55 protein-coding genes and 1 pseudogene (1 of these 56 cut by a window edge) are annotated in these 57,671 nt (G+C 38.3%); 35 read left to right on the top strand and 21 right to left on the bottom strand.

The window, feature by feature from the left end; genetic code table 11:
* On the top strand, positions 1–40 hold the end of the coding sequence (locus JIV24_RS03045) for a DUF2461 domain-containing protein (RefSeq protein WP_200463529.1). The gene continues 641 nt to the left of window position 1, outside the view; 40 of the gene's 681 nt are visible here — the last part of the coding sequence; its start codon lies beyond the left edge, outside the window; it ends in the stop codon at positions 38–40.
* 76 nt (positions 41–116) lie between these two features.
* Positions 117–905: a nickel insertion protein gene (larC, locus tag JIV24_RS03040; protein ID WP_200463528.1), complete on the top strand. Its 789-nt coding sequence runs from the start codon at positions 117–119 to the stop codon at positions 903–905.
* Positions 906–995: 90 nt separating this feature from the next.
* Here larC and JIV24_RS03035 read toward each other — a convergent pair whose 3' ends face one another.
* The gene (locus JIV24_RS03035; RefSeq protein WP_200463527.1) at positions 996–1,703 is read right to left on the bottom strand and encodes a Crp/Fnr family transcriptional regulator; all 708 of its coding nucleotides are present in this window, start codon (positions 1,701–1,703) and stop codon (positions 996–998) included.
* Between the two features lie 112 nt (positions 1,704–1,815).
* Here JIV24_RS03035 and JIV24_RS03030 point away from each other — a divergent pair, with 112 nt between their 5' ends.
* The gene (locus tag JIV24_RS03030) at positions 1,816–2,232 is read left to right on the top strand and encodes an OsmC family protein (protein WP_200463526.1); all 417 of its coding nucleotides are present in this window, start codon (positions 1,816–1,818) and stop codon (positions 2,230–2,232) included.
* Between the two features lie 109 nt (positions 2,233–2,341).
* Here JIV24_RS03030 and pheS read toward each other — a convergent pair whose 3' ends face one another.
* The 5 genes from pheS to JIV24_RS03005 all read right to left on the bottom strand — a co-directional run bounded on the left by pheS (position 2,342) and on the right by JIV24_RS03005 (position 6,912).
* A complete protein-coding gene (gene pheS / locus JIV24_RS03025) occupies positions 2,342–3,364 on the bottom strand; it encodes a phenylalanine--tRNA ligase subunit alpha (RefSeq protein WP_200463525.1) in 1,023 nt (340 codons plus the stop codon).
* 110 nt (positions 3,365–3,474) lie between these two features.
* Positions 3,475–4,752, bottom strand: a complete 1,278-nt coding sequence (locus JIV24_RS03020; protein ID WP_200463524.1) for a peptidylprolyl isomerase — start codon at positions 4,750–4,752, stop codon at positions 3,475–3,477.
* A 33-nt stretch (positions 4,753–4,785) separates the two neighbouring features.
* The gene (locus JIV24_RS03015; RefSeq protein WP_200463523.1) at positions 4,786–5,589 is read right to left on the bottom strand and encodes a peptidylprolyl isomerase; all 804 of its coding nucleotides are present in this window, start codon (positions 5,587–5,589) and stop codon (positions 4,786–4,788) included.
* Positions 5,590–5,717: 128 nt separating this feature from the next.
* Positions 5,718–6,533, bottom strand: coding sequence for a peptidylprolyl isomerase (locus tag JIV24_RS03010; protein ID WP_200463522.1), 816 nt, complete (start codon positions 6,531–6,533; stop codon positions 5,718–5,720).
* A 25-nt stretch (positions 6,534–6,558) separates the two neighbouring features.
* Positions 6,559–6,912, bottom strand: coding sequence for a hypothetical protein (locus JIV24_RS03005; protein WP_234445682.1), 354 nt, complete (start codon positions 6,910–6,912; stop codon positions 6,559–6,561).
* A 184-nt stretch (positions 6,913–7,096) separates the two neighbouring features.
* Between JIV24_RS03005 and JIV24_RS03000 the strand changes: the two genes are divergently transcribed.
* Positions 7,097–8,116 (top strand): DUF4097 family beta strand repeat-containing protein, encoded by a 1,020-nt coding sequence (locus JIV24_RS03000; protein ID WP_200463521.1) that lies wholly within the window; start codon positions 7,097–7,099, stop codon positions 8,114–8,116.
* Positions 8,117–8,236: 120 nt separating this feature from the next.
* Here JIV24_RS03000 and arsC read toward each other — a convergent pair whose 3' ends face one another.
* The 3 genes from arsC to JIV24_RS02985 form a co-directional block, all read right to left on the bottom strand.
* The gene (gene arsC, locus JIV24_RS02995; RefSeq protein WP_200463520.1) at positions 8,237–8,578 is read right to left on the bottom strand and encodes an arsenate reductase (glutaredoxin); all 342 of its coding nucleotides are present in this window, start codon (positions 8,576–8,578) and stop codon (positions 8,237–8,239) included.
* A 48-nt stretch (positions 8,579–8,626) separates the two neighbouring features.
* Positions 8,627–9,725 (bottom strand): peptide chain release factor 2 gene (prfB, locus tag JIV24_RS02990; RefSeq protein WP_200463519.1). Its coding sequence is split into 2 segments (ribosomal slippage): positions 8,627–9,661 and positions 9,663–9,725, totalling 1,098 coding nucleotides; the frame shifts between segments, so codons are not numbered across the junction.
* Between the two features lie 40 nt (positions 9,726–9,765).
* Positions 9,766–11,223: a S1 family peptidase gene (locus tag JIV24_RS02985; protein WP_200463518.1), complete on the bottom strand. Its 1,458-nt coding sequence runs from the start codon at positions 11,221–11,223 to the stop codon at positions 9,766–9,768.
* A gap of 192 nt (positions 11,224–11,415) precedes the next feature.
* Between JIV24_RS02985 and JIV24_RS02980 the strand changes: the two genes are divergently transcribed.
* The 3 genes from JIV24_RS02980 to metF all read left to right on the top strand — a co-directional run bounded on the left by JIV24_RS02980 (position 11,416) and on the right by metF (position 17,343).
* Positions 11,416–12,228: a hypothetical protein gene (locus tag JIV24_RS02980; RefSeq protein WP_200463517.1), complete on the top strand. Its 813-nt coding sequence runs from the start codon at positions 11,416–11,418 to the stop codon at positions 12,226–12,228.
* 374 nt (positions 12,229–12,602) lie between these two features.
* Positions 12,603–16,340: a methionine synthase gene (gene metH, locus JIV24_RS02975; RefSeq protein WP_200463516.1), complete on the top strand. Its 3,738-nt coding sequence runs from the start codon at positions 12,603–12,605 to the stop codon at positions 16,338–16,340.
* A 49-nt stretch (positions 16,341–16,389) separates the two neighbouring features.
* Complete coding sequence (gene metF, locus JIV24_RS02970) at positions 16,390–17,343, top strand: methylenetetrahydrofolate reductase [NAD(P)H] (protein WP_234445681.1); 954 nt, start codon at positions 16,390–16,392, stop codon at positions 17,341–17,343.
* 319 nt (positions 17,344–17,662) lie between these two features.
* On the opposite strand, the gene JIV24_RS02965 is transcribed toward metF, so the two are convergent.
* Positions 17,663–19,105, bottom strand: coding sequence for a carbohydrate porin (locus tag JIV24_RS02965; protein ID WP_200463515.1), 1,443 nt, complete (start codon positions 19,103–19,105; stop codon positions 17,663–17,665).
* Between the two features lie 138 nt (positions 19,106–19,243).
* On the opposite strand from JIV24_RS02965, the gene JIV24_RS02960 reads away from it, so the two are divergent.
* Both JIV24_RS02960 and JIV24_RS02955 read left to right on the top strand, forming a co-directional pair.
* The gene (locus tag JIV24_RS02960; protein WP_200463514.1) at positions 19,244–20,422 is read left to right on the top strand and encodes a T9SS type A sorting domain-containing protein; all 1,179 of its coding nucleotides are present in this window, start codon (positions 19,244–19,246) and stop codon (positions 20,420–20,422) included.
* Positions 20,423–20,661: 239 nt separating this feature from the next.
* The gene (locus tag JIV24_RS02955) at positions 20,662–21,282 is read left to right on the top strand and encodes an ankyrin repeat domain-containing protein (protein ID WP_200463513.1); all 621 of its coding nucleotides are present in this window, start codon (positions 20,662–20,664) and stop codon (positions 21,280–21,282) included.
* Between the two features lies 1 nt (position 21,283).
* Here the strand turns inward: JIV24_RS02955 and JIV24_RS02950 are convergent, their stop codons facing one another.
* The 6 genes from JIV24_RS02950 to JIV24_RS02925 form a co-directional block, all read right to left on the bottom strand.
* Entirely contained in the window at positions 21,284–22,300 is a 1,017-nt protein-coding gene (locus tag JIV24_RS02950) for a glycosyltransferase family 9 protein (protein WP_200463512.1), read from the bottom strand.
* Between the two features lie 87 nt (positions 22,301–22,387).
* Entirely contained in the window at positions 22,388–22,642 is a 255-nt protein-coding gene (atpC, locus tag JIV24_RS02945) for an ATP synthase F1 subunit epsilon (RefSeq protein ID WP_200463511.1), read from the bottom strand.
* Positions 22,642–24,156, bottom strand: a complete 1,515-nt coding sequence (gene atpD / locus JIV24_RS02940) for a F0F1 ATP synthase subunit beta (protein WP_200463510.1) — start codon at positions 24,154–24,156, stop codon at positions 22,642–22,644. The genes atpC and atpD overlap by 1 nt, the downstream gene beginning before the upstream one ends.
* A gap of 34 nt (positions 24,157–24,190) precedes the next feature.
* A complete protein-coding gene (locus JIV24_RS02935) occupies positions 24,191–25,165 on the bottom strand; it encodes a polyprenyl synthetase family protein (protein WP_200463509.1) in 975 nt (324 codons plus the stop codon).
* 10 nt (positions 25,166–25,175) lie between these two features.
* Positions 25,176–27,578, bottom strand: a complete 2,403-nt coding sequence (locus JIV24_RS02930; protein ID WP_200463508.1) for an efflux RND transporter permease subunit — start codon at positions 27,576–27,578, stop codon at positions 25,176–25,178.
* 70 nt (positions 27,579–27,648) lie between these two features.
* Positions 27,649–28,698: a RidA family protein gene (locus JIV24_RS02925; protein ID WP_200463507.1), complete on the bottom strand. Its 1,050-nt coding sequence runs from the start codon at positions 28,696–28,698 to the stop codon at positions 27,649–27,651.
* Positions 28,699–28,916: 218 nt separating this feature from the next.
* On the opposite strand from JIV24_RS02925, the gene JIV24_RS02920 reads away from it, so the two are divergent.
* The 18 genes from JIV24_RS02920 (at position 28,917) to JIV24_RS02835 (ending at position 46,326) form a co-directional block, all read left to right on the top strand.
* A complete protein-coding gene (locus tag JIV24_RS02920; RefSeq protein WP_200463506.1) occupies positions 28,917–29,429 on the top strand; it encodes a YfiR family protein in 513 nt (170 codons plus the stop codon).
* Positions 29,430–29,437: 8 nt separating this feature from the next.
* On the top strand, positions 29,438–31,171 hold the full coding sequence (locus tag JIV24_RS02915; protein WP_200463505.1) for a methyl-accepting chemotaxis protein: 1,734 nt from the start codon (positions 29,438–29,440) through the stop codon (positions 31,169–31,171).
* Positions 31,172–31,181: 10 nt separating this feature from the next.
* A complete protein-coding gene (locus JIV24_RS02910; RefSeq protein ID WP_200463504.1) occupies positions 31,182–31,493 on the top strand; it encodes an STAS domain-containing protein in 312 nt (103 codons plus the stop codon).
* A gap of 28 nt (positions 31,494–31,521) precedes the next feature.
* The gene (locus JIV24_RS02905; protein ID WP_200463503.1) at positions 31,522–31,887 is read left to right on the top strand and encodes a response regulator; all 366 of its coding nucleotides are present in this window, start codon (positions 31,522–31,524) and stop codon (positions 31,885–31,887) included.
* Position 31,888: 1 nt separating this feature from the next.
* A complete protein-coding gene (locus JIV24_RS02900) occupies positions 31,889–32,254 on the top strand; it encodes an Hpt domain-containing protein (RefSeq protein WP_200463502.1) in 366 nt (121 codons plus the stop codon).
* Positions 32,255–32,265: 11 nt separating this feature from the next.
* Positions 32,266–34,305, top strand: a complete 2,040-nt coding sequence (locus tag JIV24_RS02895; RefSeq protein ID WP_200463501.1) for a chemotaxis protein CheA — start codon at positions 32,266–32,268, stop codon at positions 34,303–34,305.
* 2 nt (positions 34,306–34,307) lie between these two features.
* Entirely contained in the window at positions 34,308–34,757 is a 450-nt protein-coding gene (locus JIV24_RS02890; protein WP_200463500.1) for a chemotaxis protein CheW, read from the top strand.
* Positions 34,758–34,764: 7 nt separating this feature from the next.
* Entirely contained in the window at positions 34,765–35,247 is a 483-nt protein-coding gene (locus tag JIV24_RS02885) for a chemotaxis protein CheW (RefSeq protein ID WP_200463499.1), read from the top strand.
* Positions 35,248–35,252: 5 nt separating this feature from the next.
* Positions 35,253–36,116, top strand: a complete 864-nt coding sequence (locus tag JIV24_RS02880) for a CheR family methyltransferase (protein WP_200463498.1) — start codon at positions 35,253–35,255, stop codon at positions 36,114–36,116.
* Positions 36,117–36,142: 26 nt separating this feature from the next.
* Entirely contained in the window at positions 36,143–37,042 is a 900-nt protein-coding gene (locus JIV24_RS02875) for a sensor histidine kinase (protein WP_200463497.1), read from the top strand.
* An 11-nt stretch (positions 37,043–37,053) separates the two neighbouring features.
* Positions 37,054–37,530, top strand: a complete 477-nt coding sequence (locus JIV24_RS02870; RefSeq protein WP_200463496.1) for a chemotaxis protein CheD — start codon at positions 37,054–37,056, stop codon at positions 37,528–37,530.
* 137 nt (positions 37,531–37,667) lie between these two features.
* Positions 37,668–38,747, top strand: coding sequence for a protein-glutamate methylesterase/protein-glutamine glutaminase (locus JIV24_RS02865; RefSeq protein ID WP_200463495.1), 1,080 nt, complete (start codon positions 37,668–37,670; stop codon positions 38,745–38,747).
* Between the two features lie 47 nt (positions 38,748–38,794).
* Entirely contained in the window at positions 38,795–40,672 is a 1,878-nt protein-coding gene (locus tag JIV24_RS02860; protein ID WP_200463494.1) for a PAS domain-containing protein, read from the top strand.
* 19 nt (positions 40,673–40,691) lie between these two features.
* Positions 40,692–41,534: a CheR family methyltransferase gene (locus tag JIV24_RS02855; RefSeq protein WP_200463493.1), complete on the top strand. Its 843-nt coding sequence runs from the start codon at positions 40,692–40,694 to the stop codon at positions 41,532–41,534.
* A 1-nt stretch (position 41,535) separates the two neighbouring features.
* Positions 41,536–42,360 (top strand): CheR family methyltransferase, encoded by an 825-nt coding sequence (locus tag JIV24_RS02850; protein ID WP_200463492.1) that lies wholly within the window; start codon positions 41,536–41,538, stop codon positions 42,358–42,360.
* Positions 42,357–42,929 (top strand): chemotaxis protein CheB, encoded by a 573-nt coding sequence (locus JIV24_RS02845; RefSeq protein WP_200463491.1) that lies wholly within the window; start codon positions 42,357–42,359, stop codon positions 42,927–42,929. Before JIV24_RS02850 ends, JIV24_RS02845 begins: the two co-directional genes overlap by 4 nt.
* 43 nt (positions 42,930–42,972) lie before the next feature.
* A complete protein-coding gene (locus tag JIV24_RS02840) occupies positions 42,973–43,704 on the top strand; it encodes a GAF domain-containing protein (protein WP_200463490.1) in 732 nt (243 codons plus the stop codon).
* Positions 43,705–43,722: 18 nt separating this feature from the next.
* The gene (locus JIV24_RS02835) at positions 43,723–46,326 is read left to right on the top strand and encodes a PAS domain S-box protein (protein ID WP_200463489.1); all 2,604 of its coding nucleotides are present in this window, start codon (positions 43,723–43,725) and stop codon (positions 46,324–46,326) included.
* Positions 46,327–46,354: 28 nt separating this feature from the next.
* Here the strand turns inward: JIV24_RS02835 and JIV24_RS02830 are convergent, their stop codons facing one another.
* Positions 46,355–47,707 (bottom strand): UDP-N-acetylmuramate--L-alanine ligase, encoded by a 1,353-nt coding sequence (locus JIV24_RS02830; RefSeq protein WP_200463488.1) that lies wholly within the window; start codon positions 47,705–47,707, stop codon positions 46,355–46,357.
* A 156-nt stretch (positions 47,708–47,863) separates the two neighbouring features.
* Between JIV24_RS02830 and JIV24_RS02825 the strand changes: the two genes are divergently transcribed.
* Positions 47,864–48,715 (top strand): MBL fold metallo-hydrolase, encoded by an 852-nt coding sequence (locus tag JIV24_RS02825; RefSeq protein WP_200463487.1) that lies wholly within the window; start codon positions 47,864–47,866, stop codon positions 48,713–48,715.
* A gap of 200 nt (positions 48,716–48,915) precedes the next feature.
* Positions 48,916–49,371 (top strand): toxin-antitoxin system YwqK family antitoxin, encoded by a 456-nt coding sequence (locus JIV24_RS02820; RefSeq protein WP_234445680.1) that lies wholly within the window; start codon positions 48,916–48,918, stop codon positions 49,369–49,371.
* A gap of 77 nt (positions 49,372–49,448) precedes the next feature.
* Here the strand turns inward: JIV24_RS02820 and JIV24_RS22835 are convergent.
* Both JIV24_RS22835 and JIV24_RS02815 read right to left on the bottom strand, forming a co-directional pair.
* Positions 49,449–49,589 (bottom strand): annotated as a pseudogene (locus JIV24_RS22835) (hypothetical protein); the annotation flags it as partial.
* Between the two features lie 12 nt (positions 49,590–49,601).
* The gene (locus tag JIV24_RS02815) at positions 49,602–49,799 is read right to left on the bottom strand and encodes a hypothetical protein (RefSeq protein WP_200463486.1); all 198 of its coding nucleotides are present in this window, start codon (positions 49,797–49,799) and stop codon (positions 49,602–49,604) included.
* Between the two features lie 149 nt (positions 49,800–49,948).
* On the opposite strand from JIV24_RS02815, the gene JIV24_RS02810 reads away from it, so the two are divergent.
* The gene (locus JIV24_RS02810; protein WP_200463485.1) at positions 49,949–50,659 is read left to right on the top strand and encodes a ComF family protein; all 711 of its coding nucleotides are present in this window, start codon (positions 49,949–49,951) and stop codon (positions 50,657–50,659) included.
* On the opposite strand, the gene JIV24_RS02805 is transcribed toward JIV24_RS02810, so the two are convergent.
* Both JIV24_RS02805 and JIV24_RS02800 read right to left on the bottom strand, forming a co-directional pair.
* Complete coding sequence (locus tag JIV24_RS02805; protein WP_200463484.1) at positions 50,654–51,304, bottom strand: porin family protein; 651 nt, start codon at positions 51,302–51,304, stop codon at positions 50,654–50,656. The genes JIV24_RS02810 and JIV24_RS02805 overlap by 6 nt on opposite strands.
* A gap of 4 nt (positions 51,305–51,308) precedes the next feature.
* Positions 51,309–51,998 carry an SIR2 family NAD-dependent protein deacylase gene (locus JIV24_RS02800; protein WP_200463483.1) on the bottom strand — a complete coding sequence of 230 codons (690 nt, stop codon included), beginning with the start codon at positions 51,996–51,998 and terminating at the stop codon, positions 51,309–51,311.
* A 152-nt stretch (positions 51,999–52,150) separates the two neighbouring features.
* On the opposite strand from JIV24_RS02800, the gene dnaG reads away from it, so the two are divergent.
* From dnaG to JIV24_RS02775, 5 genes are all read left to right on the top strand, one after another.
* Complete coding sequence (dnaG, locus tag JIV24_RS02795) at positions 52,151–54,112, top strand: DNA primase (RefSeq protein ID WP_200463482.1); 1,962 nt, start codon at positions 52,151–52,153, stop codon at positions 54,110–54,112.
* A 17-nt stretch (positions 54,113–54,129) separates the two neighbouring features.
* A complete protein-coding gene (locus tag JIV24_RS02790; RefSeq protein ID WP_200463481.1) occupies positions 54,130–54,651 on the top strand; it encodes a pyridoxamine 5'-phosphate oxidase family protein in 522 nt (173 codons plus the stop codon).
* A 48-nt stretch (positions 54,652–54,699) separates the two neighbouring features.
* Positions 54,700–55,395 carry a family 16 glycoside hydrolase gene (locus tag JIV24_RS02785; protein WP_200463480.1) on the top strand — a complete coding sequence of 232 codons (696 nt, stop codon included), beginning with the start codon at positions 54,700–54,702 and terminating at the stop codon, positions 55,393–55,395.
* A gap of 30 nt (positions 55,396–55,425) precedes the next feature.
* Positions 55,426–56,658, top strand: a complete 1,233-nt coding sequence (locus JIV24_RS02780) for a nucleoside recognition domain-containing protein (protein ID WP_200463479.1) — start codon at positions 55,426–55,428, stop codon at positions 56,656–56,658.
* 77 nt (positions 56,659–56,735) lie between these two features.
* Positions 56,736–57,659 carry an outer membrane beta-barrel protein gene (locus JIV24_RS02775; protein WP_200463478.1) on the top strand — a complete coding sequence of 308 codons (924 nt, stop codon included), beginning with the start codon at positions 56,736–56,738 and terminating at the stop codon, positions 57,657–57,659.
* Positions 57,660–57,671 lie beyond the last annotated feature (12 nt).

The following is a 57,671-nucleotide window of genomic DNA, read 5'->3' as shown; positions in this document are numbered from 1 at the left end:
TCGGGGCATTACTGCCGAAGAAGATGAGATAGTTTTATAAGTCAATAGCTCCTTAATTCAATAGCTGATTTTATCAGTCAGAAACACATCTGGTAGCTAGTCTCTAAAAAAAGAATATGCAGTTATACATTGACGCAACTGGTGGCATTGCAGGCGATATGTTTGCCGCTGCCCTGATTTCGGCTGGTGCCGACGAAAAACAAATGATACAAGCCATGAAACTGGCTGCTGAGAAGATCGGAACTTCATCTATCAGCACATCGCTGACCGATGATAAGGCACATCGTTTACATATCGAAATAACTCACAACGATGGTCATTTATCAGGCCATAAAGCCTATCATCTACTGGAAGATATTTTCGAGGAGCTTAAAATTGAAGAAAAGTATCAGCAATTTGGTTTTAAAGCACTGGCAGTATTGGTTGAGGCTGAAATACAAGCCCACAAAGAAAATACCTTTTTAACGGATCATATTCATGCCCATCACCACCATCATCATGATGATACCGATCATCATCACGAACACAAGGAAGATGCCTACTTGCATGAAGCACAAGATATATTGATTGATATAACTGGTGCTGTTATGGGTTTGCAACTGCTGAGTGCACCAACTACAGCCACACTATTAGCACCTGTAAGTTTTGGAGGTGGTCATATAACTTTCTCTCACGGTCATTTGCCGGTGCCTGCTCCGGCAACTAAAATCATCTTTGAAAAGCACCATCTGCCTGGTGAAATGGGACCTATTGATAAGGAACTATGCACCCCAACGGGTTCTGCTCTTTTGGCAGCATTAAATGCCAAAATTGGTGAAGCAAATGGTGAAAGTTTTCAAGCTGAAGGTAGCTCAAGAGGCGGAAAAGATTTACCCATTCCGCCACTGAAAATTCAATTGATATAAAAATAATGCCTGAGCTCCATAAGAACTCAGGCATTTATTTTTTTAGGCAATCTGTAACACAGCTATTGCCTTATAACTTTTGACTTCTGTCTAAATATACACATTACCAATCTTAATTAGTTTTGGTATGTTTATCAGCTTAATCTTACGACCGTTAAGCTCAATTAGCTTATCCATTTTAAACTCCGATAATAATCGAATAACTGATTCGGTAGCTGTACCAACCATGTTTGCTAGCTCTTCACGAGTAAGAGAAATCTGAAGTGTACTATCTTCATCTAAATCAAAGGTATCCATTAACAACAGCAGAACCTCTGCCAGACGCTCACGAACTGTTTTTTGAGCAATATCTGTTAAGAATTTGTTTGATTCCCCTAATTCTCGACATGTCAGTTTCATTAATGACATGGCAAATTCAGGATTTACCTTAATCAAACTGGTTAATACTTCAGAGGGTAAGTAACAAAGTACAGCATCGTTAACTACTTTTGATGTGGTACAAGCTAACTCATCACTTACAACGGATCTAAAACCAATTAAATCACCATCTTTAGCAAATCGAATAATTTGCTCCTTCCCGTCAAAGCCAGTCTTATAAATTTTCAATATACCCTTAATAACAATATAGGCGCCATTAATGCGGCTACCTTCGTGGTACAATATGTTTCCACGCTTGTGCAGGGTGCAACTCATCGATTGAGTTAAAGAGTCTAATTCCTCTTCAGTTAATCCATTGAAAATTTCATACGACAGCAAATCTACATCATCGCTGAAAGGGACACTTTGAATATTTTTCATAACTTGACTAACAACTGAATGAATAAAAAAGTGATAAATGTCATAATTTGAGGGCAAAGATATAAAAAGGCCAGATATTTACATTACAGCAAATATTTAAATATGTCAATATATGAAAACATCAACAAAAATTCAATGGACAGGTAACATGTCATGGGAGACCGAATTATTTGGTCACAAACTTACTTTAGATGCCGGTAAAGAAAATGGTGGCGACGATAAAGGACCTCGTCCGAAAATACTTATGTTAACGGCATTAGCCGGTTGTACTGGTATGGATGTGGTATCTATTTTGAAAAAGATGCGTGTGGAAGTGGAAGATATTCAGATAATTGTGGAGGGTGATTTGACTGAAGAACATCCAAAGTATTACGACAAGATGCATGTCATTTATGAGTTCAAAGGCAAAGATTTGCCCATGGATAAATTGGAGAAAGCTGTGAGTTTATCGGAGGAAAAATACTGTGGTGTTTCGGCGCTTTATAAAAAAGTAATTCCAGTTACCACAGAAATTCGTGTGGTTGAGTAGGTCAAAAAATGTTGTTAAACATCAATTAATGCGGTATTAAAATAGCTTTAAACAAGAAACCCTGTTCATGACGAACAGGGTTTTATTATATATGCTGTTTAGTTTGGGACTATTTACCTGCCGACTTAAACTGGTCGAGGAAGCGCTTATCGTTTTCAAAGAACAAACGAATATCTTTAATCTGATATTTTAACATAGTGATACGCTCAATACCCATACCAAATGCGAAACCAGTGTACTCATTACTGTCGATATTACTTGCTTCCAGTACGGCCGGATCGACCATACCACAACCTAAAATTTCAACCCATCCGGTATACTTACATACATTACATCCTTTGCCGCCACATAGTGTACAAGAGATGTCCATTTCGGCCGAAGGTTCAGTAAATGGGAAGTACGATGGACGAAGACGAATTTTAGTGTCGGCTCCGAATAATTCCTTTGAGAAATATAACAAGGTCTGCTTTAAATCAGCAAACGATACATTCTTGTCAATGTATAATCCTTCAACCTGGTGGAAGATACAATGTGCACGAGCAGAAATAGCTTCGTTACGGAACACACGACCCGGGAATATAGCACGAATAGGAGGCGCTTGTTTCTCCATCACACGTACCTGTACCGATGAGGTGTGGGTGCGTAATAATACGTCCGGATTAGTGGCAATAAAGAACGTATCCTGCATATCGCGAGCAGGGTGTTCTGGTGGAAAGTTCAAGGCTTCAAATACGTGATGATCATCTTCAATCTCTGGTCCATCAGCCACATTAAAACCAAGTCGCGAGAAAATTTCAACGATTTCATTCTTCACAATGGATAGCGGATGACGACTTCCTAATTCAAAAGAAGTTCCTGGTAAACTTAAATCTGCACCAACTTCACCTTGTCCGTTTGAAGCAAAACCTTCTTTAATCTCATTGATTTTATCAAGCGCCTGTGTTTTTAACACGTTCAACACTTTACCAACTTCACGTTTTTGTTCGTTAGGTATCGTTTTAAACTCATCAAATAGTTGAGAAACTAAACCCTTCTTACTTAAATACTTAATTCGCAAATTTTCAGCCTCTTCAGCCGATGAAGCTGCCAGGCTTTTTATCTCTTCAACTAGTTGATTGATTCTATCTAACATGATTCTTTAATTACTTTAAAATAGCGACTTGCAAAATTAATAAAACGATTGGATGTAAGATGATTATTCAGATTCTTTTTTGAAGGGCGAATGGATATCACGTTTTATGGCTACTTTTTTAATATCTCAATTGTATTAATTCGGATATCATTTACCGGGCGGTCAACAGCATAGGTTTTTACCGATGCTATTTTATCGACTACATCCATTCCTTTAGTAACCCATCCGAATACGGTGTAGTCACCATCCAGGTAAGGAGCGCCCCCAAGAGTTGTGTATGCTTGTCGTTGTGCTGCCGTGTACTTGATGCCCTTCTCTTGCTCCAAATCATCTAACTCGGTATGGCTAAAATGGCGTCCTGCTACAATGTAAAACTGAGAGCCATCGCTGCGATTGTGTTTATTTCGGTCTTCAGGTAGTTTAGAGGCAGCAATCATGCCCCGCTTATGAAACAAATCAGCTTGAATATTCATTTTAAGGGTGTAACCCGGCCCCTGCCAACCTACCACATCGTCTTTTTTAGCATACTTGGTATCGGCCGCTCCTGTTTGAATCAGGAAATCATTGATGACACGATGAACAAGCAGGCTATCGTAAAAATTATCGCTGACCAGTTTAATAAAATTGTTGCGGTATATGGGCGTTTTATCCGATAGGGCTATTTCAATATTACCCATGTTGGTGCGAATGCGAAAACCTTTTACCTTTTTGTGAGAGATATAAACTTTGTTGCTTTTATTTCGAAGGTCGTAAATGGACTGGGGACTTCTCTTCTGATTGTTGATGAGTTGTGTTATCCACTTCGATTCAAGAATTCGCTTTTTGCCATTTACCTGCTGCACGATACCTGCCAGGCGATGGCTGTTGGCGAAGACAGGTTTCCCCAATTTAAAATCACCCATGTAACTCTTAAAAGAAAGCGTGTCATTGCTCGTTAGGTCACCATTCACATCGGCATCCACGTACAATTTCCGGTTATTTCGATAGAGTTGATAAATCGAATCGACCTTAAAAGTGGCCTCTTTAATGCTCAGGTAATTGAGGTTTCGTCGCGATACTTTTAATAATGCCAAATCGAGGTTTAGATCATATGCCACAAAGCCCTGAACAAGCGAATAATCATCAAGATCCATAGGAGAGGCCTTCACTTTAGCAGCTCCTTGTATAAAACTAAGGTTGGTAACAACCAAATTAGGTGCGACATAAAAACCATAACCATCGTTTAACTGCCGGGTATAATGATCAAAAGTGCGCAGGCTAACAATTCCTTTAACATTGTCCTTATATGATCCTTTAAACGTATCAACGGTATGTTGTTGTTTTCCTGTATTGCTTTGGCAGCTAATCAGAATAAATGTGATTGCGCTAAAAAAGAGGATTTTATACATCTCGTTAATGTCTTTAGTCTTAAGTCTAGTTTCTTATTGTGTTACAATGCTCACTTTTATTTTGACATCGCTTCGTGGGCGATTGTGCTTATCTACTGGCAAGGTCGCAATTTTGTTAATAACACTCATGCCTTCCACAACTTCACCAAATACTGTATAATCACCATCGAGTTCGGGTGTGCCACCAATAGTTGAATAGATGTTTCGCTGTTCCTCTGTAAACTCAATTTTGTCCGAGATACTATAATGAAAATTGATTTTATCCTTTATCTCGCGAAGTAGTTTGTTAAAGGCTTTTGGGTCTTCAGTTTTGAGCCTGGCCAATTCTTCTTTATGCGGTAGGTAAAACTGCTTTTTTAATTCAATCTTAATTGGGTTATTGGTCGCTTTTTCAATCAGGTCCATCTCATCAGCACTGTATTTTCGACCTTGTACAATGTAAAATTGAGAGATGTCAGACATTTTAAAATGATTGACCTCTTCGGGCTGACGAGGCGCACATAACGCACCTTTTTTATGAAAGCAATTATCACTGTATTCAGCATCTATGTTAATGGCTTTGCCATATCCAATGGCTCTGCCCGGAGCTGCATTGCGTGAATCGGATGAACCCCCCTGAATAACAAATCCTTTTACAACACGATAAAACAAGGTGCCATCGAAATGTTTATCACCAACCAATTTCAAAAAGCGGTCGCGATGATTAGGCGTTTCATTGTACAGCTTTACTTTCATTGTGCCCATGTTGGTTGAAATGTTCACATAGAACGTTGGTTCCTGGGCTTGTACTCCAAGGGTAAATAAGAGGAGATATATAATTACTAAAAACCTTTGCATAACTTCCTGTTTGAATCTGCAAGATATAAAAAAAAGAATCCGGTAGCAGAAGCACATTGCTCAACTACCGGATGATTATTTTAATGAACGAATGCGTTCGCGTATTGCCTAAACCGCAATGATTCTGGTTATTTCAATACTTCTACTTTGATGATATAAACATCTTCCAAAGGACGATCGCCTTGTGCCGTTCCAACAGTTGCGATGGAATCAATCACCTCTAAACCTTCAATCACTTCTCCAAAAACAGTGTAAGAATCATCTAAGTGAGGCACACCGCCAATTGTACGATAAACTTCTTTCACTTCTTCCGGAATGGTTTGTTTTGGCTCATTGGCCAGTTTCTTCTCCACTTCTTCTTCAATGCTTACACGCATGCCCATAAAAGCTTCTTGATTACCTGATTGTTGCAGAGCCTGTAAGGTGTCTTTATAGCCCTCAAGCACTTCATAGAAAATCTTTTGGCGTGTCATCTCTTCATAGCGCTTCTCGATTGAGTTAAACTTTTCATCGTTATAGGTTTCACCTTGCACGATGTAAAACTGCGAGCCCGATGATTTTCTTTCTGGATTCACATTGTCTCCTGTTCGTGCGGCTGCAAGAGCGCCTTTTTTATGAAAGAGTGTTGGGTAATTAATTTCTTCAGGAACCTGATAGCCCGGTCCTCCATTTCCAAGCATAGTCCCTGGTGCGGCACCTTTCGATTCCGGGTCGCCACCCTGAATCATAAACTTGTTTATTACACGGTGAAAAAGCAGTGAATCATAAAAACCTTCTTCTGCTAATTTTACAAAGTTATCGCGATGCTGTGGTGTTTCATCGTATAGTTTGATTTTCATATCACCTTTTGATGTTTCCATCATCAGTATAACGCCTTCTTTAGGTTGAGTACTGCAAGCCGACAACATGATAACGGCCACCACAATCGATAATAGATACTTCATTTTTATCTTGTTAGTTTTATAATAGTTATGCAAATTCTACTGTTTTAAAATACTCAATCAAGCCTTTTTTAATTAGCTGATTCTGGAATGATGGCATCATTGATTTAAGCTTTGGCGATGCTTCAAATATTGGGAAGCCTTCGCCGTCGATACCTGTTTCTTTGATATAACCTTGACGCACCAGTGTGCGACAACGAGCCACATTGATTAAATCCATCTTCTCCGTTTTTGAATACTCTCTGAATCCCCATCCCATTTCCTGAATCCCCAGTACGAAAAGAATAAACTCATATTCGGCACTGACTTTAAAGTGCTTACTAACTTTTAGTATTAATTCATCCCATTCTCGCTCAAAGTCTTCTGATGTCATATCTGCCATGTTTCAAAATTAATCAATCACTTGTAATGCACAAGCATTATACTGAAGGCAAACAATAAGAGCTGTAAAAAGTTGTTTTTTTTACAATTGTCTGTAACTTCTTTTGATTATTGAGCGTCCTATTTTTTAGGAAGCAAAATGTGCTTTCCGAAATAATGATTGTTATACCCAAAAATATGCTATGATGAATTTAAGAAGATTAAGTTTTCTGCTGTCACTAATAACGGTGATGTTTATCTCATGTGTTGAGGCGCAGGATGTAATAGATCAAGTAGACGAAACATATAATAATGTAACGTCGGTAGAGGTAGAGGGCTCATTTTGCTCGGTTAATATTGTAGGTGGCGAAGGCAGCGATGTGCATTTAAGCGGCGAAGTTGTTGGTTCGAAAAAATATGATATTAAAATTCGTCATAATATGAGTGGCGGTACATTGCGCGTTTGGATTGACCGACCTAACTCGCTTCGTAATGTGAAGGGTAAATTGGAACTTAAGGTACCAAGCAATACCAATATTGATGTAGACAACTCAAGTGGTAGTGTTAATGTGAGTAATATTGGTCAAGTGGTGGTGAAGCTTCAGGCATCGAGTGGTAGTATCAAAGCCCGTAATATTGATTCTAATCTAAACGTATCTGCCTCTTCGGGCAGCATTTCATTGGCCGATATCTCGGGTGATGTTCGGTCTACAACTTCATCAGGAAGTCAGCGCCATGAGGCCATTGGTGGTAGTTTAAAAGCCAAAGCCTCATCAGGTGGCATAAAAGTGAACGAAGTAAAAGGCGAAGCCGAAACTAATACCTCATCGGGTAGTCAGGCGATTAATTCGATTGGCAGTAACCTATATGCTCAGGCTTCATCAGGCAGCATTAAAATTGGCGATGTGCGTGGCGATGTAAAAGCTCAAACATCATCTGGTGGATTAAGTTTAAGTAATGTAACGGGTGCGGTTAACCTTGTATCAACAAGTGGAAGTCAACGAGGATCAAATATTAAACTAACGGGTAACTCATCTTTTAAATCGTCATCGGGTAGTGTGTCGATGGAATTATCAAATGATACCGAAGAGTTAAGTTTTGCATTACGTGCCTCATCAGGCAGTTTAAGTGCCAAAGGTAGTAGCGGACGTAAGAATTTAGTGATTGAGCGCGGTCCTATTAAAATTACTGGTAACAGTAGTTCAGGTAGTCAATCTTACCGATAATGAAACGGTTCTTTCGCCGGAAATGATATTTTGTAAGGATATATTTTCCGGTGATTTTTAATATAAAAAAACCGCTTAGTGATAATTCGCTAAGCGGTTGTTTTTTATAGAAGGTAAGCGTTATAAAACACTTTCTATTGCTTCAGTCGGACGACCAATAATGGCTTTATCGCCATTGATTACAATCGGACGTTCAATTAAACGTGGATATTCTAACATGGCTAAAATCCACTCTTCATCTGACAATTCTTTATCGGCAAATTCATCTTTATAAATCGCCTCATTTTTACGGATAAGCTCCAATGGTCGAATGCCTAATTTCTCAATTATTGCACCTAATTCATCAGGTGTTAAGATGTCCTCCTGATATTTGCATATTTCAAATTCAACGCCTTTTTCTTCCAATAAGGCAACGCCGGCACGGCTTTTTGAACACCTTGGATTATGTAATATTGTAATCATTTGTTTTGCTTTAAGTCCAACAGTTTAACCTATAATTGTTGTAATTGTTTAAAAAACTTCTTCGGCACCAAACTCCATTAGATATGCTTTAATAAAGCCATCGATGTCGCCATCCATTACTGCTTGCACATTGGATGTTTCGTAGCTGGTACGCACATCTTTTACCAATTTATAAGGCTGCATGACATATGAGCGGATTTGCGAACCCCATTCAATCTTCTTTTTCTGAGATTCAACTTTATTCTGCTCTTCCAGTTGCTTGCGTAATTCAATTTCATACAATTGTGACTTAAGCAAGCGCATGGCATTTTCTTTATTGCCTAATTGTGAGCGCGATTCAGTATTTTCAATCACAATGCCCGATGGCGCGTGACGTAATCGAACGCCGGTTTCGACCTTATTCACATTCTGACCACCGGCACCACCTGAACGAAATGTCTCCCAGGTTATTTCACTCGGATTGATGTCGATATCAATAGATTCATCAATCAAAGGAATAACAAATACCGATGTAAAGGAAGTCATGCGTTTATTGGCTGCATTAAATGGCGAGAGTCGTACTAAGCGGTGAACACCATTTTCACTTTTTAAATAGCCATAGGCAAAATCACCTTCGAATTGCAGACTCACAGTTTTAATACCGGCATCGTCTCCTGGTTGGTAATTTACTTCTTTGACTTTATAGCCATGCGATTCACCCCAACGAATATACATTCGCATCAGCATTTCGGCCCAATCCTGGCTTTCAGTACCACCAGCACCAGCATTGATTTTAAGTACTGCACCCATCTTATCTTCATCGCGGCGAAGCATGTTTTTCAGCTCCAGCTTCTCCATCAACTCAGATGTTAGAGCATGTTGCTGGTTCACATCTTCGGCATCGGCCTCACCAGCCTTATGAAAATCAAATAGAACCTGTAAGTCTTCTGCGGCAGCGGCCACTTCCTCGTAGGCTTTTACCCAACTTTTAAGTTCACGCAACTTTTTCATTTGTTGCTCAGCTTTTTTAGCATCATTCCAAAAGTCGGGTGCCTGGGAGCGTAACTCTTCTTCTTCTATTTCAACCTTTTTACGATCGATGTCAAAGATACCTCCTTAGCGCTAACTCACGTCCGCTTAAATCTTTAAGTATTTCTTGTGTTATCATCTTTAAAAAATAAGGATGTAAAGGTACAAAAAAGGGAGTATTAGCGGCCGTATACATTGCGCTTTACATTTTTGCAATAGCGTGATATGTATTTGTAAGCCTCATAATTACCTAGTTTTCCAGCTTGATCCCAATCGTAGCAAGCTTTCTGATGTAAACCTAAATTATAATGCGCGATAGCTCTGTTAAACCAGGCATGTACATCTTTAATGTCTTTTTCGATGGCAGAATCAAAATCGCGTATGGCCGGTAAATAATCCTGTTTGGAAAAGTAAATAGTGCCACGGATAGAATAAATGCCTGGTTGATCTGGATCGAGGTATATCGTTTTATTAATATCTTCAAGTGTGGCTTCTTCGTCTGATGAATGTTGCATGCGCAATCGAGCTCGCTCATAATAGGCTTCAGCCAGTAAGGAATCTGAATTTATAGCACTTGTAAACCAGTTAAAGGCTGTTTTTACATCTTTGTTTTGCTCAAAATTAAGCGATGCCAATTGGCTTATTGCTGGCGCAAAGTCAACCTTCTTATCCAAACAAACGTTTAAGTTAACACGTGCTTCATCATCTTTATCTTGTGCAACATCAAATATTGCTTTAAAGAAATATTGAAGAAATCCATCGGGGTTTATCTCCTGACATATTTTTAGATCTTCACGACTGCCTACCAGATTCTGATAATGGTACCTGGCATAAGCCCGCAAACAATATGCTACATCTTCCTCGGGATGCTTTTTTATGTATCGGCTCAAGCTTTTTGCCGCCTCAATATATTGCTCACAAACAATATTAAGAATTGATTGACTAAAAGAATGATTCAGCTTGTCGCGCTTATGCTGATAATGAGCTATTTTCTTAACAGGAAGGTTAATGTTTATCCAGTTTGTGTCGTTAAGCAAATAGGTGTTATAGAGTAGTTTATGAAGCCCATTGCGCGATGTGTTAACAATACCACACAACTGCCCTTTGTTGTTAATAGCTGGTGCGCCAGCCGAATGAATAAAATAGGAGCCATCGATTAGACCTGTTCGCGACAAATAAGGAAAGTAGCTCAAATCATTTACCGGTCCGATGGTCATGCCGTCGTCAGATTCCAATGGGTGCGTAAAAAAGAGTAATTCTTCGTTTTGTTTAAATGTTTGTTTAGCTGGCATCAAAAAACTAAAAGTCTTCTGACGAAGCTGTTCTACTTTTATCAGTGCCAGGTTACTGTGGGGATGGATGGATATAACCTTTTCAACTTCAAAGGTTCGGCCACTTCGCGTGGTTATAACAGCAGAATCGGACTTTTCAAAGATATAACCCATGGTTATGGCCAGTCCATCTGCACTTAAAAAGAAGCCAGAAGCCATACCCGTTTGTAAATCTGCGCTATTGTATGCTCTTGCCTCAAATACAGCCTTTTCAGTTGTATTAATAATATCTACAATGGATTGGGAGTGCCCAACCAGAGTAAATACACTGAAAACGGTAATCAATATGTATTTTGCAAGCGTCATTGGTTCATAGCTTTGGTTGCTCAAAAATAACAAAAATGAGTACCAATGGTTGAATGTCTTCTAATAAGAATAGATGAATCATCCAATATATTTGACAAATGGCAATTGATAACCTTTTTCAGATCGTCACGTATACAGGCACGTTATGTGTGTTTTAGTCAATGTTTAGTTAGGATGTTAATTTGTAAATCAATGAAAAATAGCTCTTTAGTGTTGTTGTTCGCTATGCTCTTAATTACAGTATCTTGTGAGTTAAAAGAGGAAATCGATCAAGTCTCTCAAAAAAGCAATGCCATTGAGGCACTTGCGGAATATACCATGGTTTCGAAGCAATTTAATAAGGCTTCAACTGCCTCAAGCAATAGTGTGGTATTGGCTGAAGATACAGAGATGCAAGCACAATTAAAAAATACAAGCAGTCAAGCAAAAATTAGTGTCCAGCCGGTTGGTGATTCGCCATGGCCCATTCTGATAACCGTTGATTTTGGTAATGGCATTACTGGAGTCGATGGAGTGACCCGAAAAGGAAAAATTCATATTGAATCAACTGATTGGTACAAGAGTGAGGGGAGTATTCATGTAACTTCTTTTGAGGATTATTATCAGGATGATTATAAAGTAGAAGGTTTTCATATTGAAGAAAATAAAGGTGAAAACATTGACGGTTTCCTGGAGTTTGAAGTAGAAATAAAAAATGGTCAGTTGATTAAGCCAGATGGTAAAATGATTGAATTTACTCAACACACAAGCCGAACCTGGATAAAGGGCGCATCTACACCGCTAAACATTCTTGACGATGAATACTATATCGAAGGGGTTCAAACGGGTGTTAGTTCAAAAGGAGTGAATTATGCCTTGCAGATTACCTCGCCTCTTCACCTGGTGCTTTATCCATGGCAAATAAAAGACGGAGAAATGCTTGTTAATGTTGACGGACTAAACGGGATTGAACTTAATTATGCCACCAAAAAAATAACAATTGGTGGGCTAAGCTACCCTCTATAATACAAAATTATCCTTTATTCATTGTGGAGCTACTCATGTTGGGTAGCTCTTTTTTGTTTCGTGCAATACTTCATTATTTGATTGTGCTCATTTGGTAAAATTTTATCGTAATTTTGTTGGTTCAGTTGCTAACTATTGTTTAAAACAATTGTTACATATGCTGTAACCACCTTTTTACTGCTCATTGGAGTTGAAGTAGGAAGTACCATAAACCATATACATAAACCATTTTTCACATTGATTAAATAATCATCAGCTAATTGTAGTTTTCCTGATTATTTGATTGTCAGACGATAAGGGTTTGTTCTTGTGTTGTTAACCGTAACACTCAAACTATTGACTTCTGGCTAAAAACTTACAAACCAATGAATAATATGACGCAAACAGAATTGTTGTATAAGGTCATTAAGGAACGTGTCCTGTTGCTTGATGGAGCCATGGGAAGTCTTATTCAGAACCATCAGCTTGAAGAGGATGATTTTCGTGCTGAGCGTTTTCAAAACCACAATTCGCCTTTAAAAGGCAATAACGATCTGTTGTCGATTACTCAACCTGAGATTATTAAAGGAATTCATAAGCAATACCTTGAAGCAGGTTCTGATATTATCGAAACCAATACATTTAACGCGACCTCCATATCTCAGGCCGACTATGATATGGAAGCTGTTGTGAAGGAGTTGAACATTCAATCAGCACGCATTGCGCGTGAGGTTGCCGAGGAATTATCAACTTCCCAAAAACCACGTTTTGTAGCGGGAGCTATCGGACCAACTAACAAAACTGCTTCATTATCACCAGATGTTAATAACCCGGGATATCGTGCTGTTTCATTTGATGATTTAAAAGATGCCTACAAAGAGCAAGTGGAAGGTTTGATTGAAGGTGGGGTCGATCTATTTTTGGTTGAAACCATTTTTGATACATTAAACGCTAAAGCGGCCTTATTTGCCATTGATGAAGTACTTGAAGAGAAAGGGATTGATAAAATGCCCGTGATGGTATCTGCAACGGTGGCCGATGCAAGTGGTCGTACTTTGTCTGGACAAACGATGGAGGCTTTTCTAAATTCAGTATCACACGTTGATTTATTATCAGTTGGTCTGAATTGTTCTTTCGGAGCCAAAGACCTACGACCATATATTGAAGAATTAGGAAAAAGAGCACCATTTAAAATTAGCGCCTACCCTAATGCGGGACTACCGAATCAATTTGGAGAATACGATGAAACACCTCTCCAGATGGCACCACAAGTAAAAGACTACCTCGATAACGGTTTAGTGAATATTCTTGGAGGGTGTTGCGGAACAACCCCGGATCACATTCGAGAGTTTGCCAAAATGATTGAAGAGGCGCAGGTACATAAAGCCGCGGAACCTGATCATGCCACACGTTTAAGTGGACTTGAAGGACTTACTTTTTCAAAAGAATTTAATTTCATCAATGTTGGTGAGCGTACCAATGTAGCTGGTTCGCGTAAGTTTGCCCGCCTTATTCGCGAAGAAAAATATGAGGAAGCCTTAAGCATTGCACGCGATCAGGTTGAAGGAGGAGCACAAATTATAGATGTTAACATGGATGATGCCATGTTAGATGGCGAAAAGGAAATGGTCACTTTTCTGAACCTGATGGGGTCAGAGCCTGATATTGCCAAACTGCCTGTAATGGTTGATAGCTCTAAATGGGAAGTTCTTGAAGCTGGGTTAAAATGCCTGCAGGGAAAAGCGGTCGTTAACTCCATTAGCTTAAAAGAAGGAGAAGACCCGTTTTTAGCTCAAGCATTAAAAATTAAACAATATGGTGCAGCCGTTGTGGTGATGGCTTTTGATGAAACCGGACAGGCAGATACATATGAGCGTCGAATTGAAATATGCGAGCGTGCCTATAAGTTGTTAACCGAAAAAATCAGTTTTGCACCTGAAGACATTATTTTCGACCCGAATATTTTGGCCATTGCCACTGGCATTGAAGAGCATAATAACTATGGTGTAGATTTTATTAATGCCACCAAATGGATAAAGGAAAATTTACCTTACGCGAAAGTTAGTGGTGGTGTTAGCAACCTATCCTTCTCTTTCCGTGGAAATAATGTAGTTCGCGAGGCCATGCATTCTGCCTTCCTATATCACGCTATTAAAGTTGGCATGGATATGGGTATTGTAAATCCGGGTATGTTACAGATTTATGATGATATACCAGCTGATTTATTGGAGCATGTAGAAGATGTAATTCTTAACCGTCGAGATGATGCCACAGAACGATTAATTGAATTTGCTGAAAAATTAAAAGACCAGAAGATAGAAGGTAAAGAAGATAACCGTTTAGCATGGCGTGAGAATAAGCTTGAAGAACGTTTATCATACTGTTTGGTCAAAGGTATTCCTGATTTTTTAGAAGAAGATTTAACAGAAGCTCGTGGAAAATATGAATTCTCTCTGGACATTATCGAAGGACCGTTAATGGATGGAATGAATGTGGTAGGGGACCTGTTTGGCTCGGGTAAAATGTTTTTACCGCAAGTGGTAAAAACCGCTCGTGTGATGAAAAAGGCTGTTGCCATCTTGCAACCATTTATTGAAGATGAAAAAGCAGCTGCCGGTTCAGGTGGTTCATCAGCCGGAAAGATATTAATGGCCACGGTAAAAGGTGATGTTCATGACATTGGTAAAAACATTGTAGGCGTCATCCTGGCGTGTAATAATTACGAGGTTATCGATCTTGGAGTGATGGTGCCGACAGAGAAAATTCTGATGGAAGCTGTTGAAAATGATGTGGATATTATTGGTTTAAGTGGATTGATTACCCCTTCCTTAGAGGAAATGGTAAGTGTGGCCCGCGAAATGGGAAAGCGTGATATGAAACTGCCTTTGATGATTGGTGGTGCCACAACATCTAAAATTCATACGGCCGTAAAAATTGAGCCAAACTATACCGAACCGGTGGTACATGTAAAGGATGCTTCCAAAAGTGTACAAGTGGTGAGCTCGTTGCTATCAAAAAAAGATAAAGAAAGCTTTGTGGCCAATTTACGCAATGAATACGCGGGATTGCGTGAACGTAATGCCAGTAAGAAAAGCATCAATTTGCTTCCAATTGAGGAGACAAGGGCCAAAAAGCATCAGATTGACTGGAAGAACACCATATTACCCTTACCTGCCGAAGCTGGTGTGCGAGTGTTAGAAGATTACCCAATATGTGAGATTCGTAAGTTTATTGATTGGACTTTCTTTTTCCAGGCATGGCGATTGACTGGTAATTACAGCGATATGGATTCGGTGATAGACGATGCTTCCAAAGCGAGTTGGTTGGAGCGTTATCGCACTGATGAGGCAAAGGCCAAAGCCGAAGAAGCCTTGAAGCTATACAAAGATTCACAGGCGATGCTCGACCGCATTGAAAAAGAACACATGCTTCAAGCCAATGCCGTGTTTGGTATTTTTCCGGCTCATAGTGTTGGTGACGACATTGAAGTGTATACCGATGAATCGCGTCAGGAAGTATTGACTACTTTCCATCATTTGAGAGAGCAACAAGATAAACCTGGTAAAGAGGTGTTCCATTGTTTGAGTGATTACGTGGCTCCAAAAGAGAGTAATCGTTTCGATCATGTTGGTGGATTTGCTGTTACAGCAGGTATCGGTATTGAAAAGTGGATTAAGCAGTTTGAAGATGATCATGATGATTACAGTAGTATCCTGTTAAAATCATTGGCCGACCGTTTAGCGGAGGCTTTTGCTGAATTGCTACATTACCGTGTGCGTACTGAATTCTGGGGATATGCGCCTGACGAAAAGATTGACCATGAGAATCTGATTCGTGAACGATATAGAGGAATTCGTCCGGCTTTGGGATATCCGGCATGTCCTGATCACAGTGAGAAACGTACATTATTTGATTTATTATCGGCCGAAGAGAACGCAGGGATTACCTTAACAGAGCATTACAGTATGTATCCTAATGCTTCAGTGAGTGGCATATACCTGGCGCATCCCGATGCTATTTATTTTGGTTTGGGTAAAATTGGAAAAGATCAGGTTGATGACGTGGCCAGCCGAAAAGGGACTACAACTGAGGATGTTGAAAAGTGGATCCCACTCAACCTTGATTATAAGTAGTATAAGCTATCGAGTTGTTAATTTGCTGAATCGATTAAATTGAATAATAATGACTATTGCCGACTTAATAAAATCATCTGAAAAAACTGCTTTTTCTTTTGAGTTGCTTCCTCCTTTAAAAGGAAATAGTATTGCCAAGGTGTTCAATACAATTGACCAATTGAAAGAGTTTAATCCTTTGTATATCAATATTACATCACACCGCGATGAGATGGAGTATAAGGATACAACAAATGGATTGTATGAGCGTAAAGTTATTCGTAAACGACCAGGAACAGTTGCTGTGGCAGCTTCCATTCAACACAGTTACGGCATAAAGGTAGTGCCACATATTATTTGTAGTGGTTTTACTAAAAGTGAGACGGAGTATGCCCTAATTGATCTTAACTTTTTGGGCATTCATGATATTTTAGTCCTTAGAGGTGATAATGCTAATAAAGATCGTTTTAAGGCTGTTAGTGAGCAAGGCAACCAATATGCATTGGATTTAATTAATCAGGTAAATGAGTTAAATACCGGGAAATTTTTAGATGGTACATTTCTCGATGCCTTTGACACGCCTTTTAGTTATGGCGTTGCCGCCTATCCTGAAAAGCATGAAGAAGCACCTAATATGGACTCTGATATGCATTGGTTAAAACAAAAGGTGGATGCCGGGGCTGAATACATCGTTACTCAAATGTTTTTTGATAATGAAAAGTATTTTGATTTTGTACGACGCGCTCGTGAAATGGGTATCACTATTCCTATAGTGCCAGGGCTTAAACCTATTACATTAATGAATCAACTTTCCGTTTTACCTAAAGTTTTTCATGTCGATATCCCTGAGGCTTTTGCGAAGGAGATACGAAAATGTAAAAACAACGATGAGGTGAAACAAGTAGGGGTAGAGTGGTGTATTCAACAATCGAAGGAGTTAATGCAGCACAATGTGCCTATTCTTCATTTTTATACCATGATGGCAACCAATAGTACACGTAAAGTGGCTGAGGCAATCTTTTAATCTGAACTTGACTTGCTGTATGTTTGACTAATGGCTTTTGATTGCATTGGATACAAATCTATTGAGTTAAAAAGTAAGCGTGGTTTGAATCAAAACCTGCTGTGGTTTGTGTCATAACCTAAGGTGGTTTCATGCAAAACCACACGTGGTTTAGGGCCAAACCTAAGGTGGTATTAAGTAGAAGCAGGTGTGGTTTTTAAAAAAGTAGTAACTTTGAAATCGTCAGCTGCCTTAACGTAGTTTTTATTGGTTAAAATGAGATATGAAAAAAGGCAGTTGAACAAATCATTCAACTGCCTCATCTTTCAATATGAAATACTTATTCATTTAGAATCCACCATTCCATCTTTATGCCAAAGTAATGCCCAAAGCGACGATTACCTACAACTTGCAAATAGGGCGAATACATCTCATCTGCGGCATACTGGTTGTAATAGGCAAAGGATGCTACAAATCTGAATTCGGGGCGTGCCCAGAAGCTTTTGTCTCCGGTAGGGCATAAGGTGGGTGCCAAACTGAGCTTTGTCACATTAGCCCACGGGTTATCGTAATCACCATCCTTTCTTTGCGAGTAGTGTAAATCAGTTAATAACTTAAAGTACTTTGTAAAGGCATGGGCATTGCGCACACCTATTGCAAAATCTGTCTTTTTATTGTACACTCGTTTACCATAGTAGCTCTCTTCTAAGTTATTGGTAGCCCCTGCTCCCTTACTATTCGTATAAATTAAGTATGCGGCTGTGCTACTTCTATCACTATGTTGTAAAAAGGCATCATTGACAATAGATAAGGAATAAGCTTTTTTAAAGTTGAGTTCTTCTAAATCAGGAGCTCCAAATGTTAAATGTGTTGATGACAGACCACCATCTCCACCATTTGCAATACCTTTTCCTAGTCTTACAGCGAAATTGTTATTCAAGCCTTGCTGAAGGTTAATGTTAGATTGTAGACGTGCCCCAATAACATAGCCCCAATCACTTGGAAATGTCGGAATATCTTCTTCTGGTATTGATGCTCCATCATCTTGCTCGTCATCGCGTCCTGCACTCATATAATGCAATTCGGCTAAGGCTGTTAATGTATTCTTCTCGTTTAATTGAAAATCATATTCATAAAAGCCCTTAACACGCTGACGTAATTCTGCCGAAGGAGTACCAGTTGCAATATTGATATAAAAATATGGTGGGTAAGAAGTAGTTGTGTCCGTAGAGGCGATAAATAATCCCCCAAAGCGCATCTTTTTATACTCAGCCCCAAAGCCTTGCCCCGAATGATCATTGAAATAAAAATGGTCAGCAATGTGAATGTCTTTGCCACGATATAACCTAGCCCCAACCCAAAGAGTCCATCCGGATCCACCTATGTTTTCGGCTTCGGCATATAATTCAGGCATTACTATGGTTAAGCCTGTTGAGGCTGCTGTGGATGTATAAGCCACGTGCGTTAAATCTCTTGAGAATGCCGATAAGCGCATTTGTACATTTATCTTGGTGGGGTCGTCCTCTCCTGCAGGCTTAAAGTGAAAGGCCGGCACCAGCTCCATATAATCTTGTTCTTCCATCCTGCCACCTATGGAACCCAAATTATTCAAGTTAAGGCGTCGTCCAACAGAACCGCTGTTTTCAGCAGACCAATCAACACCTGCCCTGCCATATGAACCTAACGAAAAGCTCTTGTTAGAAATACGTTCGTAGGCAATTTGGGCTGTTGATAATATTGAAGCCAGGAAAAAAATGGCTAAAACTGAGATTTTAACTTTCATAGGATTATTTTTTATGACAAGCAGCTAATTTACGTAAAACTAAAATCATTGTAAAGGGTTGATAATGAACATAAATATTACGTTTCCTATTGACATTTTCATGAATACTCACTACTTAGAGGTAATAACACTATAGTCATGAAACTTAGTCTCTTGTTCTTTATCTATTTTATTGGTCATTATTGTGTTGCACAGCAGTATATTGCCGGTTATCAAGTTGCAAAAGAAGAAGTCATTCGAGGCATTCCTTTGGAGTATATCAATAAGGCACGGCAAGATTTTAACATTGCTTATCAGCATACTTCGCATGGAACTCATGTTACATATGGGCTGTTTGGGCTTCCTGATTATAAAGCTGGTGATGAAGACTTATTCTCCATAAGTAGAAATATTGAGGAATATAATAAACTTACAATCTATGATTATGCCATTGAAAACTATGCCGAAGCTAATACTGATGCATCTGATCTAAGTAGAAATGAAACAGCATTTATACAAGCCACACGTAATTATCTGGACGATGAAAACAATGCATTGGTTAATATAGTCATGTGGAGTTGGTGTAATATTGAAGATCATGATGTTGAAGGAAATTATTTGCCAGGAATGCAGACTTTAATTGATGAGTATGGATTTGGAGGTACTAAAATTGGGCATGGACCGAATCAAAGGTCAGTACCTGTTCATTTTATTTTTATGACCGGACATGCTAATGCAGATAATAATATTGGTGAAGGGAAGCCAAAGAATCAAGCAGATTTAATAACTAATTATTGCCAACACAATGGATATTTCTGCCTTGATTATTATAGTATTGATAGTTATTGTATGCAGGACAACTATTACGAAGATGCAAGTGATGATGGCGATTCCAGAATATATGGTGGTAATTATAATAAGGATTATCAATTGGATAATATTTTGGGGGCAGATTATTTTGAGAACAAGGCTACACCAGGTGGTGAAGTGGAATACGGATCTCATACCACACAGTACATAACATCTAACAGAAAAGCCTATGCTATGTGGTGGATACTTGCTCGCCTTGCAGGTTGGGATGGAATAAGTACTGCTATTTCAGACAATCAATCTCAAACCAGATTGATTTATGATAGTCACAAAAAACAACTTGTGATTAGTGACGAATTAGTTCAAAAATCGACACTCTCGATATTTAATCTATTGGGAGAGTGTTTGGTAACGCGACGATTAACAGCTGTTAATTATTCAGTCGAAAATCTATCCCAAGGTTTCTACATCGCTTTAATTCAGAACGAAAATCAGCGTGTAGCCATAAGGTTTGTTATTCAAAGATGATTGCATTTCTCGTTTTAGAGTATTATCGTTACTTATCTAAGTATTAACTTGTACATCTTCAAACTTAATGAGTTTAATCTCTATGTACCGAGTAAATTAAAAAGCTATTCAAAACTGAATTCATTTGTCGATATTGTTTTTGTGTATTTGATATGCTTTCCGACATAGATATCTTCTTATCAAATAGACATTTTTATGGCACAAAAGCAGTACTTTCGTTTTAAACTTAAAACTCAGGTATGAATAGGAACAAGAAATATTACATTGGTTTAGTAGCAATCATGTGTGTTGGAATTGCTTGCCAATCGCCAAATAAGAATAAAACTAAGCAGGAAGAGAGTACAGAAATACAAGTTTCTGAAGGGGCAAAAGCACTACAAGTTAATATGGCAAATTATTTTGATTCGGCACTGAATGGTAATATTGAGCCGGTGCAAGAGGCTGTAGAGTCGGGGATTGATATCGAGTCTCGTAATGAGAATGGCTATACAGCATTAATGTTAGCAGCTTATAATGGGCATCATCATATTCTTAAATTCTTGATTGAAAAGGGCGCAAAAATTGATGCTGTTGAAAGCTTAAATAGAACAGCGCTTATGTTTGCCTGTACCGGACCATTTGAACAGGCTGTTGAAGTGCTAATTAAGGCAGGAGCTGATGTTAATGCGATTGATGGTCATGAAAACTGGACACCTGTGATGTTTGCTGCCGGTGAAGGTCAGCTCCAGGTCATTAAACTTTTAGTAGCCAATGGTGCTGATTTGAGCAAAGTTGACACCGATGGGGAATCCGCACTTGATTTTGCAAAATCAAAGGGCCATACCGCTACCATTGAATACCTTCAAGCTAATATGAAATAAGTTAAAAACTGATAGTATCAGCAACCATACGCGGGGAAATGTCCATAAGGCATTTCTTCTTTTCTTTTATCTTACAGGCAGTACTGCCATCTTTAGTACATGGTCGGCAAGGTAAATCTACTTCCATTATTTTCATTTTGGGGTTAGATGGATACCCAAATGCAGTAGGACCGATAATGGCCTGACCAGGTTTCTGAAACAGGTCGGCAGCGTGTAAAAAGCCAGTATCACCACTAATGACATAAGGCGAATGCCATACTGCACAGAAACTCTCCATTAAAGATGTTTGACCAGCCAGATTAATGACCCTATTTGGAGCTGCTGCTTTAATATCTTCGCAGAATGTATCACCTGGTCCGCCAAGTACTACAAAATGCAAATCTTCGCGCAACTGAACTAATTGCTGCCAGTATTCAACTGGCCAACGCTTTAATTCCCATGCCGCCGATGGAACTAATGTAACCCAATTTTGTCCTTGTGGTATGTTTTTTAATACAAGTGTATTAATCTTTTCTTCCGTTTCATGTGGGAAATTCCATTTGTCAAAGGGCGTATTAAACTCATTAACACCCCATTTTTGAAGTGGCGTTTGAAATGAAGCGAGCGCTCTAAAAGGCTTTGGCAATTTATTAATGCCAAAATTAAAAAGCAGAAAGCGTTTAAAACGATCTTTGTGACGAGTAACCAGTTTATTCTTTTTAAACAAATTGCAGAGTCCAAATGGGCACAAAACAAGTTTGAAAATATTTGAACGGATGTTGCTGTGGGCATCATAGATAAGGTCAAACTTCTCTTTTTTCAGTTTTGCCCCTAATTTAAAAACACCTCCAAATCCTTCTTTGCGATCAAATGCCCAAATTTTAGAGATTCGAGGGTCAATTTTAGTCAACGATTCCATGTCAGAGCGCACCACCCAGTGAATCTCAGCATGTGGAAATTTATTTTTTATGCCTGTAACAACAGACATGCAATGAATAATATCGCCAATTGAGCTTAATCGTATGATAAGGATCTTCATAATTTGATGTTCAATGTCTACAAAGCGCAAAAATAAAAAAATCCCGACGTAATGCCGGGATTTAATTCTGGTAATATAATAAAGCTATTAAGCTCCTTTATGAATGAGGATGGTTATTTTATTGTTTTCACATTCTAAAACACCGCTCACACAATTAAAATACTGTTCATGGCCTGTTTTTCCTATCACTCGAATTTGTCCTTCGGTAAGAACAGAAATAATAGGTGCGTGATTCTTCAGTAATGTGAATTTACCCTTATCGCCCGGAACCGTTACCAAGCCAACAGGTGCATCATAAATCACTTTTTCAGGTGTTACTATTTCACAATGCAGATCTTCCATTAGGCTGATTTAGCTTGTTCCAATAATTGTTTTCCTTTTGCGATGGCTTCTTCAATTGTGCCTACCAGGTTAAAAGCTGCTTCAGGATATTCATCAACTTCGCCTTTCAAAATCATCTTAAAACCTTTAATGGTATCTTCGATGGAAACGAATACACCTTTCAAGCCTGTAAATTGTTCGGCTACATGGAATGGTTGCGATAAGAAGCGCTGAACACGACGTGCACGGTGAACAACTAGTTTATCTTCCTCAGATAATTCTTCCATACCCAGAATGGCAATAATATCTTGAAGCTCTTTATAGCGTTGTAGAATCTCGATTACTGCCTGTGCTGTATTGTAATGGTCATCACCTACAATCTCAGGTGTTAGCATACGAGAGGTTGAATCCAAAGGATCCACCGCAGGGTAAATACCTAACTCAGCAATTTTTCGACTTAATACGGTTTTAGCATCTAGGTGGGCAAATGTTGTTGCCGGAGCAGGATCCGTTAAGTCATCGGCGGGCACATAAACGGCCTGAACCGATGTAATTGAGCCATGCTTGGTCGATGCTATTCGCTCTTGAAGAGCTCCCATTTCTGATGACAGAGTAGGCTGATAACCCACCGCTGAAGGCATACGACCTAATAGAGCTGATACTTCAGAACCAGCCTGTGTAAAACGGAATATGTTATCGACAAAAAGCAGTACATCGCGACCACTACCTGTTCCATCGCCATCGCGGAAACTTTCAGCAATGGTTAAGGCCGATAAGGCTACACGAGCACGAGCTCCGGGAGGTTCATTCATCTGACCAAACACCATGGTAACTTGAGACGTATCTAAGGCGTCTTTATCAACTTTAGATAAATCCCAACCGCCTTTTTCCATGTCTTCCTTAAAGTCATCGCCATAGTTAACAATGCCTGATTCGATCATCTCACGCAAGAGGTCATTTCCTTCACGTGTACGTTCTCCAACCCCTGCAAAAACAGATTGGCCATCGTGTCCTTTCGCAATGTTGTTTATTAACTCCTGAATCAATACTGTTTTACCAACACCGGCACCACCAAACAAACCAATTTTACCACCCTTAGCGTATGGTTCAATCAGGTCAACCACCTTAATACCTGTATAAAGAATTTCGGCCTGGGTTGATAAATCTACGAATGATGGAGGATCTTTATGGATTGGGCTTCCACCTTCTTTTGTTACGTTGCCAATGCCATCAATAGCATTACCAACCACATTTAAGAGGCGGCCTTTTACATTTACGCCTGCAGGCATCGTAATCGGATTACCCAGATGATTAACTTCTAATCCTCTTGTTAATCCATCAGTAGAGTCCATGGCGATACATCGGATGGTGTTTTCGCCAATATGCAGTTGGCACTCAATGATAATTGAAGGGTGCCCTTCACGCTTAATTTCTAAAGCATCTAAGATGTTTGGTAGCTCCTGTTCGTTAAGTTCGAAGCTAACGTCTACAACCGGACCAACAATTTGAATGATGGTACCAACCAATTTTTCCATACTATGCGTATTATTCTCGCGTTGTTAATGTTCGTTATCGGGAACGTTGAATCAGCTTAACAGCGAATTCACGTAATTCTTCTTTCATGCTTTCCCGACCTTTAACCTCATTCAATGATGCAATGGCTTTTTCAAAATAGAAATTCATCTTTTCTTTGGCTAACTCATCAACTTTTAGTGAGTTATAGATTTTACGAACAGCTTCTATTTTTTCGTGAGCATTAAAATCAACCGCATTAATCCAGGTTAACAGTTCTTTGTGCAATGAACCCGACGCCAATTGTAACGCATTAAGTAGTAAAAATGTTTTCTTATTGGCTACAATATCTCCACCAATTGCTTTTCCAAACGTTTCTATGTTACCGTAAACATCTAAAAAGTCATCTTGCAACTGAAAAGCGAGGCCAATATTCTCACCAAATTCATAAAGTAAATCAGCATCTTTATCACTGGCTCCTCCAATAATGGCACCTGTTTTTAAACTAGCAGCTAACAGTACCGCTGTTTTTAGGCGAATCATGGTTAAATAATCATCAACCTTTACATCATGGCGTGTTTCAAATTCCATATCGTATTGCTGTCCTTCGCATACCTCAATGGCGGTTTGACTAAATAAATCCAGGACTTTTTTCAGGTGCTGACCATCAATTTCGGCTGCATACTGGTAGGCTTTTATTAACATGGCATCACCAGATAATATACCTGTGTTTTCGTCCCACTTTTTATGTACGGTTGGTTGATTGCGACGAACATCGGCATTGTCCATTATGTCGTCGTGTAACAATGTGAAATTATGAAATATCTCGAGTGAGATACCTGGCTTCATAGCCTTTTTGATATCATCATTAAATAAATAGCAGGCTGACAGGCATAAGGTCGGACGAATGCGTTTTCCGCCCATCGCCATAACATATTCGATTGGCTCGTAAAGACCTTTGGGCTCCACAACAAACTGTTGTTTCTCCAATTCCTGTTCAACCAATTTTTGCAAGTCTGATATTGTGTACATATGATGTGTGTTATTCCGGTTTTACTTCTTCTTTGGTTTCAATTTTTAAATCTTCCAACTCAATGTCTTCATCTTCATCGTAAATTTGTAAAAGCGGTTCTTTAAACGATTGGTTGGTTATTGATTTCTCAAGTGTTAGCAACAGTGCCGGCAATAATATTAAGTTAGAAAACAGTGCAATTAGAAGTGTCACAGCTACTAAAATACCCAAGGCTACTGTTCCTCCAAATTGTGATACACTAAAAATACCAAAGCCAAAGAATAATATGATTGATGTGTAAATCATACTCACGCCTGTTTCTTTAAGCGCCAGAACCACAGCTGCACGAATACTCCAATTGGTTTCTGATAACTCCTGCCTGTATTTGGCCAGATAGTGAATGGTATCATCTACACTTATACCAAAGGCTATACTAAATACTAGTATAGTTGAAGGTTTGATAGGTATTTGAAAGTACCCCATTAAGGCAGCTGTCATTATCAGTGGGAAGATATTTGGAATTAAAGAAACCAATACCATCCGCTTGGATGAGAACATCCAGGCCATAAAGGAGGCAATTAATACCACTGCTAGCAATAAACTCGTAAACAGGTTTCGAACCAAATAATCAGTTCCTTTAAAAAAGACAACGCTGGCTCCAGTTAAAGAGGTATAATACTTTTCAGCAGGAAAAACTTTGGTGATGGTCTCTCGGATTTTCTCATCCAGAATAGCCATTTCAGATGTGCCAATGTCTTTCATTCGAAAGCTCAGGCGGGCACGCTGCTTAGTTGAGTCTATAAAAGTAGTGACCAGGCCATTGTTAGTATCTCCCGTATTACTCCGATTTACATACGACAGAATAAAGTTACGCTCCTGATTACTTGGTACTCTATAATGGCTTTGCTTACCATTATAGAATGCTTGGCGAGCAAATTTAACTACTTCAACCATGGATAAAGGGTGAGAGATAGCATCGAATTCCTTCAGCTCTTCCTGAAGTTTATCCATACGTTTAAGGTTACTGCCAGTAATAGCACCATTAGGCTTTTTGGTGTCAATCATTAATTCCAATGGCATCAGTCCGTTAAAATTCTCTTCAAAGAACTTTAAGTCAACATACAAGGGGTCATCATGTGGAATATCATCGAGCATGTAACCCGTAGTTTTAATTTTTAAAATGCCAATGATGCCTAAAAACAACATGATTCCCGCCACCCAATAAACCTTGGTTCGATGGTTAAGCGAGATTTTTACTAAACCGTCAACAGCTTTACCAATAATCTGATTGTCGAGATGATTAAGGTGACGTTCCTTAGGACCATCTAAAAAGCTAAATATAATCGGAATTAAAAGAATTGATAAGACAAAAACTACCATAATGTTGATGGCAGCAATTACACCAAATTCAACCAGTATTTTACTACTTGTAAAAATAAAGGTGGCAAAACCCGATGCGGTAGTTAAGTTAGTTAAGAATGTAGCATTACCAATCTTACGAATAACGCGCTGTAAGGCTTTAATTTTGTTTTTATGCTTTCGGTATTCCTGATGGTATTTATTAAGGAGGAAAACCGAATTAGGAATGCCGATAACGATGATGAGCGGCGGAATCATTCCTGTTAAGATGGTGATTTTATAGCCAAAAAGTGCTTGAATACCTAGAGCCCAAATGACAGCTACACCAACCACTAACATGGAGAACATAACTACTTTAAAAGAACGAAAGAACAGGAAGATGATTAGTGCTGTAATGCCCAATGCCAGAAAAATGAACATATTGAGCTCTTTCTTAATCATTTCTGCTGTTACTACGCGTATGTATGGTAATCCAGAGTAATGCAATTCGCGCTTGCTATCTTCGACAAATTGCAGGCCTGCTTTTTGAATTTCTTCAATCAGTTTTACACGTGCTTTACTGTGTAATATTTCGTCGTCTAATGATATGGCTAACAAATAGGCATCCTCATTATATAGCAATTCTTTGTAAAAAGGTAGGCTGTAAAATACTTCTTTTAAAGAATCTAACTCTGTTTGGTACTTTACTCGTTCCGGAAAAATAGGGGCTATCTCAAAGTGTTTCTTTTTACTGTTCTTTTTGAGATTGTACGACTGTCCAACTGAAAAAACAGAGGTGACACCATCAATTTTTAAAAGTGATTCAGAGAATTCTTGCCAGGTATTAAAGTCATTCAGCTCAAAGAAATCTTCATTTTCAACACCTACAATAACCATATTACCTTCATTGCCGTAAATACTTAGGAAATCTTGGTATTCAAGGTATGTTGGGTCATCTTCAGGTAGCAGTGGGGCATATTGATACGACATTTCAATACGTCGCGACATTATTCCCATGAAGATAGTTATTGCCAATAAAGCAACTAAAATTGCAATTCGGTTACGCAGTATAAAGCGTGCTATATTAATCCACATCTGTTATTCTTCTCCTTTTATAGTTGTGCGAAAATAGGTAAAAAGGGTATGATCGGCAATGATTTAGTATTTATCTGACAATTGTAGCAATGGCCTCTATGCTTACTTTTAATGAGGCATCTTTTAACGGACCAGCAAATAAACTTAACTTATTAGTATCAACTGATTTTGCGACAAGTTGTTCGATAATTTCAAAGTCGTTTTTATTGGCAATTGTTATTTTAATTTCTTCAAATACATCGCTGGTTTGTTTGGTCGATGCCTTTAAAATTTCCTTAATGTTTTTCAGGGCTGTATTTAATTGCTCCTCACTTGAAGAACATGCTTCATCAATCGTTGGATTAACAAATACTTGATTTAAGCCTCGTATATAGCAGCTTTGTGTCTGCTCCGATGAGTCATTCTGATCAAATTGTGCCGTTGGAAAACCATCTTTGTAAGCAGCAATAAAATCAGTGATGAAATCTTCTGTTTGAATATGATTAATGACTTGCAATGGATAACCATGCTTAAACAAATTCGGATCGTAATATAAGCTCCGAATCTCTTCGATGGTTTGTATTGTAGTCCAGCCCGTTAAAGGATCTTTATTGTCGCTCTGGATATCTGACAGATAATTGCTTTGGTGTGCTATGTGGCCAAAATGCATTTCTTCATGGTCAAGAAGTTGCTCAACAAAGTCAAATGTTTGCTGAACAGAACGAAGTGCATCGCTCGAGCTCTGAAAATGAATGCCTCCACTAACAAGTACCTTTTCATCAAGCTTTGTTAAAAGACAATAATTGTGCTTCTGAAATTCTTTATATTCGATCTTGGTTTCATGATCATCACAAATGGTAAAGCGCAACATGGCTTTGTTATTTGAGTTTATTAGTTCTTGTGCAAGAAGTGTGTTGGCAGGTTGCTGTTTTTCAAAAACTGTTTGAAGAACTGAACTAAAAGCCTCTGAGCATGTAACTAGCTCATCGGGAGTATGCACCGGCAAAATGCATTCTATTTTAACAATTGAAAGCGTAGAAATATTTAAATCCGATAAAAGCGATAGAATTTCTTTTGTAATCTCATCTGCTTTATCCATGTAAAACAGGTTCGAATCAATTTTTAATGAAGTGTATTTCATTATAATAGCTGTAATTACTGATTTGTATAACTATTTGATGGTATGTTTGGGACATGATTTAAACGAAGCAAAGTTAAGTGAAATGACCTAAATAAATTTAATCAATTAGGTTTCTTTATGCTTTAAAAGCAAAAATATTCAGTGAAAAAGAAACTTAATATTGTCTGGTGCGTACCAAAGCGCATTAAGATGTTGAATTTTTGTAGGACAGATTTGTTATGAAAAAGATTATTTTCTTTTTGGCTTTAACATTGTTGCCAATGGTCGGACAGGCCCAGGTAGCAAAATTTAAGTCAGTGTTTACCTTAAGTTTTATCCGACATATTGGCTGGACAGAAACAGCTAAAGAGGGGGATTTTGTGATCGGTGTTGTACGCGATAAAGAAATTGCAGATTGGATGTCTAAGCTATCCGCTGGCAAAAAGTTTGGTTTCCAGAATGTGGTAATTAAACAGTTTAAATCACCAGAAGAAGTGGTGGACTGTCAGGTAGTGTATGTTTCATCAAATGTTAATTTTGGTAAGCACGCGTCAACAATTGTTGATAAAGTTAACGGGGGTAGTACCTTGATAATAACAGAGTCAGAGGGGGCTTGTAATTCAGGTTCGATGATAAACTTTGTGGTTAGAGAGGATAAACTTAAATTTGAAATCCATAAAGCCAATGCAGCTAAGTTTGGTTTACAGGTTAGCTCAAAGCTCGAGGGGATGTCAAATGCAATTAGCTTATAAGGAGTAAAATGAAAAACATCAAACTGAATATTGCCCAAAAATTGTTAGCTGGCTTCGGAATTATCTTGGTGCTTATTATAGCTCAAGGGGCGTGGAGCTTTTATACGCTGACTGGCAGCAAGAGTAAGAACCGCGAATTGACGGAGGTATACTCACCATCATCTGAGAAGTTGAATGGATTGAGCGATTTAGTTATTGACAGTAAGATGTTAATTCGAAGTTGGGTTTTTATCGATATTCAAACCGATACGCCTGATAAGATTCGTTTAAAGGATCTTCACACCAAAGATTTTCCTCAGTTAAAAGAAGAATTACTTGCTCTTAGCAATGACTGGAAGGATAAAGAAGATGTTGATGCGTTAAATCATATTATCAATGATGTCGATACACTGTTTCAGATTCAGAAATATGTAATGAGCAGCCTGAACTCTTTTGAAGCTTATGAAGATGTAATGATTAAGTTTGAGACAGAAGATAAGGTTCAGGACGGTGGCGAAATTATTACACTTACCGAAGAAGTTGATGCTTTAATCAAGGAGTTGGCTACTAAGTATGATGATGCATCCAATCAGGCTTTGACTGACAGTAATGGTAGCTTTACTGTACTGCAGTGGGTAATTATCATTATGAGTCTTTTAGTTATTGCTGGTGCATTAGTTACAGCATACCTACTTTACAACACCATAGTGGCACCACTTAACAAAGGGGTAACATTTGCAAAGGCTATTGGTGAGGGTGACCTTACTGCAACAGTTGATGTTGAACAAAACGATGAAATTGGTGATTTAGCCAAAGCCTTGGTTGCTATGGCCGATAACTTGAAGAATACTGTAAATACCATTAAGTCGAATGCTGATGATTTGGTAACTTCAAGTACGCAGTTAAAGTCAAGCTCATTGCAGTTATCTAAAGGTTCAGCCGATCAGGCCGCATCAGCCGAAGAGGTGTCAACTTCAATTGAGGAGATGGTTGCCAATATCGACCAGAATACGGATAACTCGATTCAAACAGAAAAAATTACAGTTGAAACGGCTAAGGATGTTAGCGTTGCTGATGAATTGTCATCGCAAGCCGCTAAAGTAATGAAAGATGTTTCGGAGAAGATTACCATCATTAGCGATATTGCTTTTCAGACAAATATTTTAGCACTGAATGCCGCTGTGGAAGCTGCACGAGCAGGTGAGCATGGTCGCGGTTTCTCTGTTGTTGCTGCCGAAGTACGTAAGTTGGCTGAGCGAAGTAAATCAGCTGCCGACGAAATTGTATCCTTGGTATCAACAGGTTTAAAAGTATCGACAGAAGCTGGTGAGAAATCAAAAGCTTTAGTACCAGATATTGAAAAAACAACGCAGTTGATTAAGGAAATATCTGCCGCTAGTATGGAGCAGAAAACTGGTGCTGAGCAAATAAATCTGGCTATGCAACAGCTTAACATGATTACGCAGGAAAATGCGTCATCATCCGATGAGTTAACGCAAAGCTCCGATCAATTGGCTAACTTGGCCGATAATCTTAACGATGCAGTTAGTTACTTTAAGATAGACAAGAAAAAGTCTGCGCCAGTTAAAAAAACAGCGGGGAGAGTTGCGAAACAACAAGTGAAAGCTGAAGAATCAAAAATGGCTAAAAAGGAAGTGAAAAAAGTGACGCCAAAGAGTACTGGTAAATCACAACCGCAGCCTGAAAATCCTTTTTCGAATTTCGACAAAGATTTTGATTTAGATAATTACGAGAAATTCTAAGACGTTACAAATGGCGAATTTACCATATACAGTTATTCATGATGAGCTACCCGAAAAATCGATTATTCGTTTTTCGGGTCAGCTTATTATCAATCATATCGAAAAGATTATCGAAGCAATGAAAAGTGGTTTAAAAAGCGATAAAGACCTGCAAATTGAAATCGATAATCCCGATAGTGTTGATGTTACTTTTATACAGTTATTACTATCGTTAAAAGCAACACTAAAGGCCAATGGTAAAAAAACATCCATAAATGCTGAGTTAAAAGCTGAACTTCAGACTTTAATAAAAAATTCAGGATTTAGTTACGTTCTTAATTAATCAAAAAATATAACTAGAAAAATAAATTATGGCTAAAACAGTTCTTATCGTTGATGATTCGGAAAGTATCCGCGAAGTGGTCAACTTTACCCTGCAAAACGAAGGTTATGAAGTGTTAGTAGGAGTTGATGGCGAAGATGCACAAAAGTTCCTGGATGGTAGAACGATTGATATTGTTATCACCGACCTTCACATGCCTAATCTTGATGGTTTAGGGTTAATCCGTAAAATCAGAGAGATTGAAGCATATAAACATATTCCAATTTTATTCTTAACAACCGAATCGCAAGCTTCAAAAAAGATGGAAGCCAAGCAGGCAGGTGCAACAGGGTGGATTATTAAACCTTTCGTTCCGGCTAAGTTGTTAAGCGCAATTTCGCGTGTCTTAAGATAAGATGAGAGTTAAGAATATTTTTATCAAAGAAACATCTGATAACCTGGCTGAGCTGGAGCACGAACTAAGGCAACCAAATCAATTATCGCACAATGCGCTTGAAAAGGTTGTGAGAACTATGCACAACATCAAAGGTACAGCTCCTATGGTAGGGTTTAACGAGTTATCTGTCGTTGCAACGCCAATTGAACAGGCCTACAAAGAGGTATTAAATAATAACATCGAGGTAAATGGTAATTTGGTTGAGAAAACTAAATCGGCCGTGTCGATGTTACAACAAATGCTTAAAACAGAAGAAGCTCACTTGCCTAAAACAGAAAAAGAACAGAAGGTTTTGATAGACTATTTTAACACTATCACTGGTTAAAAGCACAAACAATGATTGATAAGTTTAAGGCAAAATTTGTAGAAGAGTCAAACGACAATGTTCACGACCTGGAAGAGGCATTGTTGCTTCTTGAGAAAGATACGTCAAACAGTGAAATAATTGAACGTATTTTTAGGGCGATGCACACACTTAAGGGTGGCGGTGCAATGTTTGGCTTTAACCAATTAAGTGAGTTCACACACCATCTCGAAACAGTATTTGACCTGATTCGAAATAACAAGCTGAGTGTAACAGAAGATATTATTTCGCTAACCTTTGAATCAATTGACCATATCAAACACATGTTAGAAGTGGGCGATGTTGAAGATGAGGAAGAGTTAGCAAATCAGGCCACTTTTATTCAACGTGTACAGCGCATGTCGAATAGCGAGTCCACTGCAAGCATGCCTGCACCGGCGAAAGTAAAAGTGCCAGAAATTAAAGATGACGGATCAAAAACATTTTTGATCAAAATTAAGCCTAATGAAGAGATTCTTAAAAATGGAACCAATCCATTTTATCTGTTAGATGATCTTCATGCCATGGGAGATGCAAAAGTCATCGCTTTTCACGAATCAGTTCCTGCCTTAAGCAACTTCAATCCGGTTAATAGCTATTGCCACTGGCAAGTGCTCCTTAACACTAGTGAATCAATCAATGACATTAAAGATGTTTTCATTTTTGTTGAAGATGAATGCGAAATCTCTATTGATGAAATCAGTAGTGGCAATCTTTTAGCTTCAGATAGCATTATTTCTGCAATGGATGAGGCTGCAAAGCTTCAGAAGTTATTAACAAAAGAAGAACTTGTTAGTAAGTCAAGTGCTAATAAAGGTGGAGCGGAAAAGAAAGATGCCAAAAAGAAGGTTCAGCTTAAAGAGCACAAAATATCAAGCATCAGAGTTAACTCTACTAAAATTGATGAGTTGGTTAATCTGGTGAGTGAGTTGGTTACTATTCAGGCACAGCTTAATCTATTTGCCGAAAATGATGGTAACCCTGCTGTTTTAGCCTTAGCAGAAAATATTCAAAAGCTGAGCCGACAGTTACGCGACAATGCATTCTCGATAAGCCTAATTCCGCTTCAGAGTGAATTAATGCGATTCCAGCGATTGGTTCGTGACCTTTCGAAGGAATTAGATAAAGACATAGAATTTGTAATTGAAGGTGGTGATATTGAGCTTGATAAAAATATTATTGAGCACTTAACCGATCCTTTATTGCACATTATACGTAATGCGGTCGATCATGGTATTGAAATGCCTGATGAGCGTATTAAAAGTGGTAAATCGCCCAAAGGAACCATTCTTTTTAAAGCCTACTATTCAGGTGCCAGCGTAATGGTTGAGTTAATGGATGATGGTAAAGGAATTGATCCGGAATTTATTCGCAATAAGGCCATTTCTAAAGGTTTGATTGACGCCAATACCGAATTATCTCGCAAAGAAATATTCGAACTGGTATTCCTCAGTGGTTTCTCAACCAAAGAAGAAGTAACCGATGTATCAGGCCGTGGTGTTGGTATGGATGTGGTGAAAAAGAAAATTGGGGAGATTCGTGGTGAAGTGTCCTTAGATTCTGAAATAGGAAAAGGAACGACATTAACATTGGAGTTACCAATGACCTTATCAATTATCGACGGTCTATTGGTAAAAGTCAATAAGAATCAATACGTTATTCCAATTGCCAATATTGAGAAGATTTTTGCGCTTGACACCGTTTCGTTTGGTAAAACGTTTAACCATGTGGTTAACATTGATGAAGAGCAATATCCTTTCATCGATTTACGCGAAACTTTTGACACTGAACTAGGCAATAAGGGTACCGAGCAGTTAATATTGGTTAAGTACGAAGATAGAAAAGTAGGATTATTAGTTGATCAGGTTATTGGTGAATACCAAACAGTAGTGAAGCCTTTAGGCCGTTTCCTTAAAAAGCAGGAAAATATTTCAGGGGCATCGATTATGGGTGATGGAACCATTGCTTTGGTAATTGATACGAATCGCTTGATTCATAATAACGCTATTAAGAAATATCGAACTAAGAATTAACAATGATGAAGGAACAAATGACATCGATTATATCGTTTTTGATCAATAAAGAAGTGTTTGCGTTCGATACTCTGAAGGTTCGTAATATTCTTGAGTTCGACAAAGTTACTTGGGTGCCCAATACCAAAGATTATTTACTTGGTGTTATCAACCTGCATGGTAATATTATTCCTATTGCCGATATGCGCGTTATGATGGGCATTGAAAATATCGAAAACGGACAGGATACTGCTGTTATTGTAGTGTCTGATGATGATAAAAAAGATTCGTTGCTTGGTTTAGTCGTTGATGGAGTCAAAGAAGTATTTGACCTTGACGAATCTGAGATTAAAGAATCAGTAATTAATGGTAATACCGGATTGGTACACAGCTTTACGGGCAGCCTTCATAAAAATGAAGAGTTTATTCATATCATTGATTTAACTGAAGTAGTACAAGAAATTGAAAAATAAGCACCAAATGAGTCAGGAAGTTAACGCATACCTTACATTTTCAATAGGAAGTAACATTTTTGGAATTCATGTTGAAAAAGTAGTTGAAATTAAAGAATACGTCGAGCCTAAAGCAGTGCCCGAGAGTATGGCTTATGTCAAAGGTGTGGTTGACCACCGCGATAAAATCATTCCGATTATTGATGCAGCAGCAAAATTCAATTTAGGAAAGGTCGACATTACGCCGCAATCTTGTTTTGTTGTGCTTGATGTTAATAAAAAAGACGGAAAAGGCATAATGAGTGTTGGTGTTTTAGTAGATGCTGTTTCGGATGTTTTTGAAGCTGATGAAGCAAAAATTAAAGAGATTGAAAACGATTACAAACCGGGTTATATTTTGTCGTCGTACCAAAATAATAACGATTTGGTAATGATACTGAATGCTGATAAGATATTTAGTGAAACAGATATCATTAGCCTTGGTGAAGTATTGCAATCAGTTAAGGAGTAGAGCAAATGTTTGCAGGCGATAACAGAGATAAAAATAAGGAGCTGGATGCTTTTAAGGCCGAATTATCAGAAAAAGACTTTCAGGCATTTAGTGATTTTATCTACAGCGAATACGGCATTAAAATGCCACCGGTGAAACGCGTGATGCTTCAAGGACGTCTGTTAAAACGTATTCGTGAGCTAAACATGAACTCTTACGCCGAGTACAAAGAGTATTTTTTTAGTAAAGACGGGCAAAAGAAAGAGATATTTAACTTTTTGAATGTAGTAACGACTAACAAAACAGATTTCTTTCGCGAACCAGTTCATTTTGATTTTTTACGAGATGAAGTGTTGCCTCAGCATGATGGAAGTGGTTTCTTAAAAGTTTGGAGTGCCGGTTGCTCAAGTGGTGAAGAGCCTTATACAATTTCAATTGTGATGAATGAGTATAAGCGTACATCACCAGGGTTTAACTTCTCCATTCATGGGTCCGACATATCTAACAAGGTGTTGTCAAAAGCCGCCAAAGGAGTGTATGCCGAAAATAAAATCGCCCTGCTACCTTTGGAATTAAAGAAACGTTATTTCTTAAAAAGTAAAGACCGTATTAACCCAACCGTAAGGGTTAAGCCCGACTTACAAAGAAACATCGTACTGAAACATGTTAATTTAATGGATGGTCACTATGATATGAATGAGACTTTCGACGTCATTTTTTGTCGCAATGTGCTGATTTATTTCGATAGAGCCACTCAAGAAAAAGTAATAAGCAAATTGTGTAATTACTTAAGACCCGGAGGCATCTTTTTCATTGGTCACTCCGAGTCATTATCGGGTATGAATGTTCCTTTGGAGCATATCAAACCAACAATATTTAGAAAAATATAATTAGTCCGGAATATAAAAAAAAGATTATGAGCAATTTATCTGACAAGCAACTTTTACGAGAACTCAGGTTACGACTTGAAGAAAGGAAAAAGTTAGATAATGAGATGAAAGAATTGTCAAAAGACTTTCAGGGTGTTACTAAGAAATTAAAAGAATCAGAAGCACTTAAAAGTCATTTTATTTCAAATATCTCTAACGAAATAGTAAACCCATTTACATCTATCCTAGGTCTTTCCAAAGCCATCCTTTCGGTTGAAAAGAATGATTGGAAAAAGGTAGTGTCAATGGTGGCACTTATTCATAGCGAGGCGTTTAACCTTGATTTTCAATTGCGTAACATTTTTGTTGCCGCTAAAATTGAAGCTGGTGAAATTGCACCAAATATTACCAAGGTAAATATTCGCAGCCTTGTTCAAACAGTAGTTGATTCATTTAATATCATCTCACGTAAGATGGGTATCGATATTAAAATTGAATTTAATATTGAGCACGGTTTTGGTAAGAATTTCTATTTCAAAACAGACTCAGAGAAATTGAAACTTGTACTTAGTAACTTGCTTAATAATGCACTTAAGTATAGCTACAAAGATAGTCAGGTTGTTCTTAAGATGTGGGTTGACGAAGATGTGTTACATGCATCAGTTCAGGATTTTGGTACTGGAATTTCGGAAAAGAACCAAAAGATTATTTTCGAAAGATTCAAGCGTCTTGATTCAGGAATTAACTCAATTAACAGAGGTCATGGTCTTGGCTTATCAATCACCAAAGCATTACTTGATGTATTAGGTGGCGATATTGATATCAAGAGTCAAAAAGGTGAAGGATCAATTTTCTCTGTACAATTACCAGAAGCACGTAATATCGTTGAAGGTTTTAGCGGTGAAGGAAACGACGTGTTCTTTGATGACGATGATGAGATTTTTTAAGACAATGATAGATGGAAAATAGATATTTACAACATTTTCTATACCCCTCTTCATTGTTTGTAGGCAAAGATCCGTATGTCATTAAAACCATACTTGGTAGTTGCGTTGCCATTTGCTTGTGGGATAAGAAGCTTAAGATTGGTGGGATGAACCACTACATGCTTCCCAACTGGAATGGTAATGATTTAGCATCACCAAAATATGGCAATATCGCGATTGACAAATTAGTTGAAAAAATGCTGTATTTGGGTAGCGATATTAAAGATATACAAGCTAAAATATTCGGAGGAGGTGAGCTGCTTGAGTCAGCTACCGGGAACTCCAATATGATTGGCGAACGAAATATCCGGGTCGCACGTTTGATGCTTGAAGAGAAAAAAATTCCAATTGTCGCATCAAGCACAGGAGGAAAACGGGGAAGAAAAATTATTTTTTTCAATGATACTGGGGAAGTACGCCATAAGTTTCTTGAAAAAAAAGTATATTAAACCAGTATTGAAAGGTACAACTACCGATTATGATGAAACAGGCTTTATTGCAAGGCGCAATGAAGGATGTAAAAAGGGATGATACCTTATTTAGTGATAAGAGATTGGATTTCTTTTAATGAATTAATTTTTAACGCATGAAGAAAAAGATTCGAGTATTAGTTGTTGATGATTCTGCGGTTGTCAGGCAGAGCTTGTCCTCCATCCTTGAATCTGATCCGGGCATTGAAGTAATGGGAACGGCTGCCGATCCCATTATTGCGGTAAAAAAAATCATGAAAGAAATTCCAGACGTTATTACGCTGGATATTGAAATGCCACGTATGGATGGTCTTACATTCTTACGTAAGATTATGTCGCAGCACCCAATTCCTGTGGTGGTTATTTCGAGTTTAACAACAGAAGGTACCGAAGTTGCTATGAAAGCGCTTGAATATGGTGCCAGCGAAATAATTGGTAAGCCGGCTATGAATGCCGCTCAATTTATTAACGAGTCAAAAATCATGCTATGCGATGCAGTTAAAGCAGCTGCTCAAGTAAAGCTTAAGCGTCGCAAAATAGCTACTCCAGTAGCCACTACTTCTGTTAAGCCAAAGTATTCGGCCGATGTAATCCTGAATAAAGCATCAAGCTTTAAGCAGATTATTGACACCGAAAAAGTGGTGGTGCTAGGTGCATCCACGGGTGGAACAGAAGCAATTCGAAATTTCCTAAAGAGCCTGCCAAATAAAGTGCCAGGCATTGCTATAGTACAGCACATGCCAGAGGGGTTCACCAAATCTTTCGCGAATAGTCTCAACAATATTTGTGGCTTGGAAGTCAAAGAAGCCGAAAATGGTGATAAACTTTATCAGGGACGCGTATTGATTGCACCTGGTAGCAAACACATGCTTTTAAAGCGAGTAGGGAAAGAATACATGGTTGAAGTCAAAGAAGGCCCCTTGGTCAATCGCCATCGCCCATCAGTAGATGTATTATTTCGCTCAGCAGCTCGTTACGCCGGAAACAATGCCACAGGCTTTCTGTTAACAGGCATGGGTAACGATGGCGCAAAGGGTTTACTGGAGCTAAAAGAATCTGGCGCTCATACAGTAGCACAAGATGAAGCCTCCTCGGTGGTTTTCGGAATGCCAAAAGAAGCCATCAAATTAGGTGCTGCCGATAAAGTGATGGCACTTGATAAAATGGGCAGTTATTTAATATCGCGCTTGGGATAAAGCAATATTTACTATTTTTATCGTTCGTCTATTTAAGAATTTAACATATGGCAAAGGTCAATATTAAGAATATCAGAAGCAGATATACTTTACGTGGTTTTATGCTTGGTGTGATTATATACATACTAACTATCATTTCGAGCACCAGTATTTTTGAGCATGTTAACCAACCGGTTACATTTTATAACCTTTACAGGTTTTTTCCTGGTTTATGGTTTATCACATTTTTACCATTTATAACCGCATTTGCCGGATATATGATTGCGGGTAATTTTTCTGTTTTTATTCGTAAGCAACGTAAGCACATCAAGCAGGAAGCAGCTAAAAGTGAACATGTGCATGAGTTTGTTGAAAACCTGCGTCAGGATAAATTTGATTCAGACCTGCAACTCAACGAACGTAAGGATAAACTATCACAATCCTTATTACGTTTGCGTGATTACTTAATCCAAAGTAAAAAAGACGTTGAGCAACGTCGTATTGAAGAAGATCAACGAACCTGGGTAACGCAAGGTTTGGCACATTTCGGTGAATTGCTTCGTAAAGAGAATGATAATATTGAAGATTTAAGTTATAATATCATCAGATATCTGGTGGATTATATGAAAATCAATCAGGCAGGCTTTTATTTGCTTAATACCATCAACAATAAGGATAAGTATTTTGAATTAACAGCTTGTGTGGCTTACGATCGTAAGAAGTTTGCCGATGAACGCATTAATTGGGAAGAAGGACTAATTGGCCGCTGTGCTTTAGAAAAGGAGACAATTCATTTAACGGATGTTCCTAATGATTATCTGAATATTACATCGGGCTTGGGCGAAGCCAATCCACGTTCTATATTAATAGTTCCGCTTAAAACCAATGATGAAATATATGGGGTGCTTGAGATGGCCTCTTTCAAATATTTCCCTGAGTTTGAGGTGGAATTTGTAGAAAAGATTGCTGAAAGTATTGCCTTAACCATTTCATCGGTGCAGAATACAATACGTACCACCAAGTTACTGAAAGAAACTCAAAATCAGGCTGAGCGTATGTTGCAGCAAGAGGAAGAGTTGCGTCAGAACCTGGAAGAAATGCAGGCAACTCAAGAGGAAAGCGATCGTCGTGAGGTTGAGATGAAAGGTATTCTTGAGGCCATTGACCATGCAGCAATCAGTTCAGAGTTTGAAACTGATGGTACACTTATTAATGTTAACCAAAATTTCCTAAGAACCTTCCGCTATAATCCGGAAGAGATAGATGGACAAAATATTAAAATATTCTTCTTTAAAGATGATGTAGCCGAACTTGATCAAATCTTAACTGATTTAAGAAATGGCCATAACTTTAAAGGACGGGTACGTCGTCGTACAAAAATGGGCGATGAAATATACTTGTTAACAACCTATACTCCTGTTATCGATCACGAAGGTGAAATCATTAAAATACTGAGCCTTGAAAACGACATCACCGAGCAGGTGAAAATGGAAGAGGAACTAAAACACAGTAAGGATGAGCTAGGAGTGATGCTTGAAGAAGCTAAAAAGGAAGTCACCGAACAGTTTAAAGAGGTTGAGGCTGTTAAAATCCGAAATGAGAAAACGTTAGAAGGAGCACTAGATGCGATATTGACCACCAATAAAGATGGTATTGTCGAATTCTTTAATGCTGCAGCTGAGAAGTTATGGGGCTATGATAGAAGTGAAGTACTTGGTCAGAATGTTTCCATGTTGTTTGCTGAAACCAGCGTTGCTAATGACGAATTCTTATCGGCATTTGTATCTGCTGATAAAGAAAAAATTGTAGGTGAGCGTCGCGAGGCACCAATTAAGAACAAGGTGGGTAGTGAAGAGCCTGTACTATTCCTGTTATCTGCAGCTCAGGTTGGCGAAGACCATTCATACACCGCATTTATTCAGCAAGTTGAAGTTGAATTGTTTTAGATTTGATAAGTAGTCAAGAATGGATTTTAAGCAATATCTACAAGTATTAAAAGACAATACACCTTATGACTTTAGCGATTACTCCGATAATTCGATTAAGCGGCGATTGCAAAAGGTTATAGCTGATAATGACTTAACGCTTGATGATCTGTTAAAGAAGACGCAGTGTGACAAGGGCTTTGTAGAGCGCTTGGTTGAAGATATAACAGTAAATACCACAGAGCTATTTCGTGATCCTGAATTATGGCCTGTTTTTTACGAAAAGCTGTTGCCAACCTTAAAAGGGAAGAAGACATTTAATATATGGCATGCCGGATGTAGTTCGGGCATGGAGGTATATTCCAACCTGATAATCCTTAATGAACTGGGTTTACTTGATAAAGCACGAATTTATGCCACAGACATTAGTGCGGGTATGGTGAGATCGTGTAAAAAAGGTAGCTACAGATATGAGTTCAATAAAAATCAGATTGCTGAATTTGAGAAAGTGTTGAAAAAGACGCCAATCAATGGCATCAGTCAAATTGATTTCAGTAAATATTTTGATATTGATGAAGAGAATGATCGCATTAATGTCAAGGAATTCCTGAGAAAGAAAGTTGATGTACGTCAACATGATCTAGTGCAGGAAAAAGTACCTTTCTACAATAAGTTTGATGTGATTTTTTGTCGTAATGTGCTCATTTATTTTAATGCTTCACTGCAGTCTAAAATATATCAAATGTTCCATAATCAACTTTATCCGAAAGGAAGTATGATTCTTGGAAACCATGAAAGCTTAACCGGATTTTATAAAACTAAGTTTTTGAAAAACGGACCGCTTTATACCAAAACCAATGCGTTTCACTTTAAATATCAGTAATATGGCAATTGGTTTTAAAATAAGTGAACTAAAGTTATTATCAGAGGAACTAAGAAAGAAGTTAGGCTTACCATTTGATGAGATGACACATTCGTTTTTCAAACGTCGCTTATCGCAGTTTGTTGAGGCCAACGGCATTCGCAAAGTTGAACAGTTACTTGAGCAATTAAACGATAAAATTTTTGCCGACCAGTTTATTCACTTCTTTTCGGTAAACACAACCGAGTTGTTTAGAGATGCTGGCTTCTGGCGACATTTACGTAAAATGTTTCTCGAAAAGTATAGCGATCGTTCAATTAATATTTGGCTGCCAGATGGTGCATCGGGTGAAGAGTTGTACAGTTTGATAATTCTAATCGATGAATTAAAACTTACTAATCAGGTTAAGATAACGGTAAACCATAGTTCGGCCGCTGGTCTTAAAATGATTCAAAGCGGTGTTTTATTGTCTCGAAAAATGGATGTTAATGCTTATAATTATAAACGCTTTGAAGGTATTGGCAGTTTAGATAATTATTTCAGTGATACAGTTAATGGATTCGCATTTAAAATCGAGCAATACAATAATATAACGTTTATACAAGGAGGAATAGAGAAGGTTCCTGCCGCTAAAAGTGACATTATAATTATGCGTAATGCGTTGTTATATTATTCAAAGGATTACCATACAACTGTAAAACTGGCACTCGATCAATCGTTAAAGAATGGCGGATTGCTTTGCCTAGGGGTTAAAGAATTGCTGGCTTCGCCTTATAATGACCGATTTGAATGTATTGATAGTAAAGAAAAGATATACAGTAAATTTAGCTTTTTAAGAGACGAATGATTAGACCAAAGTATAAAGCCGTTGTGATTGGGGGATCAGCCGGAAGCTTTTCGGTTGTATCTAAGTTGTTGTCACAACTAAGGAGTGATTTTCCGTTGCCGGTTATTATATGCCTGCATCGTCTTAAGCACGTGCGCTCGGGTTTGGTTGAGAGTATTCGGTTAAAATCTAACCTTGAGGTGATTGAACCCAACGATAAGGAAGCGATAGTTGGTGGAAAAGTATATCTGGCCCCTTCCAATTATCACTTGTTCGTCGAGTATGATGGTACATTTTCTCTGTCAACTGAAGAGCCATTAAATCATAGTCGTCCATCGATTGATCATACACTAACTTCGGCCGCATATGTTTACCGTAATAAGTTGATTGGAATCGTGTTAACTGGTGCCAATAAAGATGGTGCCAAAGGGATGAAAGATATTGCTGACAAAAAAGGAATTACCATTATCCAGGATCCAAAAACCTGCGAAATGGACACAATGCCCAAAAGTGTTGCACGATTAATTAAGCCCGATAAAGTATTGTCGCCTGAAGAAATTACCAATTATCTAAATAAATTGGCTATTTAATGACAGGCAGAAAGTTGAATTAGGTTGATGAAAAATTAAACACATGAAGAAGAATAAACATATTTTCTTGCTCGGAGCATTATTTTTTCTGTTTGCATTAGTAAAATATGCGTTTACACCTGATGAGATGCCTACCACATTTATTGTGTTTGAGGTTTTATCATTTCTGGTAGTTCTATACATTATTTACTTTATCCTTAATTTTATAGAAACTTGCATGCATGGCGCCGACAATTCAAAAATGGATAAAGAATGCATTCGTCGTCAAAGTGAAATCACATGCTTAAGAAGTAGATTAGAGGAAGTTGAGCACGCAAATATTAACGAAACTGACGAAGATAAGTATGGTAATAGCGATCTCTTCATCGAATCTATAAATAAACACCTTGGTGAGGTTAATGAGCAGTCTGTTGTTGAGATTGCTAATCTTATTACTTCGCGTTACGAAGTAATGGCCTTAGTTGGTTATTGTTCGAATAATGATGAGCAATGTGTACCGGTTAAAACCTATGGAGTTGATGAGGATATTCAAATGCCGGCGATAAATACAACAGAAGGACTACATGCACAGGCTTTGGCAGATAAAAAAGCCATGGAGATAGAAGATATACCTCACGATTACATTGAAGTTGGTTCGGGCTCTGGTAGTACAAAACCTTTGATACTTTACATTTTGCCGGTAATTGATGGTAGTAAAGTGATGATTTTTGAAATAGCTAGCTTTAAAAAGCTTGATTTGGTCGATGTTTGGAACAAGTTAGATGGGCAGCAATAATTACTGAGAAAAAAAGATATGGCTAGATTATCTAAAAAAATAAAGCAATTATTAACAATGTCTGTTTTTACCGAGCGCGATTGGTACTTACTGTCATTGGGATTATTATTTGTTCTTTTTCTTGTGTGGGCAGGTTTCATGTCTTTTAACGACTTGTATTTCTCAGCACGTAATATTGCCATTATTCACCGCTCATTATTAGTTTGGGGAATCGATTTACTGGTTGTCTCTATACCGGTATGTATTTTAGCCATTATCAACTTTAATTACGAACAAAAGAAAAAGCTGAGTGCCGAAATTAATAAGTTAAAATCGCAGCTTGATAAAAATGTAGATCTGGCTGAGCAAATTGGGCGAGGAGAACTTGATGATATTGAGTTGGTTGATGGCAAACTATCTGAAGCACTCTATAACTTAGGAACCAATCTTAAAAGTACAAAGACAAAAGAAGAATCATATAACTGGATATCAAAAGGCAAAGAAAAGATATCCGATATTCTTCGTAGTCATAATAAGGTTAACCAGTTAGCCGATGATGTCATACGTGGCATAATCGAATATTCAGGTGGATTACAAGGAAGCCTTTACCTGCTTCAGGATAAAGAATTAGTAAACATTGCCACATATGCCCATAACCGAAAGCGATTTGAAAAACAAGTGGTTCCGGTTGGTAAAGGTTTAATTGGTGATGTAGCTTTTGAGAAGCAACTAATATATCGCACGGAGATTCCTGATGACTATTTTCATATCACTTCAGGGCTTTTGGGTGATAGAAAACCCAAGAGTTTATTGATTGTTCCGCTTTTGCAAGAGGAAGAATTACAAGGTGTATTCGAAATAGGCTATTTACAGGAGAGTTTACCTAAACACATCATTAAGTTTGCTGAAGAATTAAGCAGTGTCATTGGGCGTACGTTCTACAACTTAAAGATTAACGAACGCACTGAATTACTCTTACAAGAATCGCAGGAGATGACTGTGACGCTAAAAGAAAATGAAAAGCAGTTACAGCTTAATGCTGCTGAAATGATTGAGGCGCAAGAAGAACTCGAGAAATCTAATAAACTACTCGAAGGACATATTCAAGAGGTTGAACATGCTCAGCAACGTCTGGAAGCATTATTAACTAATGCGTCGGAGTTTATATCTATCTACAACGAGAATCAAGAATTAGTTTTTGAGAGTCCATCGGTTAAACAGATTTTAGGATATGGACCTGAAGATGAGGTGTCAGGGATGGATCCTGAGCTAATGACGCCGCGTGGATACAAAACCATCAATAACTTGTTTCAATACCTGCTTGTTACACCTGGCGGTGAAAGAACTGCACAATATACTTACTTGAAGAAAAGTGGTGAAAAACTCTTTTTAGAAACAACGGGTAAGAACTTATTGCACGACCCTGCGATAAAGGGTATTATCTTTAATACACAAGATATTACTGAGCGAAAAAGGGCCGAGAAAGAGGAACGTATGAAAAGTCGTATGCAGTCTTTGTCGGAGAATTCGCCTGATATGATTATCCGTATTAACACGGGTGGTAAGTTAGTGTATGTCAATCCTAAGGTCGCTGATTTTATTGGTGTGCCAGCCATGGATTTGGTCAAGAAACGTGTGACTGAATTAGATATCGATGAGCGCTTTAAAGCTTACATGCTCGATTCTTTAAAGCAGATTCGTTCTGAAGAAGAGCAGATAATCTCTGAAATAGAGGTTGAGGCAGCTGAGCAAACGCTCATCATGGAAATAAAAGCAATTCCTGAGTTAAACGAAGATAAAGATCTGGAATCAGTATTATTCGTGGCACACGACATGACTGAATTCAAAAAGATAGAGCAGGAAATTAAGGAAAAGAATAAGAAGATATCAGACAGTATCAATTACGCACAACGTATCCAGACTGCAATATTACCTGATACAGAAGTGTTACAACAATTCTTTCCGCGATCATTTATCTTTTATCGCCCAAAAGATGTGGTTAGTGGTGATTTCCCCTGGATGTTCAAAAAAGGCAGGCATTTCTACGTGGCAGCGGTTGACTGTACAGGTCATGGTGTTCCGGGAGCACTTCTATCCTTTATTGGTTACTTCCTGATGAATAACATTGTTAATGCCAGCGAAAGTGTAACAGCCGCCGAATTATTGGATAAACTGCATTTAGATGTACGTCGTACTCTTCGACAGGATCAGGAGGGTTCGAATGGCCGCGACGGAATGGACTTAGCATTGGTGAAGATTGATTTAGAATCTAACGAATTGCAGTTTTCTGGCGCACATAACCCATTATACTATCTGAGTGATGGTGAGTTGAGTGTTTACAAAGGTTCACGAAAGGGAATCGGAGGTAAGCCTTTGGCCCGAAAAGTGGAAAAAGACTTTGAAAACAATGTGGTTCAATATAAAAAAGGCGATCAGTTCTTTATTTTCTCTGATGGATTACCCGATCAGGTAGGTGGGCCAAAAGGGCGAAAATATCAATCGAAACGTATCAGGGAAGCTTTAGAGTCTGAACCAAATCAAACAATGGCTCATTTTGAGCGTCATTTCTCCAACGATTTCTATGATTGGATGGGTGAGCTTAAGCAAGTCGACGATGTGCTATTAATAGGGGTTGAGTTGTAGTTTTGGGCTACAACTCATAATTATTAGTTTATATCAATTCGGAGGTCAACTGTTTGATGTCAAGACCCGAGAAATTACCGGAAGTCATAATTAATAGGTTTGTCGAATCATAATCTTGCGCTTTTAACCAGGTTACTAATTCGTTCGAATCTGTTAGCACCTTTAAATCTTTTCGGCCAAAAGCTGATAGCACATCCTGCTCTGTGATTTTGGGTAGCTTTTTATGTTTTAATACTTCAGGATTAAAAAAGACGACGGCCTTATCAGCTTCATCCATGGTATTTTTATATTGTGGTAAAAAGTCTTTGTTCAAACTGCTAAACGTATGTAATTCCATTACAGCAATCAGTTTGCGCTTGGTAAATTGCTGTTTCATGGCCGATGTTGTTGCCTTAAGTTTGCTTGGTGAATGCGCAAAATCCAAATAAATATTCGCTGTGTCATTTTTCTTTAGGAGTTGAAGGCGCTTGGCTGCACCTTTAAAACTTTGCATGGCTTTTAGAAACGTATCATCATCAATACCCAATTGATTACAGACCAATCGTGCACCATTTAGATTTTGGAGATTATGATTACCGAATATCTCCATAGGGTAACTCTGTCCATCCCACTGCACTATGGTTTGTCCATCAACATTAGTGCTATCAATAGTATTGTATGCAATGGTTTGAATTTGACTTTGCTTACTGGCAATGATTTCAAGTTCATCATCATCATCAAAATAGATTAATGTTCCATTTCCCTCGATGCTATCAGCAAATTTTGTGAATTGGCTAGTATAATTTTCCCAGGTTGGAAAAACATTCATATGATCCCAGGCAATTCCGGTAAGCATAGCTACATGCGGCTTATACCAATGGAATTTAGGTGTTAAATCAATGGGAGATGATAAATACTCATCGCCTTCGAACACTGCTATAGGTGCATCTTTGGTGAGTTTCACCATGGTATCGAAACCTTCTAATTGGGCCCCTACCATGTAATCAAAATCCATATTAAGTTGTTGCAATACATGCATCACCATGGCGGTTGTAGTTGTTTTGCCATGACTCCCGCCAATCACAACGCGTCTTTTATCTTTTGTTTGTTCATATAAATACTCAGGGTAAGAATATATCTTAAGGCCTAATTCCTGGGCTCTTAATAGCTCCGGGTTATCTTTTCGGGCATGCATGCCTAATATGATGGCATCGAGTTCATCGGTAATAATTTGCGGCTTCCATCCTTCAGTTTTGGGCAATAAACCATGTTTGTTGAGGCGTGACTTTGATGGTTCAAAAATTTCATCATCCGAGCCTGTTACATTAAAACCTTTTAAATGTAGGGCAATCGCCAAATTGTGCATGGCACTACCGCCAATTGCAATAAAATGAACTCTCATATTCGTCTTTATTTACTGATAACCCGATTTCGACATAAAATTTAATCGCTCAGACCGGTTGTGAATAATTAGTTGTCTACCTCTAAATACCTACCTTAGGCGGGCTTTTGTATTTTATAATTGTAAATGTACTTAATAAACCAAAAAGCAAAGCAAATGAAGTTGATTAAAATAGAGACCGGTAATTTTATGGCTGATGGAGGTGCCTTGTTTGGTGTTATTCCTAAAATGATGTGGCAAAAGCATTATCCGGTAGATGAGGATAATTATTGTAACCTCGCTATGCGATGCCTGTTGATTGACATGGGCAACAGAAAAGTGTTAATTGACACTGGAGCGGGTACAAAACAGAGTGATAAGTTCTTTTCGTGGCATCGTTTAAATGGTGAAGCTAGCTTGATAGATTCACTTGCGAAGGAAGGTTATTCGCCAGATGATATTACTGATGTTGTACTCACGCATTTGCATTGGGATCATTGTGGTGGATGTGTTTATTATGACGATGACAATAAAGCCAAAGTGACTTTTGCTAATGCCGCACACTGGGTTTCTAAAATTCAATGGGATAATTACATAAAGCCCAATAGTCGCGAAGGAGTTGTTTATTTCCCTGATAATATGATGCCGGTTTACAATGCCGGACTCATAAATCTTATAGAGGAGGACGGAATCATCATACCAGGCATCGAAATTAAATTGCTAAATGGACACACCGCTGGTAATATGTTGCCAATTATTCACCATAACAATGGTAAACTGGCATTTATGGGTGATCTAATTCCTGTTTTGCCAAGTATTCGTTTGCCATGGGTGTCTGCCTATGATACTAGTCCTTTAATTAGTATCGAAGAAAAGAAAGCATTTTTAGTAGAAGCTGTTGAAAATGGGATTGCACTTTTTTTTGAGCATGACATTAATACCGAATGTTGTGTTTTAACAAAAACAGAAAAAGGAATTGTAGCTGATAAAACACCTACACTAAGGGAGGTAACGCAAAATAATGACTAACTAAATGCACTATTATTTTTGATAGTAAAAGCTGTTACGCAACAGAAATAACTAAAAATGAGCATGAATCTTTACTCAGCGTAAATTAAATGTTAACTTTGCGTTAACTCAATGGGGTTTTCGTACGTGATATTGATACGAAGAAAGTATACACACAGGACTTTTGGGATTAGTATAAACGTAAAAAAATTGGAGGCCTTATGAACAAGTTAGTATTCGTAATTCTAATGGTATTTGGTTCGATTGTAGCTAATGCACAGCTAACCGAAAAAGAAAACAAATTTTACGATCAGAACAATCAGTTGTATTCAGGATTATATGTTGAATATTACGAATCTGGAAGTAAGAAAGTGGAGATGAATGTTGTTGAAGGCCTGAAAAGTGGGCTTACGACCATTTATTTCGAGAATGGAAAAACCAAAGAAATTCGTTCTTATTTAGATAATAAGATGGATGGTGTTTGGACGACCTATCAAGCAAGCGGTGAAAAAACCGGTGTGGCCAGTTACAAAAGTGGAAAGAAACATGGCAAGTGGTTTATTTGGGATGAAAATGGCGTAAAACGTTATGAGATGTCTTATAACGATGGCCACAAAGATAGCATTTGGACTATTTGGGATGAGACTGGAAAGGTAGTTGGAACAAAAAAGTATTAAAAAAGTTAGAGTTTAGCTATAACAAAAAAAGAGCGATCAAATCCGTCGCTCTTTTTTGTATTCTATAAATACCTTCCTTACATATAAGATTTCAAAGCAATTTGTAGTTCCTTGCTCTTTTTTGTGTCAATCGAAAGTGATTCATCTGTTTTGTAAGAAACATAGTCAGTAGAAACTGTGTAGCTTCCATTGGTAACACCTGTAAATTCAAAGTTACCATCAAAGTCAGTTTATACTGTAGTATTAAGTTCGTTTAAAACTACCTTCACGCCAACCAGGCTTTCGCCCGTTGCAGCGTCTGTAATTGTTCCAGAAATGGAGGTAGTTAATGTGGTTGTTGTTTCTGTAGAAACTTTTTCCTTTTCAGCTTTAATTGTTGAAACTCCAACATATAGGAAAGCAACTAATATAATAATCGATGTCTTCATAATCTTATCATTAATGTTACAATGCAAATGTATAGGACGAATGTTATGTAATCGTTAAGTAGTTTTTATTTGATGATTAAGGCTTTGTTAACTCCAGATTATTTGACATTCTCAAACGGCTTGAATAATTTGTATAAAAACCTGACAATATGCATTTTATTAAACGTGTCAACGATGTAGTTTCAGCCGTAGGAGATTTATTTTTCCCACCTGTTTGCATATCTTGTGGTACACATCTGTTTAAGAACGAAATTGAAATATGCCAAATGTGTATTCGTCGATTGCCCAGAACGCACTTCGAGAAAAGACCGCACGACAATCAAATTTCAATTATGATGTGGGGACGCTGTCGAATAAACCAGGCATATGCTCTCTTTTTTTACAAAAAAGGTGAACGGGTACAGCGCTTGTTGCATGAAGTAAAATACCGGGGTAATATCAAATTAGGAGAAGAATTAGGAAGGCAGTTAGCTAAAACTATTGTCCGAAATGGCGATAATAGCTATGATGAAATTATACCAATCCCGCTTCATCCTAAGAAAAAAATTAAGAGAGGCTTTAATCAGGCTGAGGTTATCGCCAACGGAATGGCCGAAATAATGAAAGTGCCGGTTAATGTCTCTGATGTAGTCCGAAATACTTATACCTCATCACAAACCAGAAAGGGGCGTTTTGAACGATGGCAAAATGTCGAAAGTATATTTAGGGTGAAATCTCCTGAAAACCTTGCTGGTAAGCACATATTGCTGATTGATGATGTTGTTACAACTGGCTCAACTTTGGAAGCATGCGTTAATCAGTTAAGCACCATTGATAATGTAAAAGTAAGTGTGGCCACTATTGCCTGTGCCGTGTTATAAAAGTTTGTTAATGGCGTAATAAGCCGTTACTACAAAGTTATTATTGTATTGACCGGGTTTGCGACTAAACCAGTGCGGTTTTGGATTATAAACCGGTATCTCACCGTCATAAGGAATGCGAATGCGGTTGATTGAATACAACCAACGCGCATTTATCCACAAGCGATCGTTAATATGGTAGTTTAATCCAAATACAGTGGCCCATTCCATATTTTCGAATGGTACAGGATCATACTGTGGAAAATCTTCAATAGGTGTCCCGTCAATTTCTTCATTGCTACTAAGCAAAGCCCCTATTGAAAGGCCTGCTTCACCCGAAAATTGTTTGTGACGATATCTTGCCACTACCGGAAACTGAATATACGAAAGGGCAATTTTATAATCATCGTAATGGCCTTTATCAGGTTTAGGCGCTTCCCGGCTGCCTTTCTGCATATATTCAATGTCGAGCTGAACTTCCCATTTTTCCCCAACTTGTCGGCTAACAAATGCGCCAAGGTTTAAGCCAACTTTATTATAACCTACATAATTATCACCATCAACCTGCGAAAACGAGGTTCCTAACAAAGGCCCGGCTCTAAACTCTTGCGCCGATGAGATGATAGTAAGAGAAACAATGAATAGGGTTAAAAATAGTTTACGCATTGGTTTAGTTTGTTAGTTCGCTTATTAGTTTTGGTAGACCTACAGTACCGTTCTCTTGTATAAACGTAATATTTGGATTTGGAGTATATGCTGGTAGATTTGGATCGATAATATATATTGGTACCCCTTCCGGTACATAATTTAATAAACCAGCTGCAGGGTACACATTTAATGATGTTCCTACCACTACAAAAATGCTAGCCTGCTCTGTTATATCAATGGCGGCTTCCATGGCGGGCACTGCTTCACCAAACCAAACAATGTGTGGTCGGAGTTGAGCACCTTTTTCGCAGGTGTCGCCCCATTTAAGTTCCCAGCCATCCAGTTCGTATATCAATGACTCATCTTTAGTACTTCTAACTTTCTTAAGTTCACCATGCAGATGAAGCACATGAGAACTTCCGGCTTGCTCATGGAGGTCATCCACATTTTGTGTGATAATTTCTACATCGAAATGCTTCTCTAACTCGACCAAGCCAAGATGAGCGCCATTGGGTGCGCATTTAAGAAGCTGCTTGCGTCGTTGATTATAAAAATCTAATACCAAATGCGGGTCTTTTGCCCAACCCTCAGGGCTGGCAACCTCAGTTACATCATGGTTTTCCCACAAACCATTATTTTCTCTAAATGTTTTAATACCACTTTCGGCACTGATGCCGGCACCTGTTAAAACAACCAACTTCCTTTTATTCATTAGTATTAGCTTTGAAACCTCAGATAAAAGTAAATGAAAACATTGAGTAATCAAACATGAATTGACCTGCGTTATGCATTTTCAGCCATTTAGAAATGGCTTATTTTTCTATCTTTGTAAACTGCTTAAAAACGACAAATTATTCCTTATAGATGATAGAACAGGTTACCGTAGATAAAGTGCTGGAAACAGCCAATAGTCAGATTATTGAAGTTGTGTCTGATTATGTAACCTTGCGTCGTAGGGGAATAAATTACCTCGGTAACTGTCCGTTTCACAACGAGAAAACGCCATCTTTTACCGTTTCGCCGCACAAAGGAATTTTTAAGTGTTTTGGATGTGGAGAAGGGGGCAACGCGCTCAACTTTGTAATGAAGCACGATCAACTTTCCTTTGTGGATGCCATCAAGCATTTAGGTAATAAGTTCAATATACACATTGAGGAAGAAGAGTATTCGCCTGAACAGCTAAAGCAGAAGAACGAACGTGAAAGTATGATGGTGACCAGCGAGTATGCCGGTCAGTTTTTTAGTAAGAACTTAACAGAAACGGATGAAGGCAAGTCAGTTGGGCTTAGCTACTTTAGAAGCCGTGGTTTTCGCGATGATATTATTGAGAAGTTTCAGTTAGGTTATTCGCCCGAGCAGCGAGATGCTTTAACCAAAGAGGCACTGAAGCAAAGTTATAAACTGGAGTATCTCGAGAAAACCGGGTTGACTATCGTTCGCGATAATTACCAGGCCGATCGATTTCGCGGTCGGGTCATGTTTCCCATTCATAGTTTAGCCGGTAAGGTTATTGCCTTTGGTGGTCGTATACTTAAAAATGATAAGAAGACCGCTAAATACCTGAACTCACCCGAGTCAGAGATTTACCACAAAAGCAGGGTGCTATATGGAATTTACCATGCTAAGCAGGAGATAACCCGTAAAGATCGCTGCTATCTGGTAGAAGGTTATACCGATGTATTATCTTTTCATCAGGCGGGTATAAGTAATGTGGTGGCATCATCAGGAACGGCCTTAACATCAGATCAAATACGATTGATTGCCCGTTTTACTAAGAACATCACGATTATTTACGACGGTGACCCAGCCGGATTAAAAGCATCACTGCGAGGTATCGACCTTGTTTTGGCCGAGGGCATGAATGTGAAAGTTTTGCTTCTGCCCGATGGTGAAGACCCGGATACTTTTGCCAAAGAACGTAATGAAGAGCAGCTAATAAAATACATTGAGGAGCATCAGCAGGATTTTATCAAGTTTAAAACTTCGCTGTTGCTGGCCGATGCTCAGAACGATCCAATCAAAAAAGCACAACTGATTCAGGATATTGTACGCAGTATTTCGATTATACCAGATACTATCACGCGTTCGGTATATGTGAAAGAATGTAGTACGCTGCTGAAAGTTGATGAACGGGTGTTGATGCAGGAAACCGGTAAGCTGCAAAAGAAGAAGCAGGAAGAGGATTTCAGGCGAAGTGCGCCAAGGCCATCAAACGAGCCGCCACCAGAAATATTTAATCAGCCATCATCTGGGCCTGGTACGCAACAAGCACCCAATGTAACTGTTAATCCCTTTGAACTGGAAGAACGTGAGATATTACGCTTTTTGGTAAAGTTTGGTGAGCGTCCGGTAAATCCCGATGAAGAAGATAAGGTTTCAGTTGGACAATATATTTTGCATGAGCTCAAGCAAGATGATCTGATGAGTAATAATCCGGCTTACAACAAAATGATGGAGGCCTACGATGCCGCCATTGGAACTTCTGATGCTACTGCCCTTAAGTTTTTTGTGAATAACTCAGATCCTGAACTAAGCAAGCTGGCATCTGATTTAATAGGTAAAGAGCACGATTTAAGTAAGATTCATGAAAAGTTCGGTGTGGTTACTCATGCCGAAGAGAAATTACCCGATCTGGTTCCAAAGATTGTGATGGAGCTCAAATGGAAAAAAGTAAAAACGGTTCTTAAAGAGAAGCGCCAACAACTGCAGCAAATGGAAGCCTCTGGAAATGCCGATGGCTTAATGGAACTAATGCAGGAGCTAACAACCTGGCAACAGGTATTGGCACACATTTCTAAAGAACTGGGCGGACGAACAATTGTATAAAACGCAAACTATATATTATGCAAACACTTAATCATACCGATAAAGAAGTTATTGAAGCCATTATATTAAAAGCCAATATTTGTTTTGTTGGCGTGGTTGATCCCGATAATAAGCCCTATGTGTTACCAATGAATTATGGCTATAAAGATGGTGTCATCTATCTGCATTCGGCACCCGAAGGGCGTTTGATTGATATCGTCGACAATAATCCGAATATCTGTATTACCTTCTCAATTGATAATGATCTGGTATTTCAGCATCCCGAGGTAGCATGCAGTTATCGCATGACTTCCAAAAGTGTGGTGGCAATGGGTAAAGTGCAGTGGATTGAAGACATGGATGAAAAGCGTGAAGCTTTAGATATATTGATGCAGACCTATAGTGAGAAGAAATTTGAGTATAGCGATCCGGCTGTTAAGAATGTAAAAATGTGGAAGGTATCTATGGATGAAGTGACCTGTAAAGAGTTTGGCGCTCCACATGATGAGTATAAGTTAAAACATAATTTGGAAGAGCTTAAAAAGCATCCGGGTAAATAAACTTTTTTATATTAGTAATTGATTATTAAAACCTAAACGATTTACAGAATGAGAATCACACACTTTCTTCTACTAATTGTTTTTTCTATATCATTAATTTCTAACGCTCAAAGCGATGCGTTTAAGGATTACAAAGTAGTCTATTCACAGAGTTTCAGTAAAGAGAAGTCAACCAATGATTTTGACTTTTCAGATGTGTCTAAATGGTTGATAAGTAAGAATGGTAAGCCGGGTAAATCATTGAAGTGCCTGGGTTCTGGCAGTTACAAAGGAGCACACGATGGACCTTCTGTAGTGGCTGTTTTAAAAGATTTTGAGTTGAGCGACTTTGTGGTGGAGATGGATGTTGTGCAAAATGGTAAGGACTTCAGCTTGCTTGACTTTTGTATCTTTTTTGGCATTAAAGACACCGAAAACTATTGTTATGCGCAAGTGGCCAGCAAAGCCGATAAAAAAAGTCATAACATATTTATGGTCAAAGGCGATAAGCCAAAGCGTGCCGGAGACATAAACGCAAAAGGCGTTATCTGGCAAATGAAAGAATGGCAACATATACGTTTAGAACGCACTTCTAGCGATAACAGTGTGAAGGTGTACTTTAACGATAAACTCGTACTTCAGTGTAAGGATGAGGCATTTGATGCCGGACATATTGGTTTTGGTTCATCTAACAGTGCCATTAAAATTGATAACTTAAAAGTGAGTGCACCTGCTTTTGAGCAAAACACCAAAACATTTTTTTAAGCAATGACCAATTACCTCAAACGATAAATTATGGCTTTAAATTATCTGTGGATTGCCTTCTTTTTAATCGCTTTTGTAGTCGGACTTGTTCGACTTATCTTCTTTGGCGATGTAGATGTATTTCCGCAGATGATGAACGCCACATTTGATAGTGCTAAAACAGGGTTTAATATCTCCCTTGGGCTCACCGGTGCCTTAACTTTATGGATGGGTTTGATGCGCATTGGTGAAAAAGGCGGCATGATAAACGTGATGTCTCGCCTCATTGGCCCTTTCTTTAGTCGATTATTTCCCGAGTTACCAAAGAATCATCCGGCTTATGGCAGTATGATGATGAACATTGCAGCCAATATGCTCGGGCTCGATAATGCAGCAACGCCAGTTGGTTTAAAAGCTATGCAAGAACTGCAAAGTACCAATAAGAGTAGCGATACGGCGTCCAATGCACAAATCATGTTTCTGGTGCTTAATACCAGCGGCCTCACGGTCATCCCCATAAGCGTAATGGCCATTCGTGCAACTGAGGGTGCTTCCAATCCTTCTGACATCTTTCTGCCAATACTTTTAGCAACCTTTTTTAGCACCTTGGTTGGAATTGTAACTGTCTCTATTGTTCAACGAATAAACCTCCTTGATAAAGTCATTTTAGCATACTTGGGAGGCTTTACAGCATTTATTGGTGGATTTATCTATTATCTATCCACATTATCAAAAGAGGAAGTAAACATTGTTTCCTTACTAGTGGCTAACGTGCTTTTATTTTCGATTATCATTACATTCATTCTAATGGCGATTCGAAAAAAAGTAAATGTTTATGATACCTTTATTGATGGTGCCAAAGAAGGTTTTAATATCGCTATTAAAATCATTCCATTCTTGGTCGGCATTCTGGTAGCAGTTGCAGTTTTTAGAGCATCTGGTACATTGGATTTTTTACTCGAAGGTGTTAGAGCCTTCTGTGTATTTATTGGCGTTGATACGCGTTTTGTTGATGCCTTGCCAACAGCCTTTATGAAACCTTTAACTGGCGGAGGTGCAAGAGCAGTAATGATTGAAACCATCAGTGTTTTTGGAGTAGACTCATTTGCAGGTCGGGCAGCCAGTACCATTCAAGGCTCAACAGATACTACGTTTTACGTTTTGGCCGTGTATTTTGGTTCAGTAGGCATTAAGAAAACCCGTCATGCCTTATCGTGCGGATTAATAGCTGACTTTGCCGGGATTATTGCGTCTATTTTATTGGCTTATTTGTTTTTTGGGTAGCTGACACCCAAAAGAATAACTGTTTGATAGTTTGGATATATTCTATAGTTTAGCATCTAAGTTAATCTCAACTAATTATGAATACTATCAAGTATTATACTCTTCTATTCCTTCTCTCTTTTTCTGCCATATCTATGGCGCAGGAAGATAACAAACGGCTTAAGATCATAAATGCTCATATTGGTATTGGCGCCAGTAATCTAATTAATGCCGAAGCACCGCATAAAATTATTAGTATCAGTGATGTGTATTATTTGCAATTTGGAGAGAGTAATTCAGAATTTAATTATGAAACCAACTTCTTTAAGGATATGAAGTATAATTTTGTTGGAGGTATTGGTTTTGAATATTTTATCAAGCCCGATTTATCCCTGTCAGCATCCCTTAATTATGAAGGCAAAGGGCTTGATATAGATTATCGACATAAAGATTCCGGAGGAGATACCGATTATGTATGGGCTTCGCAGGAGAATTATGTATTTGATATTTCAAACCATTACATCACATTGCCACTAATTATGCGAAAGTATCTCAATGCTTCTAATACTTTTTATCTGCAAGGAGGTGCATACATGGCTTATTTAATACAGTCTTCGATTGATTTTAGTATTGATCGTTTGTATGTAAGTAGTTATAAGTTCGACTCCGACCAATTGGAGCTTATCGATGAAACAGAGGTAGGGGGAAATAGTGGATCTAATATAAGGGCTTATGAAAATGACTTTGAAGATGATTTAACAAGTACATTTGACCTTGGTATTGTATTGGGTACTGGTTATACTTACCCTTTATCAGACAAGTTATACATCTATGCCGACCTGTTATTCAGCATTGGTTTGAAAGATATTGATGGGGTAAACGACAATGAGTATTCTGAGACATCACTGCCAGCTTCATCAGGATATAACACTGTAATCCAATCAGAAAATTATTATGGGCTTAACTCCAATGCGAAGAATTTTAGTGGAGTGTTAACTGTTGGTGTCGGATTACGACTGTAGTCACAACAGCAA

The organism is Carboxylicivirga marina (genome assembly GCF_016612505.1).
Classification (GTDB): Bacteria; Bacteroidota; Bacteroidia; order Bacteroidales; family Marinilabiliaceae; genus Carboxylicivirga; species Carboxylicivirga marina.
The sequence above is the reverse complement of the archived record's forward strand: the minus strand, read 5'-3'. Positions and strand labels throughout refer to the sequence as shown.

What these genes read in the sequence shown, in the direction of transcription:
- JIV24_RS02890 (WP_200463500.1), top strand. Translation starts at nt 34,308, where the DNA reads ATGATGAAGGAACAAATGACATCGATTATATCGTTTTTGATCAATAAA.
- JIV24_RS02870 (WP_200463496.1), top strand. Translation starts at nt 37,054, where the DNA reads ATGGAAAATAGATATTTACAACATTTTCTATACCCCTCTTCATTGTTT.
- JIV24_RS02775 (WP_200463478.1), top strand. Translation starts at nt 56,736, where the DNA reads ATGAATACTATCAAGTATTATACTCTTCTATTCCTTCTCTCTTTTTCT.
- JIV24_RS02810 (WP_200463485.1), top strand. Translation starts at nt 49,949, where the DNA reads ATGCATTTTATTAAACGTGTCAACGATGTAGTTTCAGCCGTAGGAGAT.
- JIV24_RS02845 (WP_200463491.1), top strand. Translation starts at nt 42,357, where the DNA reads ATGATTAGACCAAAGTATAAAGCCGTTGTGATTGGGGGATCAGCCGGA.
- JIV24_RS02860 (WP_200463494.1), top strand. Translation starts at nt 38,795, where the DNA reads ATGGCAAAGGTCAATATTAAGAATATCAGAAGCAGATATACTTTACGT.
- JIV24_RS02895 (WP_200463501.1), top strand. Translation starts at nt 32,266, where the DNA reads ATGATTGATAAGTTTAAGGCAAAATTTGTAGAAGAGTCAAACGACAAT.
- JIV24_RS02880 (WP_200463498.1), top strand. Translation starts at nt 35,253, where the DNA reads ATGTTTGCAGGCGATAACAGAGATAAAAATAAGGAGCTGGATGCTTTT.
- metH (WP_200463516.1), top strand. Translation starts at nt 12,603, where the DNA reads ATGACGCAAACAGAATTGTTGTATAAGGTCATTAAGGAACGTGTCCTG.
- JIV24_RS03010 (WP_200463522.1), bottom strand. Translation starts at nt 6,533, where the DNA reads ATGAAGTATCTATTATCGATTGTGGTGGCCGTTATCATGTTGTCGGCT.
- JIV24_RS02835 (WP_200463489.1), top strand. Translation starts at nt 43,723, where the DNA reads ATGGCTAGATTATCTAAAAAAATAAAGCAATTATTAACAATGTCTGTT.
- JIV24_RS02800 (WP_200463483.1), bottom strand. Translation starts at nt 51,998, where the DNA reads ATGAATAAAAGGAAGTTGGTTGTTTTAACAGGTGCCGGCATCAGTGCC.
- JIV24_RS02965 (WP_200463515.1), bottom strand. Translation starts at nt 19,105, where the DNA reads ATGAAAGTTAAAATCTCAGTTTTAGCCATTTTTTTCCTGGCTTCAATA.
- JIV24_RS02920 (WP_200463506.1), top strand. Translation starts at nt 28,917, where the DNA reads ATGAAAAAGATTATTTTCTTTTTGGCTTTAACATTGTTGCCAATGGTC.
- JIV24_RS02915 (WP_200463505.1), top strand. Translation starts at nt 29,438, where the DNA reads ATGAAAAACATCAAACTGAATATTGCCCAAAAATTGTTAGCTGGCTTC.
- larC (WP_200463528.1), top strand. Translation starts at nt 117, where the DNA reads ATGCAGTTATACATTGACGCAACTGGTGGCATTGCAGGCGATATGTTT.
- JIV24_RS02790 (WP_200463481.1), top strand. Translation starts at nt 54,130, where the DNA reads ATGCAAACACTTAATCATACCGATAAAGAAGTTATTGAAGCCATTATA.
- JIV24_RS02780 (WP_200463479.1), top strand. Translation starts at nt 55,426, where the DNA reads ATGGCTTTAAATTATCTGTGGATTGCCTTCTTTTTAATCGCTTTTGTA.
- JIV24_RS02905 (WP_200463503.1), top strand. Translation starts at nt 31,522, where the DNA reads ATGGCTAAAACAGTTCTTATCGTTGATGATTCGGAAAGTATCCGCGAA.
- JIV24_RS02785 (WP_200463480.1), top strand. Translation starts at nt 54,700, where the DNA reads ATGAGAATCACACACTTTCTTCTACTAATTGTTTTTTCTATATCATTA.
- JIV24_RS03005 (WP_234445682.1), bottom strand. Translation starts at nt 6,912, where the DNA reads ATGGCAGATATGACATCAGAAGACTTTGAGCGAGAATGGGATGAATTA.
- JIV24_RS02815 (WP_200463486.1), bottom strand. Translation starts at nt 49,799, where the DNA reads ATGAAGACATCGATTATTATATTAGTTGCTTTCCTATATGTTGGAGTT.
- JIV24_RS02850 (WP_200463492.1), top strand. Translation starts at nt 41,536, where the DNA reads ATGGCAATTGGTTTTAAAATAAGTGAACTAAAGTTATTATCAGAGGAA.
- JIV24_RS02830 (WP_200463488.1), bottom strand. Translation starts at nt 47,707, where the DNA reads ATGAGAGTTCATTTTATTGCAATTGGCGGTAGTGCCATGCACAATTTG.
- JIV24_RS02930 (WP_200463508.1), bottom strand. Translation starts at nt 27,578, where the DNA reads ATGTGGATTAATATAGCACGCTTTATACTGCGTAACCGAATTGCAATT.
- JIV24_RS02925 (WP_200463507.1), bottom strand. Translation starts at nt 28,698, where the DNA reads ATGAAATACACTTCATTAAAAATTGATTCGAACCTGTTTTACATGGAT.
- JIV24_RS02955 (WP_200463513.1), top strand. Translation starts at nt 20,662, where the DNA reads ATGAATAGGAACAAGAAATATTACATTGGTTTAGTAGCAATCATGTGT.
- JIV24_RS03015 (WP_200463523.1), bottom strand. Translation starts at nt 5,589, where the DNA reads ATGCAAAGGTTTTTAGTAATTATATATCTCCTCTTATTTACCCTTGGA.
- JIV24_RS02985 (WP_200463518.1), bottom strand. Translation starts at nt 11,223, where the DNA reads ATGACGCTTGCAAAATACATATTGATTACCGTTTTCAGTGTATTTACT.
- JIV24_RS02935 (WP_200463509.1), bottom strand. Translation starts at nt 25,165, where the DNA reads ATGTACACAATATCAGACTTGCAAAAATTGGTTGAACAGGAATTGGAG.
- JIV24_RS03035 (WP_200463527.1), bottom strand. Translation starts at nt 1,703, where the DNA reads ATGAAAAATATTCAAAGTGTCCCTTTCAGCGATGATGTAGATTTGCTG.
- metF (WP_234445681.1), top strand. Translation starts at nt 16,390, where the DNA reads ATGACTATTGCCGACTTAATAAAATCATCTGAAAAAACTGCTTTTTCT.
- JIV24_RS02820 (WP_234445680.1), top strand. Translation starts at nt 48,916, where the DNA reads ATGAACAAGTTAGTATTCGTAATTCTAATGGTATTTGGTTCGATTGTA.
- atpD (WP_200463510.1), bottom strand. Translation starts at nt 24,156, where the DNA reads ATGGAAAAATTGGTTGGTACCATCATTCAAATTGTTGGTCCGGTTGTA.
- JIV24_RS02825 (WP_200463487.1), top strand. Translation starts at nt 47,864, where the DNA reads ATGAAGTTGATTAAAATAGAGACCGGTAATTTTATGGCTGATGGAGGT.
- JIV24_RS02805 (WP_200463484.1), bottom strand. Translation starts at nt 51,304, where the DNA reads ATGCGTAAACTATTTTTAACCCTATTCATTGTTTCTCTTACTATCATC.
- JIV24_RS02875 (WP_200463497.1), top strand. Translation starts at nt 36,143, where the DNA reads ATGAGCAATTTATCTGACAAGCAACTTTTACGAGAACTCAGGTTACGA.
- JIV24_RS02900 (WP_200463502.1), top strand. Translation starts at nt 31,889, where the DNA reads ATGAGAGTTAAGAATATTTTTATCAAAGAAACATCTGATAACCTGGCT.
- JIV24_RS03000 (WP_200463521.1), top strand. Translation starts at nt 7,097, where the DNA reads ATGAATTTAAGAAGATTAAGTTTTCTGCTGTCACTAATAACGGTGATG.
- JIV24_RS02980 (WP_200463517.1), top strand. Translation starts at nt 11,416, where the DNA reads ATGAAAAATAGCTCTTTAGTGTTGTTGTTCGCTATGCTCTTAATTACA.
- pheS (WP_200463525.1), bottom strand. Translation starts at nt 3,364, where the DNA reads ATGTTAGATAGAATCAATCAACTAGTTGAAGAGATAAAAAGCCTGGCA.
- JIV24_RS02960 (WP_200463514.1), top strand. Translation starts at nt 19,244, where the DNA reads ATGAAACTTAGTCTCTTGTTCTTTATCTATTTTATTGGTCATTATTGT.
- JIV24_RS03020 (WP_200463524.1), bottom strand. Translation starts at nt 4,752, where the DNA reads ATGTATAAAATCCTCTTTTTTAGCGCAATCACATTTATTCTGATTAGC.
- JIV24_RS02855 (WP_200463493.1), top strand. Translation starts at nt 40,692, where the DNA reads ATGGATTTTAAGCAATATCTACAAGTATTAAAAGACAATACACCTTAT.
- arsC (WP_200463520.1), bottom strand. Translation starts at nt 8,578, where the DNA reads ATGATTACAATATTACATAATCCAAGGTGTTCAAAAAGCCGTGCCGGC.
- JIV24_RS03030 (WP_200463526.1), top strand. Translation starts at nt 1,816, where the DNA reads ATGAAAACATCAACAAAAATTCAATGGACAGGTAACATGTCATGGGAG.
- JIV24_RS02840 (WP_200463490.1), top strand. Translation starts at nt 42,973, where the DNA reads ATGAAGAAGAATAAACATATTTTCTTGCTCGGAGCATTATTTTTTCTG.
- atpC (WP_200463511.1), bottom strand. Translation starts at nt 22,642, where the DNA reads ATGGAAGATCTGCATTGTGAAATAGTAACACCTGAAAAAGTGATTTAT.
- JIV24_RS02910 (WP_200463504.1), top strand. Translation starts at nt 31,182, where the DNA reads ATGGCGAATTTACCATATACAGTTATTCATGATGAGCTACCCGAAAAA.
- JIV24_RS02885 (WP_200463499.1), top strand. Translation starts at nt 34,765, where the DNA reads ATGAGTCAGGAAGTTAACGCATACCTTACATTTTCAATAGGAAGTAAC.
- JIV24_RS02865 (WP_200463495.1), top strand. Translation starts at nt 37,668, where the DNA reads ATGAAGAAAAAGATTCGAGTATTAGTTGTTGATGATTCTGCGGTTGTC.
- JIV24_RS02950 (WP_200463512.1), bottom strand. Translation starts at nt 22,300, where the DNA reads ATGAAGATCCTTATCATACGATTAAGCTCAATTGGCGATATTATTCAT.
- dnaG (WP_200463482.1), top strand. Translation starts at nt 52,151, where the DNA reads ATGATAGAACAGGTTACCGTAGATAAAGTGCTGGAAACAGCCAATAGT.